Annotated in this window: 47 protein-coding genes (1 of these 47 only partly in view); 20 read left to right on the top strand and 27 right to left on the bottom strand. The window is 71.3% G+C overall.

Features of this window, described 5'->3' with window-relative positions; genetic code table 11:
* Nucleotides 1-5,578 carry the 3' portion of a Calx-beta domain-containing protein gene (locus N542_RS0112565; protein ID WP_028644208.1) on the top strand. The gene continues 3,062 nt to the left of window position 1, outside the view, so only the last 5,578 of its 8,640 coding nucleotides appear in the window; its start codon lies off the left edge, out of view; its stop codon occupies nucleotides 5,576-5,578.
* A 728-nt stretch (nucleotides 5,579-6,306) separates the two neighbouring features.
* Here the strand turns inward: N542_RS0112565 and N542_RS0112560 are convergent.
* From N542_RS0112560 to N542_RS24725, 8 genes are all read right to left on the bottom strand, one after another.
* Entirely contained in the window at nucleotides 6,307-6,681 is a 375-nt protein-coding gene (locus N542_RS0112560) for a metal-sulfur cluster assembly factor (protein WP_028644207.1), read from the bottom strand.
* A complete protein-coding gene (gene sufU, locus N542_RS0112555; protein ID WP_028644206.1) occupies nucleotides 6,674-7,126 on the bottom strand; it encodes a Fe-S cluster assembly sulfur transfer protein SufU in 453 nt (150 codons plus the stop codon). Before sufU ends, N542_RS0112560 begins: the two co-directional genes overlap by 8 nt.
* 3 nt (nucleotides 7,127-7,129) lie before the next feature.
* The gene (locus N542_RS0112550; protein WP_028644205.1) at nucleotides 7,130-8,401 is read right to left on the bottom strand and encodes a cysteine desulfurase; all 1,272 of its coding nucleotides are present in this window, start codon (nucleotides 8,399-8,401) and stop codon (nucleotides 7,130-7,132) included.
* 1 nt (nucleotide 8,402) lies between these two features.
* Nucleotides 8,403-9,161 (bottom strand): Fe-S cluster assembly ATPase SufC, encoded by a 759-nt coding sequence (gene sufC / locus N542_RS0112545; RefSeq protein ID WP_028644204.1) that lies wholly within the window; start codon nucleotides 9,159-9,161, stop codon nucleotides 8,403-8,405.
* A complete protein-coding gene (locus N542_RS0112540; protein ID WP_028644203.1) occupies nucleotides 9,158-9,508 on the bottom strand; it encodes a non-heme iron oxygenase ferredoxin subunit in 351 nt (116 codons plus the stop codon). Before N542_RS0112540 ends, sufC begins: the two co-directional genes overlap by 4 nt.
* A complete protein-coding gene (sufD, locus tag N542_RS0112535) occupies nucleotides 9,508-10,689 on the bottom strand; it encodes a Fe-S cluster assembly protein SufD (protein WP_028644202.1) in 1,182 nt (393 codons plus the stop codon). The genes N542_RS0112540 and sufD overlap by 1 nt, the downstream gene beginning before the upstream one ends.
* Before the next feature lie 90 nt (nucleotides 10,690-10,779).
* Nucleotides 10,780-12,198 carry a Fe-S cluster assembly protein SufB gene (gene sufB, locus N542_RS0112530; RefSeq protein ID WP_028644201.1) on the bottom strand — a complete coding sequence of 473 codons (1,419 nt, stop codon included), beginning with the start codon at nucleotides 12,196-12,198 and terminating at the stop codon, nucleotides 10,780-10,782.
* Nucleotides 12,198-12,869 carry a helix-turn-helix transcriptional regulator gene (locus N542_RS24725; RefSeq protein ID WP_036507705.1) on the bottom strand — a complete coding sequence of 224 codons (672 nt, stop codon included), beginning with the start codon at nucleotides 12,867-12,869 and terminating at the stop codon, nucleotides 12,198-12,200. The genes sufB and N542_RS24725 overlap by 1 nt, the downstream gene beginning before the upstream one ends.
* Nucleotides 12,870-12,985: 116 nt before the next feature.
* Here N542_RS24725 and N542_RS0112520 point away from each other — a divergent pair, with 116 nt between their 5' ends.
* The 3 genes from N542_RS0112520 to N542_RS24720 are packed head-to-tail and all read left to right on the top strand — an operon-like array spanning nucleotide 12,986 to nucleotide 15,572.
* Nucleotides 12,986-13,936: an ABC transporter ATP-binding protein gene (locus N542_RS0112520; protein ID WP_028644200.1), complete on the top strand. Its 951-nt coding sequence runs from the start codon at nucleotides 12,986-12,988 to the stop codon at nucleotides 13,934-13,936.
* Nucleotides 13,933-14,700 carry an ABC transporter permease gene (locus N542_RS0112515; RefSeq protein ID WP_028644199.1) on the top strand — a complete coding sequence of 256 codons (768 nt, stop codon included), beginning with the start codon at nucleotides 13,933-13,935 and terminating at the stop codon, nucleotides 14,698-14,700. Before N542_RS0112520 ends, N542_RS0112515 begins: the two co-directional genes overlap by 4 nt.
* Nucleotides 14,691-15,572 carry a COX15/CtaA family protein gene (locus tag N542_RS24720; protein ID WP_051551710.1) on the top strand — a complete coding sequence of 294 codons (882 nt, stop codon included), beginning with the start codon at nucleotides 14,691-14,693 and terminating at the stop codon, nucleotides 15,570-15,572. Before N542_RS0112515 ends, N542_RS24720 begins: the two co-directional genes overlap by 10 nt.
* Nucleotides 15,573-15,755: 183 nt before the next feature.
* Here N542_RS24720 and N542_RS0112500 read toward each other — a convergent pair whose 3' ends face one another.
* Entirely contained in the window at nucleotides 15,756-16,700 is a 945-nt protein-coding gene (locus N542_RS0112500) for a heme o synthase (protein WP_028644198.1), read from the bottom strand.
* Nucleotides 16,701-16,812: 112 nt separating this feature from the next.
* On the opposite strand from N542_RS0112500, the gene tkt reads away from it, so the two are divergent.
* From tkt to pgl, 6 genes are read left to right on the top strand one after another with little or no spacing between them, the layout of a single operon-like run.
* Complete coding sequence (gene tkt / locus N542_RS0112495) at nucleotides 16,813-18,915, top strand: transketolase (RefSeq protein WP_028644197.1); 2,103 nt, start codon at nucleotides 16,813-16,815, stop codon at nucleotides 18,913-18,915.
* 48 nt (nucleotides 18,916-18,963) lie between these two features.
* On the top strand, nucleotides 18,964-20,070 hold the full coding sequence (tal, locus tag N542_RS0112490; RefSeq protein ID WP_028644196.1) for a transaldolase: 1,107 nt from the start codon (nucleotides 18,964-18,966) through the stop codon (nucleotides 20,068-20,070).
* The gene (pgi, locus tag N542_RS0112485; RefSeq protein WP_028644195.1) at nucleotides 20,067-21,734 is read left to right on the top strand and encodes a glucose-6-phosphate isomerase; all 1,668 of its coding nucleotides are present in this window, start codon (nucleotides 20,067-20,069) and stop codon (nucleotides 21,732-21,734) included. Before tal ends, pgi begins: the two co-directional genes overlap by 4 nt.
* Nucleotides 21,731-23,284, top strand: coding sequence for a glucose-6-phosphate dehydrogenase (gene zwf / locus N542_RS0112480; RefSeq protein WP_028644194.1), 1,554 nt, complete (start codon nucleotides 21,731-21,733; stop codon nucleotides 23,282-23,284). Before pgi ends, zwf begins: the two co-directional genes overlap by 4 nt.
* A complete protein-coding gene (locus N542_RS0112475) occupies nucleotides 23,281-24,192 on the top strand; it encodes a glucose-6-phosphate dehydrogenase assembly protein OpcA (RefSeq protein ID WP_028644193.1) in 912 nt (303 codons plus the stop codon). The genes zwf and N542_RS0112475 overlap by 4 nt, the downstream gene beginning before the upstream one ends.
* Complete coding sequence (gene pgl, locus N542_RS0112470; RefSeq protein ID WP_028644192.1) at nucleotides 24,189-24,914, top strand: 6-phosphogluconolactonase; 726 nt, start codon at nucleotides 24,189-24,191, stop codon at nucleotides 24,912-24,914. Before N542_RS0112475 ends, pgl begins: the two co-directional genes overlap by 4 nt.
* Before the next feature lie 415 nt (nucleotides 24,915-25,329).
* Here pgl and N542_RS0112465 read toward each other — a convergent pair whose 3' ends face one another.
* From N542_RS0112465 to uvrC, 9 genes are all read right to left on the bottom strand, one after another.
* Nucleotides 25,330-25,689 (bottom strand): RNA polymerase-binding protein RbpA, encoded by a 360-nt coding sequence (locus tag N542_RS0112465; RefSeq protein ID WP_028644191.1) that lies wholly within the window; start codon nucleotides 25,687-25,689, stop codon nucleotides 25,330-25,332.
* 45 nt (nucleotides 25,690-25,734) lie between these two features.
* On the bottom strand, nucleotides 25,735-25,965 hold the full coding sequence (gene secG, locus N542_RS0112460; RefSeq protein ID WP_028644190.1) for a preprotein translocase subunit SecG: 231 nt from the start codon (nucleotides 25,963-25,965) through the stop codon (nucleotides 25,735-25,737).
* Between the two features lie 31 nt (nucleotides 25,966-25,996).
* Complete coding sequence (gene tpiA, locus N542_RS0112455; protein ID WP_036507701.1) at nucleotides 25,997-26,794, bottom strand: triose-phosphate isomerase; 798 nt, start codon at nucleotides 26,792-26,794, stop codon at nucleotides 25,997-25,999.
* On the bottom strand, nucleotides 26,794-27,993 hold the full coding sequence (locus tag N542_RS0112450; RefSeq protein ID WP_028644189.1) for a phosphoglycerate kinase: 1,200 nt from the start codon (nucleotides 27,991-27,993) through the stop codon (nucleotides 26,794-26,796). The genes tpiA and N542_RS0112450 overlap by 1 nt, the downstream gene beginning before the upstream one ends.
* A gap of 2 nt (nucleotides 27,994-27,995) precedes the next feature.
* Nucleotides 27,996-28,991 (bottom strand): type I glyceraldehyde-3-phosphate dehydrogenase, encoded by a 996-nt coding sequence (gap, locus tag N542_RS0112445; RefSeq protein WP_028644188.1) that lies wholly within the window; start codon nucleotides 28,989-28,991, stop codon nucleotides 27,996-27,998.
* Between the two features lie 140 nt (nucleotides 28,992-29,131).
* Nucleotides 29,132-30,118, bottom strand: coding sequence for a DNA-binding protein WhiA (gene whiA, locus N542_RS0112440; protein ID WP_028644187.1), 987 nt, complete (start codon nucleotides 30,116-30,118; stop codon nucleotides 29,132-29,134).
* Nucleotides 30,119-30,155: 37 nt separating this feature from the next.
* Complete coding sequence (locus N542_RS0112435) at nucleotides 30,156-31,133, bottom strand: gluconeogenesis factor YvcK family protein (RefSeq protein ID WP_197025969.1); 978 nt, start codon at nucleotides 31,131-31,133, stop codon at nucleotides 30,156-30,158.
* 8 nt (nucleotides 31,134-31,141) lie between these two features.
* Nucleotides 31,142-32,014 carry an RNase adapter RapZ gene (gene rapZ, locus N542_RS0112430; RefSeq protein WP_028644185.1) on the bottom strand — a complete coding sequence of 291 codons (873 nt, stop codon included), beginning with the start codon at nucleotides 32,012-32,014 and terminating at the stop codon, nucleotides 31,142-31,144.
* Nucleotides 32,015-32,016: 2 nt separating this feature from the next.
* Entirely contained in the window at nucleotides 32,017-34,029 is a 2,013-nt protein-coding gene (uvrC, locus tag N542_RS0112425; protein WP_028644184.1) for an excinuclease ABC subunit UvrC, read from the bottom strand.
* An 84-nt stretch (nucleotides 34,030-34,113) separates the two neighbouring features.
* Between uvrC and N542_RS24715 the strand changes: the two genes are divergently transcribed.
* Complete coding sequence (locus N542_RS24715) at nucleotides 34,114-35,412, top strand: pyridine nucleotide-disulfide oxidoreductase (RefSeq protein ID WP_036507698.1); 1,299 nt, start codon at nucleotides 34,114-34,116, stop codon at nucleotides 35,410-35,412.
* 107 nt (nucleotides 35,413-35,519) lie between these two features.
* Here N542_RS24715 and N542_RS0112415 read toward each other — a convergent pair whose 3' ends face one another.
* Nucleotides 35,520-35,942 carry a Rieske (2Fe-2S) protein gene (locus tag N542_RS0112415; protein WP_028644183.1) on the bottom strand — a complete coding sequence of 141 codons (423 nt, stop codon included), beginning with the start codon at nucleotides 35,940-35,942 and terminating at the stop codon, nucleotides 35,520-35,522.
* A 96-nt stretch (nucleotides 35,943-36,038) separates the two neighbouring features.
* Nucleotides 36,039-39,113, bottom strand: a complete 3,075-nt coding sequence (gene uvrA / locus N542_RS0112410) for an excinuclease ABC subunit UvrA (protein ID WP_028644182.1) — start codon at nucleotides 39,111-39,113, stop codon at nucleotides 36,039-36,041.
* Between the two features lie 143 nt (nucleotides 39,114-39,256).
* Here uvrA and N542_RS26690 point away from each other — a divergent pair, with 143 nt between their 5' ends.
* Both N542_RS26690 and N542_RS0112400 read left to right on the top strand, forming a co-directional pair.
* On the top strand, nucleotides 39,257-39,967 hold the full coding sequence (locus N542_RS26690) for a maleylpyruvate isomerase family mycothiol-dependent enzyme (protein WP_051551707.1): 711 nt from the start codon (nucleotides 39,257-39,259) through the stop codon (nucleotides 39,965-39,967).
* Between the two features lie 4 nt (nucleotides 39,968-39,971).
* Nucleotides 39,972-40,643, top strand: a complete 672-nt coding sequence (locus N542_RS0112400; RefSeq protein ID WP_028644181.1) for an MBL fold metallo-hydrolase — start codon at nucleotides 39,972-39,974, stop codon at nucleotides 40,641-40,643.
* Nucleotides 40,644-41,481: 838 nt separating this feature from the next.
* Here the strand turns inward: N542_RS0112400 and N542_RS0112395 are convergent.
* The 4 genes from N542_RS0112395 to N542_RS0112380 all read right to left on the bottom strand — a co-directional run bounded on the left by N542_RS0112395 (nucleotide 41,482) and on the right by N542_RS0112380 (nucleotide 44,830).
* Nucleotides 41,482-42,102: a hypothetical protein gene (locus N542_RS0112395; RefSeq protein ID WP_028644180.1), complete on the bottom strand. Its 621-nt coding sequence runs from the start codon at nucleotides 42,100-42,102 to the stop codon at nucleotides 41,482-41,484.
* 141 nt (nucleotides 42,103-42,243) lie between these two features.
* The gene (locus N542_RS0112390) at nucleotides 42,244-43,344 is read right to left on the bottom strand and encodes a ferredoxin--NADP reductase (RefSeq protein ID WP_028644179.1); all 1,101 of its coding nucleotides are present in this window, start codon (nucleotides 43,342-43,344) and stop codon (nucleotides 42,244-42,246) included.
* 5 nt (nucleotides 43,345-43,349) lie between these two features.
* Nucleotides 43,350-43,643: a hypothetical protein gene (locus tag N542_RS0112385; protein ID WP_028644178.1), complete on the bottom strand. Its 294-nt coding sequence runs from the start codon at nucleotides 43,641-43,643 to the stop codon at nucleotides 43,350-43,352.
* A gap of 5 nt (nucleotides 43,644-43,648) precedes the next feature.
* Complete coding sequence (locus N542_RS0112380) at nucleotides 43,649-44,830, bottom strand: Rieske 2Fe-2S domain-containing protein (RefSeq protein ID WP_028644177.1); 1,182 nt, start codon at nucleotides 44,828-44,830, stop codon at nucleotides 43,649-43,651.
* A 99-nt stretch (nucleotides 44,831-44,929) separates the two neighbouring features.
* Here N542_RS0112380 and N542_RS0112375 point away from each other — a divergent pair, with 99 nt between their 5' ends.
* From N542_RS0112375 to N542_RS0112365, 3 genes are all read left to right on the top strand, one after another.
* Entirely contained in the window at nucleotides 44,930-46,117 is a 1,188-nt protein-coding gene (locus N542_RS0112375; RefSeq protein WP_028644176.1) for an acyl-CoA dehydrogenase family protein, read from the top strand.
* A gap of 15 nt (nucleotides 46,118-46,132) precedes the next feature.
* Entirely contained in the window at nucleotides 46,133-47,245 is a 1,113-nt protein-coding gene (locus tag N542_RS0112370) for an acyl-CoA dehydrogenase family protein (protein ID WP_028644175.1), read from the top strand.
* A 313-nt stretch (nucleotides 47,246-47,558) separates the two neighbouring features.
* Nucleotides 47,559-49,118 (top strand): long-chain-fatty-acid--CoA ligase, encoded by a 1,560-nt coding sequence (locus tag N542_RS0112365; protein WP_028644174.1) that lies wholly within the window; start codon nucleotides 47,559-47,561, stop codon nucleotides 49,116-49,118.
* A gap of 24 nt (nucleotides 49,119-49,142) precedes the next feature.
* Here the strand turns inward: N542_RS0112365 and N542_RS0112360 are convergent, their stop codons facing one another.
* Nucleotides 49,143-49,931 (bottom strand): spermidine synthase, encoded by a 789-nt coding sequence (locus N542_RS0112360; RefSeq protein ID WP_028644173.1) that lies wholly within the window; start codon nucleotides 49,929-49,931, stop codon nucleotides 49,143-49,145.
* A gap of 110 nt (nucleotides 49,932-50,041) precedes the next feature.
* Between N542_RS0112360 and N542_RS24705 the strand changes: the two genes are divergently transcribed.
* Genes N542_RS24705 through N542_RS0112345 form a run of 3 tightly spaced genes read left to right on the top strand, consistent with a single transcriptional unit; the run spans nucleotide 50,042 to nucleotide 54,827 of the window.
* Entirely contained in the window at nucleotides 50,042-52,141 is a 2,100-nt protein-coding gene (locus N542_RS24705) for a phage holin family protein (protein WP_051551706.1), read from the top strand.
* Complete coding sequence (locus N542_RS24700) at nucleotides 52,138-54,552, top strand: lysylphosphatidylglycerol synthase domain-containing protein (RefSeq protein ID WP_036507694.1); 2,415 nt, start codon at nucleotides 52,138-52,140, stop codon at nucleotides 54,550-54,552. The genes N542_RS24705 and N542_RS24700 overlap by 4 nt, the downstream gene beginning before the upstream one ends.
* Nucleotides 54,553-54,569: 17 nt before the next feature.
* Entirely contained in the window at nucleotides 54,570-54,827 is a 258-nt protein-coding gene (locus tag N542_RS0112345) for a hypothetical protein (protein ID WP_028644172.1), read from the top strand.
* Here the strand turns inward: N542_RS0112345 and N542_RS0112340 are convergent.
* Together N542_RS0112340 and N542_RS26685 are read right to left on the bottom strand one after the other, a co-directional pair.
* A complete protein-coding gene (locus tag N542_RS0112340) occupies nucleotides 54,824-56,077 on the bottom strand; it encodes an alkyl sulfatase dimerization domain-containing protein (RefSeq protein ID WP_036507693.1) in 1,254 nt (417 codons plus the stop codon). The genes N542_RS0112345 and N542_RS0112340 overlap by 4 nt on opposite strands.
* 13 nt (nucleotides 56,078-56,090) lie before the next feature.
* Nucleotides 56,091-56,693, bottom strand: coding sequence for a TetR/AcrR family transcriptional regulator (locus tag N542_RS26685; RefSeq protein WP_028644170.1), 603 nt, complete (start codon nucleotides 56,691-56,693; stop codon nucleotides 56,091-56,093).
* Nucleotides 56,694-56,868: 175 nt separating this feature from the next.
* Here N542_RS26685 and N542_RS0112330 point away from each other — a divergent pair, with 175 nt between their 5' ends.
* A complete protein-coding gene (locus tag N542_RS0112330) occupies nucleotides 56,869-57,495 on the top strand; it encodes a DedA family protein (protein ID WP_028644169.1) in 627 nt (208 codons plus the stop codon).
* Nucleotides 57,496-57,671 lie beyond the last annotated feature (176 nt).

Below are 57,671 nucleotides of genomic sequence, written 5' to 3'. Positions count from 1 at the left end.
GTTCGCGCTCCTCGTCGACGGCGTCCGCACCCTGACCACCCAGATCCAGGAGGGTCTGCGCAGCCTGCCCACCGGCACCAAGATCCCGCTCATCGGAGCGGACGTCACGGCCGGTGCGGACGTGCTGCAGCAGTTCGACGAGGCGGTCCTGGCGAAGGTCGACGCGCTGTCCGACGCCGTGGCGAGCTCCGGCAACGCCGGTGCCGTCCAGGCCAGGACCGAGGAGATCCTCGCGGACGTCCCCGGCCTCCCCGAGGGCCAGAGCCCGAAGGTCACCCTGACCTGCCGCCCCGCAGCCGGCGGCGCCCCCGTCGCCTGCGCCAGCACCGACACCATCGACCGGATCCAGAGCTTCCAGGTCGACCTGCACCTCGAGTACGCCGCCGAGGACGGCACCGGGACGTTCGACATCGGCTTCCCCGGACTGCGCCTGGCCAGCCAGGGCGAGTTCACCGCCAAGGCCGGCATCAAGCTCAACGTCGGGTTCGGCGTCGACCGTGACCTCGGCTTCTACATCCCGACCGAGGGCAAGGAGGTGGAGGTCAGCGCCGAGGCCAACCTGCCGCACTCCGAGAGCGGTGCCGACCTGACCGGCGACCTGGCGTTCTTCCCCATCGAGATCGAGGACAACCAGGACGCCAAGCCCGACGTGAAGGTCGGCGCGGCACTCGACCTCACGACGACTCGGCCGGACAAGCGGCTGCCCCTGGCCGACCTCGGGCGGGCGCAGCTGACACCGTCGGTCTCGGCCGAGACCCTGCTCAAGCTCGGCGTGAAGACCGTGCGGTCCGAGGGCCCGGCCGGGATGCTGCCGACCTTCAGCACCAACTTCGTGCTGGACGCCGGCATCACCTGGAACGGCACGGGCTCGCCGCAGACCCGGGCCAGCATCGACTTCAACAACGTGCGGGTCGATGCCGGCAGCCTGGTCTCCGACATCATCAAGCCCACCGTCAAGACGCTGCGGAAGTACACCGGACCGCTGGAGAAGCCGATCGAGGCCATCCAGAAGCCGATCCCCGGTGTCGCCGAGGCCGCCAAGCTGACCGGCAGGCCGGCGCCCACCTGGTACGACGCCTTCAAGGCCGCCGACCGGGCAGCGAACGGCCCGGACTCCAAGTCCCTGCAGCTGATCGACCGCGTCATCATGCTCGTCAACCTCGTCAAGGCCGTCGACCAGGGCTCGACCTCCGCCGGCCAGATCGAGATCGGGTCGTTCTCCGTGCTGGCCGACGCCGCACGGCAGCCGGTCCCGCTCAACGAGGCCGACCAGCTCGTCACCGGTGAGTCGGTCACGACACCGGACCTGATCACCAAGCTCGGCTTCGACACCCCGAAGGGCGAGTTCAGCGCCGCCCGCACCAAGGGTGGGCTGTCGTTCCCGGCGTTCGAGGACCCCAAGTCCCTCTTCGGGATGCTGCTCGGCAAGGACGTGCCGCTCGTCTACTACGACGCAGGTCAGCTGGGCATCCAGCGCGGCTTCCAGTTCTCCTACCCGATCGGCCCGGCACGCCTCTACATCGGCGGCAGCGCCGGCGTCTACGGACACCTGGCGGCCGGCTTCGACACCTACGGCATGCGCAAGGCGCTCGAGGTGCTCACCGACGACGACCCCGACAACAACGGCGCCTGGGACGTCACCAAGGGCCTGCTCCAGGGTCTCTACCTCGACGACTTCGACCAGTCCGGCAACGACGTCCCCGAGATCCGCTTCGAGGCCAAGCTGGTCGCCGGCGCCTCGGTCGGCATCCCCGGTCTCCAGGCCGGGGCCGAGGGCGGCGTACGCGGTGTCGCGGAGTTCAACCTCAAGGCCGACCAGACCGGTCGCCTGCGCTACCCGCAGATCGCGGCGCAGCTCAAGGTGAACGCCAACCCGTTGTGCTTCTTCGACGCGACGGCGCGGGTGGACGCCTTCATCCGGGCGTACGTCGACACACCGTTCGGCAAGGCCGACTACCCGATCGCCTCGACGGTGATCTACGACCAGCCCAACCTGTTCTCGTTCTGCGACACCCCGCAGGAGGATCGCAAGAACCGGCTGGCCGAGCTCGACGACGGCAAGCTCACGCTCAAGGCCGACACGAGCCCGCAGTCCTACGTCATGACCCAGGTCGACGCCGAGACCGTCGAGCTCACCGGCGAGATGGACGGCGAGCACGTGGTTGAGCAGTACTCCCCCGTCACCAAGGTCGGCGGTGACCTCCTGGGCGGCGACGACGTGTTCGACGTACAACCCGTCCCGCAGGGCGTTCCGGCCCTGCCCGTCACGGTCTGTGGTGGACCCGGCAACGACCGCATCATGGTCGCCGCCGGCACCGCGACGCTGTACGGCGACGCCGGTCCGGGCTGCAACCCGGTGCCGACGAACGTGGCCGGCGACGACACCCTGATCAGCGGCGCCGACGCGGACACCCTCACCGGCGGCCCCGGCAACGACAGCCTCGACGGCGGCCCTGGTGCCGACCGTCTCGACGGTGAGGCCGACAACGACGTCCTCCGTGGTGGCTCCGGCGACGACGAGGTCATCGGCGGCGCCGGTGACGACACCAGCGACTACGGCGACCACGGATCAGCCGTGACCATCAACCTGCCCGGCCCGAGCGGCTCGGCCGGTGAGGCGGACACCGCGTCGAGCGTCGAGAACGTGCGCGGCGGCAGTGGCGCCGACACCATCAACCTGCCGGCCACCGGCTCCCTGGTGGTCGACGGCGGCACCGGTGACGACACGGTCAACGGCAGCAACAGCACCGGCATCCTGATGGGCAACGACGGTGATGACACCTTCGTCGGCGGCACGGGCAACGTGCAGGTCGTCGGCAGCGGCGGCGACGACACCCTCGTCGACGGTCCGGGCGCCCAGACGTTCCTGGGGATGGAGGGTCGCGACACCGTGGACTACAGCGCCGCAGCCGGTCCGCTGCGCGTCGTGCTCGACGGCGAGCCCGGCGACGGGCCGGAGGGTCAGCGTCGCGACAACATCATCGACGCCGACCTCGTGATCGGCGGGGAGCACCCCGACCAGCTCACCGGCAGCAGTGCCGACGAGGAGCTGCGCGGCGGGGCCGGTGCGGACGTCCTCGAGGGCGGAGCAGGGGCCGACACCCTGATCGGCGGCGACGGCGACGACACCCTGGCCGGCAACGCGGGCAGCGACCGGCTCGAGGGCGGCGCCGGCAAGGAGATCCTGCGCGGTGGCGGTGCCAACGACACCCTGCTCGGCGCGAGCGGCGACGACGACCTGGACGGCGAGCAGGGCGACGACTCGCTCGACGGCGGACCGGACGACGACCGGCTGCGCGGCGGCGAGGGCGGCGACGACCTGCGGGGCGGCGGCGACGTCGACCGCGTCGACTACTCCGACCGCACCGACGACCTCCGGGTCAGCTTCGACGACGCCGCGTTCGACGGGGCCGGGTTCGGCTCCGAGCACGACAACGTCCACGACGACATCGAGAAGTACCTCGGGAGCAGTGGCCAGGACGACGTCCGCGGCTCCGGCCGTGACCAGGTCTTCGTCACCAACGACGGTCGCGACGACGTCGCGGGACTCGGCGGTGCGGACCAGTTCGACGGCGGCAACGGCAACGACCGGTTCTTCGACCTCGAGTTCAACTCGTGGACGTCCCCCAACGCCGACGGCTCGCTGGTCGACCACTTCGTCGGCGGCGAGGGCAACGACGAGGCCTACGGCAACGGCGGCGCGGACCTCTTCGAGATGGGTGCCGGCAACGACACTGCGCGGGGCGGCCAGGACAACGACACCTTCCGACTCGGCGACGGCAACGACGACGTCTACGCCGGTGCCGGCGACGACGACGTGGAGGGTGAGGCCGGGGACGACTCCCTGCGGGGCGAGGACGGCAAGGACAAGCTGCGCGGCGGGCCGTCCGTCAAGGGCGACTCGATCCGTGGCGGCAACGGCGCCGACGAGATCTGGAACGGCGAGGGCGGCGGGACGGTGACCACCGGCATCGGCGGGAACAGCTCCGAGGAGACGGACTTCGCACCGAACGTCGTCCACGGCACCGGCGGGTCCGACAACCGCTACAACGGGTCCAACGGACCGGACACCTTCTTGCTCGGCGCCGGCAACGACAGGGTCGGCGCCGGTCTGGGCGACGACGTGATCGAGCTCGGCGAGGGCACCAACCAGGGCGACGGCGGCGCCGGCGACGACACCATCGTGGCCGGGTCCGGTGACGACAACGTCTTCGGCCTCGAGGGTGACGACGTCCTCGAGGGCGGGGGCGGCAAGGACCAGGTCGACGGTGGCGCCGGCGACGACGTACTGCGCGGCGGCGACGGCAACGACGTGATCAGCGGTGGAGCCGGCAAGGACCTCCTCGACGGTGGCGGCAACGCCGACACGTTCGACGGCGGCGCCGACCTCGACACGCTCACCTACGCGTCACGGACGACGGACCTGGTGGTCAGCGACGACGGCAACGCCAACGACGGCGGAGTCGAGGACAAGTCGACCGTCTCGCCGTTCGTCCAGCGAGACTGGGTCAACGACAGCATCGAGGTGTTCGTCGGCGGCTCGGGCGACGACCACCTGTGGCTGGCCGACAAGGACCGCACCGTGGCGGGGCTGCGTGGCGGCGACGGCAACGACCGGCTCGAGATCAGGTCGACGACCTCACCGGCGACCACCTTCGTCGGTGGTGCGGGCGACGACGTCATGACGGGCAGCGGCGGGGCGGACACGTTCGACCAGGGCGCCGCACCCGACGGTGCCGACGACATGTCGGGTGGTGGCGGCGCCGACCGGGCCGACTACTCGGGTCGTCCGGAGGGCTCGGCGAAGGTGACCTTCGACGGGACCGCCGACGACGGCGCGCCCGGCGAGGGCGACAACGTCCGCGGCGACATCGAGTCGGCTCCCGGGGCGGACTCCGAGGCGCTTCCGACGACGGTCGCGGTCAGCCCCGTGTCGGTCACCGAGGGTGCCGCGGGCGCGACCAGGACGGCCCGGTTCACGGTCCGCCTCGACGCGGTCTCGACCTCGCCGACCCCCGTCAGCTGGAAGGTCGCGGGAGGGACGGCCACCGCTGGGACCGACTACACGGGCACTGCCGGGGTGCTGACGGTGCCCGCGGGCACGCTCACCGGCACGTTCGACGTGACGGTGCGTGGGGATGCGACCGACGAGCCGAACGAGACCGCGCAGGTGAGCGTCACGGGTCCGGCGAACTCGGTGCAGACGACGCTCACGATCGTGGACGACGACTCCCCCGTCGTACGCCCGACCATCTCGGTGTCGTCGGTGTCGGAGAAGGAGGGCAACGCGGGTCTGCGGACCCTGACCTTCAAGGTGGCGCTGTCGAAGGCGACCACGGTGCCCGTGCGGGTGCGGGTGGCCACCGCCAACGGCACCGCCGCGGCCGGCAAGGACTACGTGGCAGCCGCGCGATGGCTGACCTTCGCGCCCGGCAAGACCTCGCTCACCTTCCAGGTGAAGGTGAAGGGAGACCGGGTCCGGGAGAGGTCCGAGCGCTTCCGGGTGCTGCTCAGCGGCGCCACCGGCGGGGTCAGCGGCAGGACGGGCGTCGGCACCATCGTGAACGACGACCGCTGACCGCCGGTCACCAGCTCCCGCGCAGCGCGTACTCCCCCCGGGCGCGCTGCGCGGGCCTCCCCCCGGCGTACTTCTCAGGCGATCCCGTCACTTCTGGGGCGTTGCAACGGCCGAGAAGTGACGCGATCCCCGGTGAACCGGGGATCCCTGGGGCCGGTGGGGCGATCGCCGGCCACCGGCCACCAACTCCCGTGCGGCGCGTCCTTCCCCCCGGGGCGCGCTGCGCGGGCCTCCCCCGGCGTACTTCTCAGGCAATCCCGTCACTGCTGGGGCGTTGCAACGGCCGAGAAGTGACGCGATCCCCGGTGAACCGGGGATCCCTGGGGCCGGTGGGGCGATCGCCGGCCACCGGCCACCAACTCCCGTGCGGCGCGTCCTTCCCCCCGGGGCGCGCTGCGCGGGCCTCCCCCGGCGTACTTCTCAGGCAATCCCGTCACTTCTGGGGCGTTGCAACGGCCGAGAAGTGACGCGATCCCCGGTGAACCGGGGATCCCTGGGACGGGTGGGGCGATCGCCGGGCACCAGCTCCCGCGGAGCGCGGACGTCTCCCGCCGCGCTGCGCGGGCCGCCGCCCCGGCGTACTTCTCAGGCAATCCCGTCACTTCTAGGGCGTTGCAACCGCCGAGAAGTGCAGGGATCCCCGGTGCACCGGGGATCCCTGGGGCCGGTGAGGCGAACGGCGACCCGACCATGACGCCGCTGGGCCGGCAGGCGCGCGAGTCAGCAGCTCAGACGTTGAAGCCCAGGGCGCGCAGCTGCTCGCGGCCGTCGGGAGTGATCTTGTCCGGGCCCCACGGCGGCATCCAGACCCAGTTGATCAGGACGTCGTTGACGAGGCCCTCGAGGGCACCGTTGGTCTGGTCCTGGATCACGTCGGTCAGCGGGCAGGCCGCGGACGTCAGCGTCATGTCGAGCACCAGGTTGGTGTCCTCGTCGATGTGCACGCCGTAGACCAGACCGAGGTCGACGACGTTGATGCCGAGCTCGGGGTCGACGACGTCCTTCATCGCCTCGGTGACGTCCTCGACGGACACGGTCGACGTGCCGACCCCGCCGGAGTGGGCGGCCTCGGGTACGTCGGGCAGGTCGGAGTGGTCAGGCATGGGAGTCCTCCTGGGCTCGGGTGAGGGCGTCTTGGTAGGCCATCCACGACAGCAGTGCGCACTTGATGCGGGCGGTCAGCTTGGCGGCGCCGGCGAAGGCGATCGCGTCCTCGAGGACGTCCTCGTCGGGCACGACCTGGCCCTTGCCCCGCATCATCTCGAGGAAGGCGTCGTAGATCGGCTGGGTCTCCGCGACGGTCTTGCCGATCAGCAGCTCGGTCATCACCGACGCCGACGCCGATGAGATCGAGCAGCCCTGGTTGTCGTAGGAGATGTCGCCCACGACGTCGCCGTCGAGGTGCAGCCGGAGCGTCACCTCGTCGCCGCACGTCGGGTTCACGTGGTGGACCTCGGCCTCGAACGGCTCACGCAGGCCGGCGTTCAGCCGACGCTTCGCGTGGTCGAGGATGATGTCCTGGTACAGGGAATCGAGCTCGGAAGTCATCACTCAACCCAACTTGAAGTACGAGCGGGTGTATTCCAGGCCCTCGACCAGCGCGTCGATCTCGGTCGGGGTCGTGTAGAGGTACGACGACATCCGGGTCGAGCTCTGGACGCCGAAGCGGGCGTGCGCCGGCTTCGCGCAGTGGTGGCCCGCGCGCACGGCGATGCCGCGCGCGTCGAGCACCTGCGCGATGTCGTGCGGGTGCACGCCGTCGAGCTCGAAGGAGATCGCTCCCCCGCGCTCCGTCGCGTCGAGGGGGCCGAGGACCCGCAGTCCGGGCACGGTCGCCAGGCCCTCGAGCGCGTACGCCGTGATGGTCTGCTCGTGCCGGTGGATGGCGTCCATCCCGATGTGGGAGAGGTAGTCCACCGCAGCCCCGAGCCCGACCGCCTCGACGATCGGCGGCGTGCCGGCCTCGAACTTGTGCGGGATCCCGGCGTACGTCGAGCGCTCCATGCGGACCGTCTCGATCATCTCGCCGCCCCCGAGGAAGGGCGGCAGCTGCTCGAGCAGCTCGCGCCTGCCCCAGAGCACGCCGATGCCGGTCGGACCGACGACCTTGTGGCCGGTGAAGACGACGACGTCGGCGCCGGAGGCGACGACGTCCACCGGCAGCTGCGGGGCCGCCTGCGAGGCGTCCAGCACGACGATGGCGCCGACCTCGTGGGCACGGCGGGCGATCTCCGCGACCGGGTTGATGGTGCCGAGCATGTTCGACACCCAGGTCAGCGTGACGACCTTGGTGCGCTCGGTGATGAGCTCGTCGATGTTCGACAGGTCGAGCCGGCCGTCGTCGGTGAGCCCGAACCACCGCAGCGTCGCGCCGGTCCGCTCGGTGAGCAGCTGCCACGGCACGATGTTGGAGTGGTGCTCCATCTCGGTGGTCACGACCACGTCGCCCGCACCGATCTGAAGCGGACCGCGCGCCCAGGCAAGCGTGTTGGCGACCAGGTTGAGCGCCTCGGAGGCGTTCTTGGTGAAGATCACCTCGTCGCGGCTCGGCGCGTTGATGAACGCGGCGACCCGGTCGCGCCCCTGCTCGAAGGCCTCGGTCGACTCGGAGCCCAGGGTGTGCATGGCGCGGGCCACGTTGGCGTTGTGGCGCTCCAGGTGGTCGACCATCGTGTCGATGACGACCTGGGGCTTCTGCGAGGTGTTGGCGCTGTCGAGGTAGACCAGCGGCAGGCCCCCGGCGACGGTCCGCTCGAGGATCGGGAAGTCGGCTCGGATCACCTCCAGCTCAGGGAGGAGGCCGGCCAGCTGCGTGGTGGTCATGTCAGACCGTCGCCGTGAGGTACTTCTCGTAGCCGGAGGCCTCGAGCTCCTCGGCGAGCTCGGGCCCGCCCTGCTCGGCGATCTTGCCGTCGACGAAGACGTGCACGTAGTCGGGCTCGATGTAGCGCAGGATCCGGGTGTAGTGAGTGATCAGCAGGACGCCCTTGCCCTCCTGCGCGCGGAACCGGTTGACACCCTCGGACACGATCTTGAGCGCGTCGATGTCGAGACCGGAGTCGGTCTCGTCGAGGATCGCGACCTTCGGGTTCAGCAGCTCGAGCTGGGCGATCTCGTGGCGCTTCTTCTCACCACCCGAGAAGCCCTCGTTGACCGAGCGCGTGCCGAACGTCGGGTCGAGGTTCAGCTTCTCGAGCGCCGAGTTGACGTCCTTGACCCAGGTGCGGAGCTTGGGTGCCTCGCCATCGAGCGCGGTCTTCGCCGTGCGCAGGAAGTTCGAGACGGAGACGCCGGGGACCTCGACGGGGTACTGCATGGCCAGGAACAGCCCGGCCCGGGCGCGCTCGTCGACCGACATGGCGAGCACGTCGTCGCCGTCGAGGGTGACGGTGCCGCCGGTGATCGTGTACTTCGGGTGGCCGGCGATCGAGTAGGCCAGCGTCGACTTGCCCGACCCGTTGGGGCCCATGATGGCGTGCGTCTCACCGTCCTTGATGGTCAGCGTGACGCCCTTGAGGATGTCCTTGGGACCGTCCTCGGTGTCGACGGACACCTGCAGGTCCAAGATGGCGAGCTCGCTCATGAGGGGGTGACTCCGTTCAGGGTGGTGGTGGTGTCGATGAAGATGGAGGCGGTGCCGTCGGGGTCGTCCCGGACCTCGACCGGGAAGGTCGCGACGGGCTCGGTGGCGGGGAAGCTGGTCGGCTTGCCGGTCCGCAGGTCGAACCGCGAGCCGTGCAGCCAGCACTCGACCGTGCAGTTCTCGACCTCGCCCTCGCTGAGCGCGACGGCGGCGTGCGAGCACAGGTCCTGGAGGGCGAAGAACTCGTCGCCGTCACGCGCGAGCGCGACGTCGTACGCGCCGATCGTGACGCCCAGCGCCTCGTCGGTGGGGACGTCGGCGACCGCGCAGGCCAGCTCGAACGCCATCAGACGAGGTCCTTGAGCACGTTCTTGGCCAGCTCGGCCTCGACCGTCTCGAGCAGCTGACCCTCGATCGACGGGATGCCGACCTTGCGGATCAGGTCGTTGAAGAAGCCGTGGACGACGAGGCGGCGCGACTCCTTCTCCGACACCCCGCGCGAGCGCAGGTAGAAGAGCTGCTCGTCGTCGAAGCGAGCGGTCGCGGACGCGTGGCCCGCGCCCTCGATCTCGCCGGTCTCGATCTCCAGGTTGGGGACCGAGTCGGCCTGGCAGCCGTCGGAGAGGACCAGGTTGCGGTTCTCCTCGTAGGTCTCGATGCCCTCGGCGACCTTGCGGATCAGCACGTTGCCGATCCAGACCGTGTGGGCGCCCTGGCCCTGCAGCGCGCCCTTGTAGAGCACGTGGCTCTTGGTCCGCGGCGCGTTGTGGTCGGCGAAGAGGCGGTGCTCGAGGTGCTGGCCCTCGTCGGCGAAGTAGAGGCCGAGCAGCTCGGCCGAGCCGCCGGGACCGGCGTACTCGACGTTGGCGTGCATCCGCACCACGTCGCCGCCGAACGAGATCGACGTGTGCTTGACGGTGGCGTCGCGGCCGACCTGGATGGCGTCGCGGCCGAGGTGCACCGCGTCGTCGTCCCAGTCCTGCAGCGAGAGCACGTTGACGTTGGACGCGTCGCCGGCGAGCACCGTGGTGATCGCCGAGTAGCGCGCCGAGCCGCTGTGCGCGATCACGACGGTCGCCTGGGCGTGGCGACCGACCCGGACCACCAGCCGGCCCCAGACCAGGTCGTCGACGGACTCGCCGTGGAGCCGCAGGACGATCGGCTCGGTGATCTCGGCCTCGGCCGGGACGTCGAGCAGCACGGCACCGGCAGCGTTGGCCGCGGCCAGCGCCGAGGGCCGGTCGTTGGGCGCGAGCTCGCCGATCTCACGCGCCTGCTCGGCGCTGATCCGGGTCAGCGTGACGCCCTCGGGCAGCGTGGTGTCCCACGTCAGGCTGGCGTCGGAGGCGTCGCCGTCGAGGATGCCGCGGAGCCGCTTGAGCGGCGTGAAGCGCCAGATCTCCTCGCGCCCGTTGGGGACCGGGTGCTCGACCAGGTCGTACGACGGGGGCGGGTTGAGGTGGCTGAAGAGCGGCCCCTGCTCCAGGGCGGACTCCACGCTCTCGCGGGCGGTGTCGGTCACAGTCACTACGGGTGTCTTCCTAGGTACTCGGATCTGTGTGGTGGTCCCGAGGAGGGACTGGTTCCCTCCTCGACCACCGTGGACGGGCGACGGCGACTAGCCGACCGCACCTTCCATCTGCAGCTCGATGAGCCGGTTGAGCTCGAGGGCGTACTCCATCGGGAGCTCCTTGGCGATCGGCTCGATGAAGCCGCGCACGATCATCGCCATCGCCTCATCCTGCTCCATGCCGCGCGACATGAGGTAGAAGAGCTGGTCGTCGGAGACCTTCGAGACCGAGGCCTCGTGACCCATCGAGACGTCGTCCTCGCGGATGTCGACGTACGGGTAGGTGTCCGAGCGGCTGATCTGGTCGACCAGCAGTGCGTCGCAGAGCACGTTGGACTTCGAGCCGTGGGCGCCCTCGTTGACCTGGATCAGGCCGCGGTACGACGTCCTGCCACCTCCGCGGGCGACGCTCTTGGACAAGATGCTGGAGCTCGTGTGCGGGGCAGCGTGCACCATCTTGGCGCCGGCGTCCTGGTGCTGGCCCTCGCCCGCGAACGCGATCGAGAGGGTCTCGCCCTTGGCGTGCTCGCCCATCAGGTACACGGCGGGGTACTTCATCGTCACCTTGGAGCCGATGTTGCCGTCGACCCACTCCATCGTCGCGCCGGCCTCGCAGACGGCGCGCTTGGTGACGAGGTTGTAGACGTTGTTGGACCAGTTCTGGATGGTCGTGTAGCGGCAGCGGCCGCCCTTCTTCACGATGATCTCGACGACCGCGGAGTGCAGCGAGTCCGAGGAGTAGATCGGCGCGGTGCAGCCCTCGACGTAGTGCACGTAGGCGCCCTCGTCGACGATGATCAGGGTGCGCTCGAACTGGCCCATGTTCTCGGTGTTGATCCGGAAGTAGGCCTGCAGCGGGATGTCGACGTGCACGCCCGGCGGGACGTAGATGAACGAGCCACCCGACCACACGGAGGTGTTGAGCGCGGCGAACTTGTTGTCGCCGACCGGGATGACCGTGCCGAAGTACTCCTGGAAGAGCTCCGGCTGCTCCTTGAGCGCCGTGTCGGTGTCGAGAAAGAGGACGCCCTGCTCCTCCAGGTCCTCGCGGATCGAGTGGTAGACGACCTCGGACTCGTACTGCGCCGCGACGCCCGAGACGAGGCGCTGCTTCTCCGCCTCCGGGATGCCGAGCTTGTCGTAGGTGTTCTTGATGTCCTCGGGCAGGTCGTCCCACGTGGCCGCCTGCTTCTCGCTGGAGCGCACGAAGTACTTGATGTTGTCGAAGTCGATCCCCGACAGGTCCGAGCCCCAGTTCGGCATGGGCTTGCGGCCGAAGAGCTTGAGGCCCTTGAGGCGCAGGTCGAGCATCCACTGCGGCTCGCTCTTCTTCGCGGAGATGTCGCGCACGACCTCCTCGCTCAGGCCGCGCTTGGCGGCGGCGCCGGCGGCGTCGGAGTCGGCCCAGCCGAAGTCGTAGCGACCGATGCCCTCGAGCTCGGGATTGCGCTCGTCGATGGTGGTCATCAGCTGACCGTCTCCTTCGTCTTGGTGGGTGTGCTCGGGATGCAGGTGGTGCAGACCCCGTCGCCGTGGGCGATCGTGGCCAGCCGCTGGACGTGGCTGCCGAGGACGAGGCTGATGGCCTCGGTCTCGGCCTCGCACAGCTGCGGGAACTCGTGGGCTACGTGGGCGACCGGGCAGTGCTGCTGGCACAGCTGCTCGCCGACCGGGCTGTCGCGGACCGTCGCGGCGTACCCCTCGTCGGTGAAGACCTGGGCCAGGATCTCCGCGGAGCCCAGCTCGGGGTGCTCTGCTCGGATCCCCTCGAACCTCTCCTGGATGAACGCCACCCGACGGGCGGCGAATTCCCGGACGGCGTCATCGCCGCCGGTCTCGGCCAGGAAGCGGAGCGCCTGCGCGGCGAGGTCGTCGTACTGCTGGTCGAAGCCGTCGCGGCCCGACTCGGTCAGCGCGAACGCCTTGGCCGGACGTCCGCGTCCGCGGGCGGCCTGGCTGCGCGGCTCGCGCGCCTCGACCTCGCCCTCCTCGAGCATCTGGTCGAGGTGACGGCGGACGGCGGCCGGGGTGAGGTCGAGCCGCTCGGCGAGGGCCGCCGCGGTCGAGGGGCCGTTGACGAGGATCGACCGAGCGACGCGCTGGCGCGTCGACTGGTCGTGCACCTCGGTGAATTCCACAACGCCAGTGTGCCTTTATTGCTCGGGCCGCTTCAAGGAAGGTCACCCTTACCTGCGAGAGGCCCGGGCGGAGGGCGTGAGCCGGGCCACACGCCACCCCTCCCTACACTTTGCCCGTGCCTGCACCCGTCGATCCCAGCGACCTCGCGGTCAGCGTCGACGGCCTGGTCATGCGGTACGCCGACAAGGTCGCCGTCGACCGGCTCTCCCTCACCGTCGTGCGCGGCACGATCACCGCCGTCCTCGGCCCCAACGGTGCCGGCAAGACCACGACGCTCGAGACGTGCGAGGGCTACCGACGCCCGCAGCAGGGCGCCGTCCGCGTGCTCGGGCTCGACCCGGTCCGTGAGCGGCGCGACCTGCTCCCCCGCATCGGCGTGATGCTCCAGGGCGGCGGCGCGTGGAGCGGCGTGCGCGCCATGGAGATGCTCGACCACATCGCCCGGCTGCACGCCCACCCGCTCGACACCGCGATGCTGTCCGACCGGCTGGGTCTGGGCGACTGCGGGCGTACGCCGTACCGGCGGCTCTCGGGCGGCCAGCAGCAGCGTCTCGCGCTGGCGATGGCGATCGTCGGCCGGCCGGAGATCGTCTTCGTCGACGAGCCGACCGCGGGCATGGACCCGCAGGCGCGGCGCACGACCTGGGAGCTGCTCGACGAGCTCCGCGCCGACGGCGTCACCGTCGTGCTGACGACGCACTACATGGACGAGGCCGAGCGGCTCGCCGACCAGATCCACATCATCGACCGCGGCAGCCTGATCGCCTCGGGGAGTCCACTGGAGCTCACCCGAGGCGGGACGCACGCGACGATCCGGCTCGTGGTGACCCGGCCCTTCCCGCCCGGGTCGCCCGAGCTCCTGAGCACGACGCTCGGACCCGAGACCCAGGTCACCCAGCTCGACGACGTGAGCCTGGTCATCACCGGGCCGGCGGACGCCTCGACGCTCGCGAAGGTCTCGGCCTGGTGCGAGGCCAACGGCGTCCTGCCCGAGTCGCTGACCCTCGGCCAGCGCAACCTCGAGGACGTCTTCCTCCAGCTCACCGGACGGGGGCTGGCCCCGTGAGCACCTTCATCCCCCGCCCCGGCGCCGCCGCCCTGCCGCGGCAGGTCCTCGCGCAGGCGCGCATGGAGGCGAGGCTGATGCTGCGCAACGGCGAGCAGCTGCTGCTCGCCGTGGTCATCCCGGTGATCGTCCTCGTCGGCGGCGTCACCGCCGGCGAGCACCTCTCGCTGAGCCTCGACACCTCCCGCCCGCTCGTCGACACCTTCACCCCCGGCGTGATCGCGCTGGCGGTGATGTCGACGTCGTTCACCTCGCTCGCGATCGCCACCGGCTTCGAGCGGCGCTACGGCGTGATCAAGCGGCTCGGCAGCTCCCCGCTCCCCCGCTCCGGGCTGCTGGCGGGCAAGGTCCTGGCGCTGCTGATCGTCCAGCTGCTGCAGATCGTCGTCATCGGCGGCGTGGCGCAGCTGCTCGGCTGGACCCCGGAGCCCGGCGTGCTCGGCGTGGGGCTCGCGATCGTCTTCGGCACGGCCGCCTTCGCCAGCCTCGGCCTCTTCGTCGCCGGGGTCCTGCGGGCCGAGGCGACCCTCGCGGCCGCGAACCTGATCTACCTCCTGCTCCTGGCCGGCGGCGGGATCGTGCTGCCGCTGAGCGCGTACGGCGCGGCGGGCGACGTCGTCCGCTGGCTGCCGTCGGGCGCGCTCGGCGAGGCGATGCGCGTCGGCTTCATCGACGGCGGGGTCGCCTGGCGCGACCTCGGCGTACTCCTCATCTGGGCCGTGATCGGCTCCGTGCTCACGGCAAGGACGTTCAAGTGGGAGTGACCAACCGGCTGCGGCACCTCGACGACTGGCTGCGCGGCTGGGCATGGGCGTCGATCGTGGTCAACATCGGCATCGTCGTCACCGGCGGCGTCGTCCGGCTGACCGGCTCCGGCCTCGGCTGCCCGACCTGGCCGGAGTGCCGCACCGGGTCGTTCACCCCGCACGGCGCCTACGACCTCCACTCGGCGATCGAGTTCGGCAACCGGATGCTGACCTACGTGCTCGTCGCGGTCGCGGTGGGCACGTTCGCGGCGGCCTGGCAGTCGGGGCGCCGCGACCTGCGGCGGCTCGCGCTGATCATCGCGCTCGGCATCCCGGCCCAGGCCGTGATCGGCGGCATCACCGTGCTGACCGACCTCAACCCGTGGATCGTGTCCTTCCACCTGCTCTGCTCGATGGCCATCATCGGCGTCGCGGTGCTCTTCCTCTGGCGGCTCGACCGGCCCGGGCCCGCCGTACGCCCCCGGGGGCCGGTGGTCGCGCTCGCGTGGGCGACGTTCGCCACCGCCTGGGCGGTCCTCTACGTCGGCACCGTCGTGACCGGCTCGGGCCCGCACGCCGGTGACAAGGACGCGAAGCGCAACGGGCTCGACCCGCTGCAGATGAGCCAGGTGCACGCCGACCTGGTCTTCCTGCTGGTCGGGCTCACCGTCGGTCTGCTCCTCGCGGTCATCGCGACCCACCGCTGCGCCGCCGTACGGCGCGCCGTGGAGGTGCTGCTCGTCGTCGAGCTCGCCCAGGGCCTGGTCGGCTTCGTGCAGTACTTCACCGACCTGCCGGTCATCCTGGTCGGCTTCCACATGCTCGGTGCCGCGATCATCTCGGCCACCGTCACCTGGGCGCTGATCCAGGTGCGCGAGAACGACGGCTGACGGCGGCCGGCCGCCTACCCCCGCGGGGCGGACGGCCGCGGTCGTCCTGACTGACGCGGACGACCGGCCCCTGGTGACGGGTTCCACACCGCCCGCGCGACGAGCGGCGCGGTCCGTGCGCCGAACGGTCGTCCGGCCGCTGTCGCGCGGCTCCGGGGCGGCCCGCGCAGGCGGCGGGCGGCGTCAGCGCGAGACGAGCGGGTCGAGCGCGACGGCGACGAAGAGCAGCGAGAGGTAGAGGTTCGAGGAGTGGAAGAGCCGCATCGGCTGGATCACCGACAGGCTCTCGGTGCCGCGCGCACGGGCCCACATCCGGTGCGCCTCGAGGAGGAACACGGCGCCCAGGACGGCGGCCACGACCGGGTAGAAGAGGCTGGTGCCGGCGACCGGCCAGAGCAGCAGCGACGTCGCGACCATCACCCAGCTGTAGATCACGATCTGGCGACCGACCTCCGCAGCCGGCTTGACCACGGGCAGCATCGGGACGTCGACGTTGGCGTAGTCCTCGCGGTAGCGCAGCGCGAGCGCCCAGGTGTGGGGCGGGGTCCAGAAGAAGACGACCATGAAGAGCACGATCGGGGTCCACGACAGCGCGCCGGTGACCGCGGTCCAGCCGATCAGCGCCGGGAAGCAGCCGGCCAGGCCACCCCAGACGATGTTCTGCGTCGTACGCCGCTTGAGCAGCATCGTGTAGCCGAAGACGTAGAACGCGTTGGCCACGACCGAGAGCAGCGCCGAGAGCGGGTTGACCCAGACGTAGAGGATCACCGTCGACAGGATCCCGAGCACGAAGCCGAAGACCAGCGCCGATCGCGGCGACACGATGTGTCGCGGCAGGGCACGTCGTCGGGTGCGGCGCATCTGCTCGTCGATGTCACGGTCGTAGACGCAGTTGAAGACCGACGCCGAGCCGGCCGAGAACGTGCCGCCGATCACGGTGGCGACCACGAGGCCGAGGTCGGGCACGCCGCGAGCGGCGTAGAACATCACCGGCACGGTGGTGAGCAGCAGCAGCTCGATCACGCGCGGCTTGGTCAGCCCGACGTACGCCGCGACGACGTCCTTGAGAGTCGCCCGCTCGGCCTCCGGCTGCTGGGCAGCAGAGGCCGACTGGTCGACGTACGTCACGGGGATCCTTGGACGGGATTGCGGGGACCGGGAAACGGTCACTGGACGGGTGCGAGTCTATCGCCAGAGGTGAGTAGGCTCGGCATCGGCTGAACCACCCGAAAGGAACCCTGTGAGCAACCCCCCTGCCCTGGACTGGACCGACCTCGACGCGAAGGCGGTGGACACCGCCCGAGTCCTGGCGATGGACGCCGTGCAGAAGGTGGGCAACGGCCACCCGGGCACCGCGATGAGCCTTGCCCCTGCGGCGTACCTGCTCTTCCAGAAGGTCATGCGCCACGACCCCGCCGACCCTCGCTGGATCGCCCGCGACCGCTTCGTGCTCTCGTGCGGACACTCGAGCATCACGCTCTACACCCAGCTCTACCTCGGCGGCTTCGGCCTCGAGCTCGAGGACCTCAAGGCGCTGCGCACCTGGGGTTCCAAGACCCCGGGCCACCCCGAGCTGCACCACACCGCCGGCGTCGAGGTCACCACCGGCCCGCTCGGTCAAGGTGTCGCCAACGCCGTGGGGATGGCGATGGAGGCCCGCCGCGTGCACGGTCTCCTCGACCCCGACGCCGCGCCCGGCGAGAGCCTCTTCGACCACCACGTCTACGCGCTCTGCTCCGACGGCGACCTCCAGGAGGGCGTCAGCGGCGAGGCCAGCTCGATCGCCGGCACCCAGGAGCTCGGCAACCTGACGGTCGTCTACGACCGCAACCGGATCTCGATCGAGGGCAACACCGACATCGCCTTCACCGAGGACGTCGCGAAGCGCTATGAGGCCTACGGCTGGGACGTCCAGGTGGTCGACTGGACCAACGGCGGCAAGGAGTACGTCGAGGACGTGCCCGCGCTGTACGACGCGATCACCGCCGCCGGCCGGGTCCTGGACAAGCCCTCGCTCATCGTGCTCGACACCGTCATCGCATGGCCGGCACCCAACGCCCAGGGCACCGAGAAGGCCCACGGCAGCGCGCTCGGCGACGCCGAGGTGGCGGCCACCAAGGAGGTCCTCGGCTGGGACCCCGAGCTCACCTTCCAGGTGCCCGAGGACGTCATCGCGCACACGCGCAGGCTCAGCGAGCGCGGCGCCGCATGGGGTGCCGCCTGGGACGAGAAGTACGCAGCCTGGTCCGAGGCCAACGCCGACAAGGCCACGCTGCTGCACCGGCTCAAGGCCCGCACGCTGCCCGAGGGGCTCGAGGAGGCGCTGCCGGTCTTCGAGGCGAGCGCCAAGGGCGTCGCGACCCGGACGGCGTCGAGCGACGTCATCAACGCCGTCGCACCGTTGATGCCCGAGCTGTGGGGCGGCTCCGCCGACCTCGCCGGCTCCAACAACACCACGATCAAGTCGGCCCCGTCGTTCCTGCCCACCAGCCGGGGCGTCGAGGAGTGGACCGCCGACCCGTACCAGGGTCGCGTCCTGCACTTCGGCATCCGCGAGCACGGCATGGGCGCGATCATGAACGGCATCGCGGCCGACGCCCTGACCCGCGTCTTCGGTGGCACCTTCCTCACCTTCTCCGACTACATGCGCGGAGCGGTGAGGGTCGCGGCCCTGAGCCAGCTGCCCGTCACCTACGTCTGGACGCACGACTCGATCGGCCTCGGCGAGGACGGTCCGACCCACCAGCCGATCGAGCACCTCGCCGCCCTGCGCGCCATGCCGGGCCTCGACGTCGTACGCCCGGCCGACGCCAACGAGACGGCGGCCGCCTGGTTCACGATCCTCGGTCACACCGACCGCCCGGCGGCCCTCGCGCTGACCCGGCAGAACGTGCCGGTCTTCCCGCGTGGCGAGGACGGCTTCGCCGAGACCAGCGACGTCCACCGTGGCGGCTACGTGCTCATCGACGCCGAGGGCGGCACGCCCGACGTGATCCTGATCGCCACCGGCTCGGAGGTCCAGCTCGCCGTCGAGGCGCGCACCCAGCTGGCCGAGAAGGGCGTCCAGGCACGGGTCGTCTCGATGCCGTGCCAGGAGTGGTTCGAGGCCCAGGACCAGTCCTACCGCGACACCGTCATCCCGCCGATCGTGAAGGCGCGGGTCTCGGTGGAGGCCGGCGTCAAGCAGGGCTGGCGCGAGTACGTCGGCGACCACGGCCGGATCATCTCGATCGACACGTACGGCGCCTCGGCCGACTACGCCCGGATCTACCAGGAGTACGGCGTGACCGCCGAGGCCGTCGTCTCAGCGGCCCACGACTCGATCCTGGCGGCGTCGGTCTGAGCGCACCGCGACCTGCAACCCCACAGTCATCCACGAAGGAGACGCACCATGAGTGATCGTTTGAAGAAGCTTGCTGACGCGGGGGTGTCGATCTGGCTCGACGACCTGTCGCGCGAGCGCATCGAGACCGGCAACCTGGCCGAGCTGATCGAGACGAAGTCCGTGGTCGGCGTGACCACCAACCCCACGATCTTCGCGGCGGCCATCGCCAACGGCGAGCGGTACGACGAGCAGGTCCGCCAGCTCGTCGACAAGGGCGAGTCGGTCGACCGGGTGATCTTCGAGCTCACCACCGAGGACGTCCGCAACGCCTGCGACATCTTCGCCCCGCTGGCCGGCGAGGAGTCGGCCGACGGCCGGGTCTCGATCGAGGTCGAGCCGACCCTGGCCAACGACACCGAGGGCACCATCGGCTCCGCCCGGGCCCTGTGGTCCGCGGTCGACCGGTCCAACGTGCTGATCAAGATCCCCGCCACCAAGGAGGGTCTGCCGGCGATCACCGCCGCGATCGCCGAGGGCATCAGCGTCAACGTCACCCTGATCTTCGGCAAGGTCCGCTACCAGGAGGTCATGGACGCGTACCTGTCCGGCCTCGAGGCCGCGCGCGACGCTGGGCTCGACCTGTCGCGCATCCAGTCCGTCGCGTCGTTCTTCGTCTCCCGCGTGGACTCCGAGGTCGACGCCCGCCTGGACAAGATCGGCACGGACGAGGCCGCCGCCCTCAAGGGCAAGGCCGCCGTCGCGAACGCTCGGATCGCCTACGCCGCCTACGAGGAGGTCCACGCCAGCGACCGCTGGGCCGTGCTGGCCAAGGACGGCGCCAACCCGCAGCGGCCGCTCTGGGCCTCGACCGGCGTCAAGGACCCGGCGTACCCCGACACGTTGTACGTCGCCGACCTCGTCGTCGCCGACACGGTCAACACCATGCCGGAGAAGACCATGGACGCCTTCGCCGACCACGGTGAGGTGACCGGTGACCAGGTGACCGGCAAGGCCACCGAGGCGCAGGCCGTCTTCGACCAGCTCGCTGCCGTGGGCATCGACTTCGAGGACGTGCTCGTGGTGCTCGAGACCGAGGGCGTCGACAAGTTCAAGAAGTCGTGGACCGAGCTGGTCGAGACCGTGAAGGGCCAGATGGCGGCGGCCGCGAAGTGACCGACACGCCCGTCGACCCGACCTCGACCGCGGCGTGGGCACGGCTGACCGCCCTCGCCGCGGACTTCACGCCCGACCTGCGCCGGTGGTTCGACGAGGACCCCGACCGGGTGTCCCGGTTGTCCTTCGGTGCGGGCGAGCTGCACGTCGACCTGTCGAAGGCGCTGCTCGACGACGAGGTCCTGGCCGCCCTGCTCACGCTGGCGGACGAGGTCGGGGTCGTCGGGCGCCGCGACGCCATGCTCGCCGGTGAGCACATCAACGTCACCGAGGACCGAGCGGTGCTGCACACGGCGCTGCGGCTGCCCGCCGACGCAGCCCTCGAGGTCGACGGGCAGGACGTCGTCGGCGACGTCCACGAGGTGCTCGGCCGGGTCTACGAGTTCGCGGACCAGGTCCGCAGCGGCGCGTGGACCGGGGTCACCGGCGAGCGGATCCGCACGGTCGTCAACATCGGCATCGGGGGCTCCGACCTCGGACCGGTGATGGCGTACGAGGCGCTGGCGGCGTACCGCCAGGACGGCCTGGAGTGCCGCTTCATCAGCAACATCGACCCGACCGACGCGGCGACGACGCTGGCCGGCCTGGACCCGGCCACGACGCTCTTCATCGTCGCCAGCAAGACCTTCGGGACGCTCGAGACCCTGACCAACGCGCGCCTGTGCCGGGCGTGGCTGCTGGAGGGGCTGGGGTCGAGCGACGCCACCGAGGCGGTCGCCAAGCACTTCGTCGCGGTCTCGACCGCGCTCGACAAGGTGGCCGACTTCGGGATCGACCCCGCCAACGCGTTCGGCTTCTGGGACTGGGTCGGGGGTCGCTACTCGGTCGACTCGGCGATCGGGACCGCGCTCGTGGTCGCGATCGGACCGGAGCGCTTCGCCGAGCTGCTCGAGGGCTTCCACACGATGGACGAGCACTTCCGCACGACGGAGCCGGCGCGCAACGTGCCGCTGCTGATGGGGCTGCTCAACGTCTGGTACACGAACTTCCTCGGCGCCGAGAGCCACGCCGTCCTGCCCTACGCCCAGCTGCTGCACCGGTTCCCGGCGTACCTGCAGCAGCTGACGATGGAGTCCAACGGCAAGGGTGTGCGCTGGGACGGCAGCCCGGTCACGACGGAGACCGGCGAGATCTACTGGGGCGAGCCCGGCACCAACGGGCAGCACGCGTTCTACCAGCTGATCCACCAGGGCACCCGCCTCATCCCGGCCGACTTCATCGCGTTCGCAGAGCCGTCGTACCCGCTGGTGGACACCCACGACGGGCAGAGCCAGGACGTGCACGAGCTCTTCCTCGCGAACTTCCTGGCACAGACGGCCGCGCTGGCCTTCGGCAAGACCGCCGACGAGGTGCGGGCCGAGGGCACGGCGGAGGCCGTCGTACCGGCCCGGGTCTTCACCGGCAACCGGCCGACCACGTCGATCATCGCGCCGCGGCTGACGCCGGCGGTGCTCGGCCAGCTGGTGGCGCTCTACGAGCACCTGACCTTCACGCAGGGCGTGGTCTGGGGCATCGACAGCTTCGACCAGTGGGGTGTCGAGCTGGGCAAGCAGCTCGCCCAGCAGGTCGGCCCCGCCATCTCCGGTGACGCCGAGGCGCTCGCCGGCCAGGACGCGTCGACCCAGGCACTGATCGCCTACTACAGGGAGCACCGCACCCGATGAGCCAGAGCAACAGCGAGTACGTGAACCCGCTGCGCGACCCGCAGGACCGTCGACTCCCCCGCATCGCGGGGCCGTGCGGACTGGTCCTCTTCGGCGTGACCGGCGACCTGTCGCGCAAGAAGATCATGCCCGCGATCTACGACCTCGCGAACCGCGGGCTGCTGCCGCCGGGCTTCAGCCTGGTCGGCTTCGCCCGTCGTGACTGGGCCGACCAGGACTTCGCCCAGGTCGTGCACGACTCGGTCAAGGCCTACGCCCGCACGGAGTTCCGCGAGGAGGTCTGGAAGCAGCTGGCCGAGGGCTTCCGGTTCGTCCCGGGCAACTTCGACGACGACGTCGCCTTCGACCAGCTCCGCCGCACCATCCAGGAGCTCGACGAGGTGCGGGGCACCGACGGCAACCACGCCTTCTACCTGGCGATCCCGCCCGGCTTCTTCGGCACCGTGGTCGACCAGCTCAAGGAGCACGGGCTCGCCGACGGCGGCGCCGACTCGTGGCGCCGGGTGGTCGTCGAGAAGCCCTTCGGGCACGACCTGGAGTCGGCGCGCGAGCTCAACGGCATCCTGGCCGGGGTCTTCGAGTCCGGCTCGATCTTCCGCATCGACCACTACCTCGGCAAGGAGACGGTCCAGAACATCCTGGCGATGCGCTTCGCCAACACGATGTTCGAGCCGATCTGGAACAGCAACTACGTCGACCACGTGCAGATCACCATGGCCGAGGACGGCGGCATCGGCGGTCGGGCCGGCTACTACGACGGCATCGGCGCCGCCCGCGACGTCATCCAGAACCACCTCCTCCAGCTGATGTCGCTGGTCGCGATGGAGGAGCCGACGTCGTTCGACGCGGAGAGCCTGCGGATCGAGAAGCAGAAGGTGCTCTCGAGCGTCGTGCTCCCCCGCCGACTCGACCTGACCACGGCGCGGGCGCAGTACGCCGAGGGCTGGGCCGGTGGCGAGAAGGTGGCCGGGTTCCTGGAGGAGGAGGGCATCGCGAAGTCCTCCACGACCGAGACGTACGCCGCCGTCACGCTCAACATCGCCACGCGGCGGTGGGCCGGCGTGCCCTTCTACCTGCGCACCGGCAAGCGCCTCGGCCGGCGGGTGACCGAGGTGGCCGTCGTCTTCAAGAAGGCGCCGCACCAGCCGTTCAGCGCCTCGTCCACCGAGGACCTGACCCAGAACGCCCTGGTCATCCGGATCCAGCCCGACGAGGGCGTGACGCTGCGCTTCGGCTCCAAGGTGCCCGGCACCGCGATGGAGATCCGCGACGTCAACATGGACTTCGCCTACGGCGGGTCCTTCACCGAGTCCTCCCCCGAGGCCTACGAGCGGCTGATCCTCGACGTGCTGCTCGGCGACCCGCCGCTCTTCCCGCGCCACGAGGAGGTCGAGCTGTCCTGGAAGATCCTCGACCCGATCCTCGAGCACTGGGCCAAGCAGGACGCCGCGGGCAAGGGGAAGCCGGACGAGTACGAGTCCGGCACCTGGGGCCCACCGTCCGCCGACGCGATGCTGGCCCGAGACGGCCGAGTCTGGAGACGACCATGATCGAGCTCACCAACACCAACGCTGCGGCCATCGCCTCGGAGTTCGTGCGCGCGCGCAAGCGCGCCGGCAGCCCGGCGATGGGCATGGTCATGACCATGGTCGTCGTCGTGGACGAGGACATGGCCACCGACGTGATGGCGGTGGCCCGGGAGGCCTCGCACGAGCACCCCGCCCGGGTGCTCGGCGTGATCCTCGGCGATGCCCGCGGCGCGGCCGAGGTCAACGCCCAGGTCGGCGCCGGTGCCGGCTGGTCCGGCGAGACCGCCCTGATCCGGCTCAAGGGCGAGGTGGTGAGGCACCCGGAGTCCGTGGTGCTGCCGCTGCTGCTGCCCGACTCCCCGGTCGCGATCTACTGGCCCACCGACCCGCCGGCCGACACCGCGACCGACCCGCTGGGTGCGCTGGCGCAGCGACGGATCACCGACGCCGCCAGTGCCAAGCGGGGCAAGGGCAAGGCGATCCACACCCAGTGCGCGTCGTACACGAAGGGCAACACCGACCTGGCGTGGACCCGGATCACGCCGTGGCGCGCGCTGCTCGCCGCGGCCCTGGACCAGCACCACCTCAAAGTCACCGGCGTGACGATCACGGCCGAGCGGATCAGCCCCAGCGCGGAGCTGCTCGGCGCCTGGCTGCGCGACCGACTCAAGGTCGGCGTGACCCGCAAGAGCTCGTCCGGCCCCGGCATCACGCAGGTGGTCCTGGAGACCAAGGAGGGGCCGATCAGCATCTCGCGCTCCGACGGCAAGCTGGCGACGTACAGCTCCCCCGGCCACCCGGACCGCCCGATCGCGCTGAAGCGGCGCGAGCTGCCCGAGCTGCTGGCCGAGGAGCTGCGCCGCCTCGACGAGGACGACGTGTACGCCGAGACCGCGAAGCGACTGCTGAAGATGGGACCCAGCACGTGACGACCGAACCTCGCATCGAGGTGCACGAGGACTCCGGCACGCTCGCCACCGCCGTGGCCGGCGAGCTGCTCAGCCGGCTCGCCGACGCCCAGGCGGCCGGCGGGACGCCGCAGATCGCGCTGACCGGCGGCACCATCGCCGAGGAGATCCACCGCGAGCTCGCCCGGCTGTCGCCCGGCGCCGAGGTGGACTGGTCGCGGGTCGTCATCTGGTTCGGCGACGAGCGCTTCGTCGCACCGGACTCCCCCGACCGCAACAGCGGCCAGGCCCGGGCGGCCTTCCTCGACGAGATCGGCGCGGACCCCGCCCACGTGCACGCGATGCCGTCGACCGCCGATGCGGCCGACGTCGACGCGGGCGCTGCGGCGTACGAGGCGACCCTGCGCGAGCACGGCAGCGGCGAGTTCGACGTGGTCATGCTGGGCATCGGCCCGGACGGCCACATCGCCTCGCTCTTCCCCGGCTTCCCGCAGCTCGACTCCGACGCGATCGCCGTCGGTGTCACCGGCTCGCCGAAGCCCCCGCCGGAGCGGATCAGCCTGACCTTCGCGGCGCTGAACCGGGCGCGATCAGTGTGGTTCCTGGTCAGCGGGTCCGGCAAGGCCGAGGCGGTGGCCTCGGCCCTCGGCGGTGCCGACCTGCACGAGATCCCCGCCGCCGGCGTCACCGGCCGCGAGGAGACCATCTGGTTCCTGGACCGTGGGGCTGCGTCGGCGCTCTAGCGTGCTGGACCTGCGGTTTGGTCACCAACCGCAGATCTCGACGGCCCGCAGCTGCGGTTCCTGACCAATCGTGCGACCTCCGGCGAGGGTACGCCGCACCCGCACCGGACCCGCGGTTTGGTCACCAACCGCAGATCTCGGCGGACCAAACCTGCGGTTCCTGACCAATCGTGGGACGGCCGGCGAGGGTACGCCGCACCCGCACCAGACCCGCGGTTTGGTCACCAACCGCAGATCTCGGCGGCCCGAAGCTGCGGTTCCTGACCAATCGTGGCACGGCCGGCGAGGGTACGCCGCACCCCCACCAGACCCGCGGTTTGGTCACCAACCGCAGATCCCGGCAGCCCGCAGCTGCGGTTGGTGACCAAACGGCGCGCCACCGCAGCACCCGGAGGCCGAGCCCCGGGAGGCCGGGCTAGAAGATGATGTCGCCGGACTTGCGGCGGGTCCGCAGCAGGGTGAGCGCCTCGTCGAGGATGTCCTCGGCCTCCTTGTCGGAGCGCCGCTCCTTCACGTAGGCCAGGTGCGTCTTGTAGGGCTCGATCTTGGGCGCGGGCGGCGGGTTGTCCGAGTCCAGGCTGGCCGGCAGGCCGCACTTGGGGCAGTCCCACGACTCCGGGATGGTCGCCTCGGTCGAGAACGGGACCACCGACCGGTGCTCACGCGCGCAGAAGTAGGTCACGGTCTGCCGCGGCGCGGCGTCGCCTCGCTCGGCCTCCCCCATCGGGCCAGCCCCGACCCGACTTCCGCGAATCGCGTTTCCTCCACCAGCCACCGGCGTATCCCTTCGAGTCTCTCAGACGTCTGTGAACGTTGCGGGTCAGTAAGCGAGCAGGAGCCCGAGGGCGATGACGCAGGAGAACCAGATGACGCCGATCCCGATCGTGAGCCGGTCGAGGTTCCGCTCCGCGACGGACGAGCCGCCGAGCGAGCTGGAGACGCCGCCGCCGAACATGTCCGACATACCGCCGCCACGCCCCTTGTGAAGGAGCACGAGGATGATCATCAGACCACTGGAGATCATGAGCACGATGGTGAAGAGAAGTTCCACAGTCGCAGAGCCTACGTCAGGTCCCGGGCCATCACAGGACCGGCATGTCGTAGAAGCGACAGATCCCGCCGAACTCGTCGGCCTGCAGGCTCGCGCCGCCCACCAGACAGCCGTCGACGTCGGGCTGGACCATGATGCCGCCGACGTTGCCGGCCTTCACGGACCCGCCGTACAGCACGCGTACGGCGTCGGCCGCACCATCGCCGTGGAGCTCGCGGATCCGCGCGCGGATGCCCCCGCAGACCTCCTGGGCGTCGTCCGGGGTGGCGACCTCGCCGGTGCCGATCGCCCAGACCGGCTCGTACGCGATCACCAGGCCGGCGATCTGCTCGGCGGAGAAGCCCTCCAGGGAGCCGTCGACCTGCCCCAGGCAGTGCGGGACGTGCTCGCCGGCCTGCCGGACCGCGAGACCCTCGCCGACGCACACGATCGGCACCATGCCGGCGGCGAGCGCCTTGTGGGCCTTGGCGTTGACGACGGCGTCCGACTCGCCGTGGTACTCACGACGCTCGCTGTGCCCGACCACGACGTACGAGCAGCCCAGCTTGGACAGCATCGCCGCCGAGATCTCGCCGGTGTAGGCACCGGAGTCGTGCGTCGAGACGTCCTGCGCGCCGTACCGGATCTGCAGCCGGTCGCCGTCGACGAGCGTCTGCACCGACCGCAGGTCGGTGAACGGCGGTACGACGACCACCTCGGCCTTGCCGTAGTCGTGCTTCTTGTCCGCCAGCGTCACCGCGAGCTTCTGCACCAGGACGAGAGCCTCCTGGTGGTTGAGGTTCATCTTCCAGTTGCCCGCCATCAGCGGCGTGCGTGCAGCCTGTGCCATCAGTCCTCCAGGACCTGGATGCCGGGGAGCTCCTTGCCCTCGAGGTACTCGAGGCTGGCGCCACCGCCGGTGGAGATGTGTCCGAACGCGGCCTCGTCGAAGCCGAGCGTGCGTACGGCGGCCGCCGAGTCGCCACCGCCGACGACCGACAGGCCGTCGACCTGGGTCAGCGCCTCCGCGACAGCACGGGTGCCGGCCGCGAACTCGTCGACCTCGAAGACGCCCATCGGGCCGTTCCAGAAGACGGTGCGCGCGTCGGCCAGGGCCGCCGCGAACGCCGCGCCGGACTCCGGACCGATGTCGAGCCCGAGGGCGTCCGGAGGGATCTCCCCCGCCGGCACGACCCGGGGCTCCGGGGTCCGGTCGCCGCCGGGGAACGCGGTGTCGACCACGATGTCGGTCGGCAGCAGGATCTCGACCCCGGTCTGCTCGGCCCGCTCCAGGTAGGACCGGCACACGTCGAGCTGGTCGGCCTCGAGCAGGCTCTTGCCGACCTCGAAGCCCTGGGCCTTGAGGAAGGTGAAGACCATCCCTCCGCCGATCAGCAGCTTGTCGGCCTTGCCGAGCAGGTTGTCGATGACGCCGAGCTTGTCGGACACCTTCGAGCCACCGAGCACGACGACGTACGGGCGCTCGGGCTCCTCGGTCAGCCGGCGGAGCACGCCGATCTCGGTGGAGACGAGCTGACCCATCGCGTGCGGCAGCCGCTGCGCCACGTCGTACACCGACGCCTGCTTGCGGTGCACGACGCCGAAGCCGTCGGACACGAAGGCGTCGGCCAGCGTGGCGAGCTGGTCGGCGAAGGCACCACGCTCGGCCTCGTCCTTGCTGGTCTCGCCGGCGTTGAACCGGACGTTCTCCAGCACGGCGACCTGGCCGTCGGTGAGCGCGGCGACCGTGGCCTGCGCGCTCTCCCCGACCGTGTCGGTCGCGAACGCGACGTCCTGGCCGAGCAGCTCGCCGAGGCGGGCCGCCACCGGGCGCAGCGAGTAGCGGTCCTCGGGCGCGCCCTTGGGGCGGCCGAGGTGCGCGGTCACGACGACCCGGGCGCCGGCCGCGGCCAGCTCCCGGATCGTCGGGACGCTGGCGCGGATGCGGCCGTCGTCGGTGATCGTGCTGCCGTCGAGCGGGACGTTCAGGTCCGAGCGGACCAGGACCCGCTTGCCTGCGACGTCGCCCAGGGTGGAGTAGTCGCCCACGATCAGAGCGAGGCGCCGACGTGGACCACGAGGTCCACCAGCCGGTTGGAGTAGCCCCACTCGTTGTCGTACCAGCCGACGACCTTGACCTGGTTGCCGATGACCTTGGTCAGCGGCGCGTCGAAGATGCAGGACGCGGGGTCGGTGGTGATGTCGCTGGAGACGATCGGGTCCTCGTTGTACTTGAGGATGCGGCCGTCCGCCGCCGCCTTGACCGCCGCGTTGACCTCCTCGACGGTCGTCTCGCGACCCGCCTCGAACGTCAGGTCGGTGACCGAGCCGGTCGGGACGGGCACGCGCAGCGCGTAGCCGTCGAGCTTGCCCTTGAGCTCGGGCAGCACCAGCGAGATCGCCTTGGCGGCACCGGTCGAGGTCGGCACGATGTTGATCGCCGCGGCGCGGGCGCGACGCAGGTCGCCGTGCGGGCCGTCGAGCAGGTTCTGGTCGCCGGTGTAGGCGTGGATCGTCGTCATCAGGCCCTTGACGATGCCGAACTCGTCGTTGAGGACCTTCGCCATCGGCGCGAGGCAGTTCGTCGTGCACGACGCGTTGGAGATGATGGTGTGCGTGGCGGGGTCGTAGTCGCCCTCGTTGACGCCCATCACGATCGTGACGTCCTCGTTCTTGGCGGGCGCCGAGATGATGACCTTCTTGGCCCCACCGTCGATGTGCGCCTTCGCCTTGGTGGCGTCGGTGAAGAAGCCTGTCGACTCGATCACGATGTCCGCGCCGACGCCGGCCCAGTCGAGGGCGGCCGGGTCGCGGTCCGCGAACACCTTGAAGGTCTGGCCGGCCGCGGTGATCTCGGTGTCGGTGTGCGACACGTCCCCGTCCAGGCGACCCAGGGTGGAGTCGTACTTCAGCAGGGTGGCCAGGGTCTTGTTGTCCGTCAGGTCGTTGACGGCGACGATCTCGATGTCAGCGCCAGAGGCGAGGACAGCGCGGAAGAAGTTGCGGCCGATCCGGCCGAACCCGTTGATACCTACTCGAACAGTCACTGCGGTGCTCCTGCTTGTCAGTCGGCTGGTGCAAGGGGACGTGGCCGACCCTATCGCCTGGGTCGCACCACCCAACCTGCCGTCCCGACGTACGTGCGAGTAACGGCGAAGGTCCCGCGATGACCGGACCTTCGGGCCGGCTACCCCTCGTCGGCGAGCATCTCCGGGGTCAGCGACGACTCCGTGTCGGGAATGCCCAGCTCCTCGGCGCGCTTGTCGGCCATCGCCAGCAGCCGCCGGATCCGCCCGGCGATCGCGTCCTTGGTGAGCACCGGGTCGTGCAGCTGGCCGAGCTCCTCGAGCGACGCCTGCTTGTGCTCCAGCCGGAGGTGCCCGGCGAGCTTGAGGTGGTCGGGCACGTCCTCGCCGAGGATCTCCATGGCGCGGTCGACCCGCGCGCCGGCAGCGACCGCGGCGCGTGCCGAACGACGGAGGTTGGCGTCGTCGAAGTTCGCGAGGCGGTTGGCGGTCGCCCGCACCTCGCGACGCATCCGGCGCTCCTCCCAGGCCATCAGCGACTCGTGGGCGCCGAGACGGGTGAGCAGCTGCCCGATCGCGTCGCCGTCGCGGATGACGACGCGGTCGACACCACGGACCTCCCGGGCCTTGGCATGGATGCCGAGGCGGCGCGCGACGCCGACCAGCGCCAGCGCGGCCTCCGGGCCGGGGCAGGTGACCTCGAGGGCCGAGGATCGGCCGGGCTCGGTCAGCGAGCCGTGCGCGAGGAAGGCACCGCGCCACGCGGCGACCGCGTCACAGCCGCCGCCGGAGACGACGGCGGGCGGCAGCCCCCGGACCGGGCGACCGCGCTGGTCGAGCAGACCGGTCTGGCGGGCCAGCGCCTCGCCGTCCTTGACCACCCGGACGATGTAGCGGCTGCCCTTGCGGATGCCGTTGCCCTGCACCATCACGACGTCCGACTGGTGGCCGTAGACCTCGGCGATGTTCGTGCGCAGCCGACGGGCCGCGGCACCGGTGTCGAACTCGGCCTCGACGACGATCCGTCCGCTCACGATGTGCAGGCCGCCGGCGAACCTCAGCATCGAGGCCACCTCCGCCTTGCGACAGCAGGTCTTCGTCACCGGGGTGCTCGACAGCTCCGCCTTCACCTGTGCCGTCATCGCCATGCGCCGATCCTGCCACGCGAGTCAACGACCCTCGGAATCAGGCTCCGGTCATGATCCGGGTGTACGCCGCGGCCAGTCGCGCGGGGTCGTGACGGGGGCTGCCGTCGTCTGCGGCGACGTCGTCGAGGTGCAGCTCCGCCCCGGCGGAGGCCACTGCCGAGCGCAGCTCGTCGGCGGCGTCGCCGACGCTGCCGGCATCGGCCAGGACGGTGTGGATGCGCAGGTCGGGAGCGTGCTCGAGCAGGGCGGCGAGGTGGTCGATGGGGTCGAAGCCGGAGGTCTCGCCGGCCTCGTCGACCAGGTTGAGCACCACCACGATCCTGGCGTCCGTGTGCTCCAGCGCACTGCGCACCTCGGGCACCATCAGGTGCGGCATCACGGACGTGAACCACGAGCCCGGGCCGAGCACGACCCAGTCGGCGGCGGCGACGGCCGCGAGGGCCTCCGGGCACGGCTCCGGGTCCGGGGGGTCGAGGGCGATCGAGACGATCTCGCCGTCGGAGGTGGCGACCTCCACCTGGCCGCGCACCGTCCGGGCGACCTCGGGGCGCTCCGGGTCGAGGCCGCGGATCTGCGCGGTGATGTCCAGCGGGGTCAGGGCCATCGGCAGCACCCGTCCCGTGGTGCCGAGCAGCTTGCCGACCCAGTCGAGCGCCGCCACGGAGTCGCCGAGCTGCTCCCACAGCCCCACGATCAGCAGGTTGCCGATCACGTGGCCGTTCATCTCGCCCTCGCCGGCGAAGCGGTGCTGCAGCACACGCGCCCAGGTGTCACCCCACGGGTGGTCCCCGCACAGCGCCGCGAGCGCCATCCGCAGGTCACCCGGAGGGAGGACGCCGAACTCGCCGCGCAGCCGTCCGGAGGACCCGCCGTTGTCGGCGATCGTCACCACAGCCGTCAGGTCGTCGACCACCAGGTCGGCGACGAGCAGTCGCAGGGCGTGCAGGGAGGCCGACAGGCCGTGCCCACCACCGAAGGCGACGACGGACTGGGCGCGCTCGTGGGACGCCACCACCCGGTCCGTCACTCCCGACCGAGGTCGCGGTGACTGGCCCGGACGTCGAAGCCGGAGGCGCCCAGGCGGCGCACGACCTCCTCGGTCATCGCGACGCTGCGGTGCTTGCCGCCGGTGCAGCCGATCGCGACCGTCATGAAGCGCTTGCCCTCGCGCAGGTAGCCCTCGGCGACGCCCTCGAGCACCGGCACGTAGCCGTCGAGGAACTCGGCGGCGCCCGCCTGCGCCAGGACGTAGTCGGCGACCTCGACGTCGCGGCCGGTGCCGGGGCGCAGCTCCGGGATCCAGTGCGGGTTGGGCAGGAAGCGCATGTCGGCGACGAAGTCGGCGTCGACCGGGATGCCGTACTTGAAGCCGAAGCTGGTCACGGTGACCTTGAGCCGCACCGTGTCGGGGGTCCCGAACGCGTCGGCGATCCGCTCGGTGAGCTGGTGCACGTTGAGGCTCGAGGTGTCGATCACGAGGTCGGCGTCGCTGCGCAGCTCGGCGAGCACCTTGCGCTCGCGCTGGAGCCCGTCGAGCAGCTGACCCGAGCCTTGGAGCGGGTGCGGCCGGCGGGCCGCCTCCTGGCGGCGTACGAGCACGTCGTCGGCGGCCTCCAGGAAGACCAGGGTCGCGTGCCGCCCGGTGGCGCCGAGGGCGAGGTTGGCCTGCAGCGACTCGAAGAACGAGCCGGAGCGTACGTCGACGACCACCGCCACCGGCTGCTCGAACCCACGGCTCTCGTCGACCAGGCGTACGACGTCGCGCAGCAGGCTCGGCGGCATGTTGTCGACCACGTAGTAGCCGAGGTCCTCGAGCTCCTTGGCGGCGGTGCTGCGGCCGGCACCGGTCATGCCGGTGACGACGACGAGCTCACCGTGCTCCTGCGGATCGGTCATCCCTAGGCCTCCTCGATCTCGCCGGTCGCGGTGTTGATGCTGATGATGCTGGGTCCAGTCTGACCGGTCCCGTCGGCACCCTGCTGGGCGACCGCGTCCTTGATGGACGTCGCGGTGCGCTCGCCGATGCCGGGGACCATCGCGATCTCCTCGATCGTGGCGGCGCGCAGCTTCTTCAGCGACCCGAAGTGCTTGAGCAGCGTGCGGCGCCGGACCTCGCCCAGACCGGGGACGCCGTCGAGCAGGCTCTCCACCATCGACTTGGACCGACGGGAGCGGTGGTGGGTGATCGCGAAGCGGTGCGCCTCGTCGCGGATCCGCTGGAGCAGGTAGAGGCCCTCGCTGGAGCGGGCGAGGATGACGGGGTCCTCCTGCTCCGGCAGCCAGACCTCCTCGAGGCGCTTGGCGAGCCCGCACACCGGGATGTCCACGATCCCGAGCTCGGCCAGCGCCCGCTGCGCCGCGGCGACCTGCGGCGGTCCGCCGTCGACGACGACGAGGCCGGGGGCGTAGGCGAACTTGCGGGGACGACCCGTCTCCGGGTCGACCAGCATCGGGCCGTTGTCGCCCGACACCTCGGTGCTGGTGGACTGCTCGTCGAGCAGCCGCCGGAAGCGCCGGGTGATCACCTCGTCCATGGACGCGACGTCGTTCTGGCCCTCGACCCCACGGATCACGAACCGCCGGTACTCCCCCTTGCGCGCCAGGCCGTCCTCGAAGACCACCATCGAGGCGACCACCTCGGTGCCCTGGAGGTTGGAGACGTCGTAGCACTCGATGCGCAGCGGCACCTCGTCGAGCCCGAGGGCGTCCTGGATCTCCTCGAGCGCGCGGTTGCGGGTGGTGAGGTCGCTGGCCCGCTTGGTCTTGTGCAGCATCAGCGACTGCGCCGCGTTCTGCGCGACCGTCTCCTGCAGCGTCCGCTTGTCGCCACGCTGGGGCACCCGGATCGACACCTTCGCGCCGCGCACGTCACCGAGCAAGGTCTCGTACGTCGCCGCGTCGGGCGGCAGCGCGGGCACCAGGATCTCTCGCGGGATCTCCTCGGGCGTCGCGCCGCCGTACAGCTGGAGCAGGAAGTCCTCGACCAGCTTGTCGGTGCCGCCCTCGTCGACCCGGTCGGCCACCCAGCCGCGCTGGCCGCGGATCCGGCCGCCCCGCACGTAGAAGATCTGGACCGCGACCTCGAGCGGGTCCTCGGCCAGGGCGATCACGTCGGCGTCGGTGCCGTCACCGAGCACCACAGCCTGCTTCTCCAGCGCCTTGTTGAGCGCCCCGATGTCGTCGCGCAGGCGGGCCGCCTTCTCGAAGTCGAGCGCCTCGGAGGCGGCGTACATCTCCTTCTCGACGCGCTTGACGAACGCCGTGGTCTGCCCGGCCATGAAGTCGCAGAAGTCGTCGACGATGTCGCGGTGCTCCTCGGCGCTGACGTTGCCGACGCACGGGGCCGCGCACTTGTCGATGTAGCCGAGCAGGCAGGGCCGACCGATCTGGCTGGACCGCTTGAAGACGCCGTTGCTGCACGAGCGCATCGGGAAGACCCGCAGCAGCAGGTCGACCGTCTCGCGGATCGCCCACGCGTGGCTGTAGGGCCCGAAGTAGCGGGTGCCCTTGCGCTTCGCGCCGCGGCCGACCATCACCCGCGGGAACTCCTCGCCGACGGTGACGGCCAGCCACGGGTAGGACTTGTCGTCGCGGTACTTGACGTTGAAGCGCGGGTCGAACTCCTTGATCCAGGAGTACTCCAGCTGCAGCGCCTCGACCTCGGTCTTGACCGTCGTCCACTCGACGCTGGCCGCGGTCGTGACCATGGTGGCGGTGCGCGGGTGCAGGTTGCCGATGTCCTGGAAGTACGACGAGAGCCGCGCGCGGAGGTTCTTCGCCTTGCCGACGTAGACGACCCGGCCGCGCGGGTCACGGAAGCGGTAGACGCCCGGCTGGGTGGGGATGGAGCCCGGCTCAGGGCGGTAGGACAGCGGGCCTCGGGCGGAACGCGAACGCGGAGCTGGAGGCACGTCCCAACCCTACGGGGGCGCGCCGACATCTCGTCTCGGGCCTAGTGCTGCACATTCCTATGTGCAGTGACTTACTATGCTTTCATGCGATGTTGCGACCCCTACGGATACGAGCTCACCAGCTCCCCCGAAGCCGCTCGCGCGTACAACCGCGGGGTCGACGGGCTGCTCCGGCTCCGCGGCGGGGCCGCCTCGGCCGTGGCCACGGCCCTCGCCCTCGACCCGACCTTCGCCCTCGGCCACGCGACGCTCGCCCTGCTGGGTCACGAGATGTGCGTCGCGGTCGACGTCCGGGCCCGCATCCGCGACGCGATCGCCCTCGCCCCGCGCGCCACCGAGCGCGAGCGCAGCCACGTGCACGCGGTCGCCGCGCACCTGCGCGGCGACTCCCGCCCCCTCATCCAGCACCTCGAGACCTACCCGCGCGACGCCGTGCTGCTCTCCACCGCGGTGCCGACGATCGCCTTCGCCGGCGTGACCGAGGTCCCCGCCGAGGCCTGGCGGATCGTGGAGCGCGCGATCCCGGCGTACGGCGACGACTGGTGGTTCACCGGCCTGCTCGCTTTCACCCGCCAGGAGCAGGGTCGCTACGACGAGGCGATGGAGCTGTCCTGCCGCTCGCTCGCGGCGGAGCCGTCGGCCGGGCACTCCGCGCACGCCCGGGCCCACGCGCACTACGAGACCGGTGATCACGACGCCGGCCTCGCCTGGATGGACGACTGGGTGCGCGGCGACGGAGCAGCGACCGACAGCTTGAGCCACTTCGCGTGGCACGCGGCGCTGCACGAGCTGTCGCTGGGCGACCTGGACGCCGTACGACGTCGCTACGAGTCGCAGCTGCGCCCCGACGGCGCGCTGGGTTGCCGGGCCCTGGTCGACACCGGCTCCCTGCTCTTCCGCTGGGCGCTCACGCCCGACGCGGACGACGTGCCCGACCTGCAGGGCGTGGCCGCCGCGACCCCGAACGCGACGCTGCGGCACCCGGCCACGCCGTTCCTGGCGCTGCACACCGCGGTGCTCCACCTGGCCCAGGGCGACGCGGTGGCCCTCGGCGACCTCGAGGCCTGGGCCGCCCGCCACGACCACCCGACCCACCGCGAGGTCGTCGCCCCGCTGGCCCGGGCGCTGCGCAGCATGGCGACCGGCAGCTGCTCCGCCGCCGCCGACCAGCTCGCGGACGTCAGCACCCAGACCTGGCGCCTGGGTGGCTCGGACGCTCAGCGCGAGATCATCGAGGAGGCTCGGATCTCCGCGCTGCTGCGATCCGGTCGGTACGACGAGGCCCGGGTCGTCCTCGACGCCCGCCTCGACCGCCGCGAGTCGCCGCGCGACCGGCGGTGGCGTACGGCGTCCCAGCCGGCCACCGCCGTGACGACAGGCTGATCGACCCGCCCCCGACGGAGATCGGGACCTCGCTCAGGTTGGTCGAGGCTGTGGTCGACGGGTGATGATGCCGGGCGTGGTCATGCCTGCCTCCCGGGAGCCGACGCTCAGCCCGTGGTGATCGTGTCTCCGTCGACGGTGATGGCGACCTCGGCGAGGGCGGAGGTCGCGGGTCCGGTGACGACCGAGCCGTCGTCGGCCGAGAACTTGCTGCCGTGGCAGGCGCAGTCGATGGTGTCGTTGGCCACCTGGGTGACCAGGCAGGACTGATGCGTGCAGACCGCCGAGAACGCCTTGAAGTCACCCGCGGTCGGCTGGGTGACGACGATCTTCTGGTCGCCGTAGATCTTGCCGCCGCCCACCGGCACGTCGGACGTGGGGCCGAGCTCCGCGCCGGACTTGGTCGCGGCTCCGCCGTCGACGGCGCTCGAGTCGTCACCACCGCCGCAGGCGGCGAGGAACGGGACGCCGACACCGAGGACGGCTGCCCCGGTGAGCGTGTGGCGGCGGGTGATGCCTTCGGTGGTCACGGTCGTCGTCCTAACTGGCAGGCGGTCGTTGAATCTTCACCCTAGCCAGGGAACCCGGCCGTGGCTGTGTCCCGGCGATGAGAGTTCGGTGAGAACTCAGCTGGCCCGGCGCTTGGCAGCGGTCTTCGTCGCCGCGCCGGACGCCTTCTTCGCTGTCGCCCGCTTCGTCGCGGCGGCCTTCGTGGCCGCCGTCTTCTTCGCCGCCGCCTTCTCGGCCGCCTTCTCAGCAGCCTTCTTGGCAGCCTTGGTGGTGGGCGGCGGCGCTGGGGCCTTCTTCGCCGCCACCTTGCGGGTGGGCTGCTTCGCGGCCCGGCCCTCGAGCAGCGGCGCCAGGAACTGGCCGGTGTAGCTCTCGGGCGTCGCCGCCACCGCCTCGGGCGTGCCCTCGGCGACGACCATGCCGCCCCGCGACCCGCCCTCGGGTCCCATGTCGACGAGCCAGTCGGCCGTCTTGATGACGTCGAGGTTGTGCTCGATCACCAGCACCGAGTTGCCCTGGTCGACCAGGCGGCCGAGCACCAGCAGCAGCTTGCGGATGTCCTCGAAGTGCAGGCCGGTCGTGGGCTCGTCCAGCACGTAGACCGTGCGACCGGTCGAGCGCTTCTGGAGCTCGGAGGACAGCTTGACCCGCTGCGCCTCGCCGCCGGACAGCGTCGTGGCGGGCTGGCCGAGCCGGACGTAGCCCAGGCCGACCTCGACCAGGGTCTTCATGTGCCGCGCGATCGCGGGCACCGCCGCGAAGAAGTCGGCCGCCTCCTCGATCGGCATGTCGAGGACCTCGGCGATGGTCTTGCCCTTGTAGTGCACCTCGAGCGTCTCGCGGTTGTAGCGAGCCCCGTGGCAGACCTCGCACGGCACGTAGACGTCGGGCAGGAAGTTCATCTCGATCTTGATCGTGCCGTCGCCGGCGCACGCCTCGCAGCGCCCACCCTTGACGTTGAAGGAGAACCGGCCCTGCAGGTAGCCGCGCATCTTCGCCTCGGGCGTCGAGGCGAAGAGCTTGCGGACGTGGTCGAAGACGCCGGTGTACGTCGCCGGGTTGGACCGCGGGGTCCGGCCGATCGGCGACTGGTCGACGTGGATCACCTTGTCGACGTGCTCCAGACCGGTGATCTTCTGGTGCCGGCCCGGGACCGCGCGAGCGTTGTAGATCTGCTTGGCCAGCGACGTGTAGAGGATGTCGTTGACCAGCGTCGACTTGCCGGAGCCCGAGACCCCGGTGACGGCGACGAACAGGCCGAGCGGGAAGGACACGTCCACGTTGCGCAGGTTGTGCTCACGGGCGCCGTGGACGGTGAGCTCGCGCCCGGTCGTGCGCGGGCGGCGTACGGCGGGGACCGGGATCTCGCGCCGACCGGAGAGGTACTGGCCCGTCATCGAGTCCGGGTGGGTCAGCAGGTCGGCGACGCTGCCGCTGTGGACGACCTGGCCGCCGTGCTCGCCGGCGCCCGGCCCGATGTCGACGACCCAGTCGGCGACCCGGATGGTGTCCTCGTCGTGCTCGACGACGATCAGGGTGTTGCCGAGGTCCTTGAGCCGGACCAGGGTCTCGATCAGGCGGTGGTTGTCGCGCTGGTGCAGGCCGATGGACGGCTCGTCGAGCACGTAGAGGACGCCGACGAGGCCGGCGCCGATCTGGGTGGCCAGCCGGATCCGCTGGGCCTCACCGCCGGAGAGCGAGCCGGAGGGCCGGTCGAGCGAGAGGTAGTCGAGACCGACGTCGAGCAGGAAGTTGAGCCGCTCCTGAATCTCCTTGAGCACCCGCTCGCCGATCTGGCGCTCGCGGGAGCTGAGCTCGAGGGCGCGCAGGTAGTCGGCCGTCTCGTTGATCGGCATCGCACAGACCTCGGCGATGTTCTTGCCGCCGTCCTGGATGGAGGCGCCGAGGGTGACCGACATCGACACCGGCTTGAGCCGGCTGCCGTGGCACGTCGGGCACGGGACCTCGCGCATGAACCCCTCGAACCGGTCGCGACTGGTGTCGGACTCGGCCTCGCGGTGCCGCCGCTCGATGTAGGGCCGCACGCCCTCGAACTCCGCGTAGTAGGCGCGCTGGCGGCCGTAGCGGTTGCGGGTGACGACGTGGACCTTGGTCGAGTGGCCGTCGAGGATCGAGTTCTGCGACTTCGTGGAGAGGTCCTGCCACGGGGTGTTGAGGTCGAAGCCGAGCTCGTCGCCGAGCGCGCCCATCAGCCGCAGGAAGTAGTCGGCGACGTGCGCCTGGCTCCACGGCTGGATCGCCCCCTCGCCCAGCGTGGCCTGCGGGTTGGGCACGACGAGCTCCGGGTCGACCTCCATCCGGGTGCCGAGGCCGCTGCAGGCCGGGCACGCACCGAAGGGCGAGTTGAAGGAGAAGGAGCGCGGCTCGAGCTCGTCGGTGTCGATCGGGTGGTCGTTGGGGCACGCCATCTTCTCGCTGAACCGCAGCTCGCGCTCGGGGTCCTTGGCGTCCAGGTCGACGAAGTCGAAGAGCACCAGGCCACCGGCGAGCTGCAGCGCGGTCTCGACCGAGTCGGTGAGGCGTCGCTTGGAGGTCTCCTTGACCGCGAGCCGGTCGATCACGACCTCGATCGTGTGCTTCCGCTGCTTGTCGAGCTTGGGCGGCTCGTCGAGGCCGTAGGTCTCCCCGTTGACCCGGGCGCGGGAGAAGCCCTGGGTCTGGAGCTGCTTGAAGAGCTCGACGTACTCGCCCTTGCGGCCGCGGATCACCGGCGCCAGCACCTGGAACCGGCGGCCCTCCTCCAGCGAGAGGATCTTGTCGACGATCTGCTGCGGCGTCTGGCGCTCGATCGGGGCGCCACAGGTCGGGCAGTGCGGACGGCCGGCGCGCGCGTAGAGCAGGCGGAGGTAGTCGTAGACCTCGGTGATCGTGCCGACGGTCGAGCGCGGGTTCTTCGAGGTCGACTTCTGGTCGATCGAGACCGCGGGCGACAGCCCCTCGATGAAGTCGACGTCGGGCTTGTCCATCTGGCCCAGGAACTGGCGCGCGTACGCCGACAGCGACTCGACGTACCGTCGCTGGCCCTCCGCGAAGATCGTGTCGAACGCCAAGGACGACTTGCCCGAGCCGGAGAGGCCGGTGAAGACGATCAGCGAGTCGCGGGGCAGGTCGATCGACACGTCCTTGAGGTTGTGCTCCCGAGCCCCTCGGATGATGAGCTGATCGATCACTGCTACCCCTCGTCTTCGAACACGTGTTCGTCATCCTAGCCGCGGCACGGTGGGAACAACCACTCGGGGCGCGCGGGTGTTCCCCACGATCTCACGCGCCACCGACAGTCCTCCGTGCGCTGCCTGTCGGGCAGGATGTACCCATGCCCGAGCAGATGAGCCAGGACACCGTGGAGGAACTTCTCCACGACGCGACGCGGCGCCTGATCCGGACCACCGACGGGCTCCCCGACGCGGCGTACGGCGAGCCGAGCGGCCTCCCCGACTGGACCCGGGGCCACGTCCTCGCCCACCTCGTGCTCAACGCAGAGGGCATGGCGGGCGCGATAGGCGGGATCCTCGAGGGCGAGCCGGTGCCGATGTACGCCTCCCAGGAGGCGCGCGACCAGGACATCCAGGACCTGGCCGCCGCCGGACCCGCCGCGATCCGCGCCCGGCTGCTCGGGGCCACCACCGACCTGTCCGACGCGTTCGCCGCGCTCCCCGCGGACGAGCTCGACACCCTCGTGGAGCGGGTGCCCGCAGGCCGTCAGGTGCCCGCCGGCGCCCTGCCCGGCATGCGGCTGAGCGAGGTGTCGATCCACCACGCCGACCTCGACGCCGGCTACTCGCGGGCCGACTGGGCGCCGGCGTACGCCGCGCTGCTCCTGGACGCGATGACCGGCGGGTGGGAGGCACCCGACCCGTCCTTCCGGGCCGTCGCGTCCGACCTCGCGCGGACCTGGGCCTTCGGTGACGGCGGCCCGGCCGTGACCGGCACCGCGGCCGACCTCGGCTGGTGGCTCACCGGTCGAGGCGCCGGCGAGGGACTGAGCAGCGACAGCGGCGACGTGCCGCAGATCGGATCGTGGTGAACCCATGACCTACACCGGCGACGTGACTCCCGGCGGCCCCGCCGACGTCCGAGAGCTCACCCACCTGACCATCACCAAGGTCGCGGTGGACCCGACGATGTCCAACAACTGCTACCTGCTGCGGTGCCGCGACACCGGCGAGCAGGTCTTGATCGACGCTGCCGATGCGTCGGCGACGCTGCTGCCGCTGGTCGGCGATGCCGGCCTCACCTCGGTGGTCACGACCCACCAGCACTGGGACCACCACCGGGCGCTGGCCGACGTCGTGGCCGCAACCGGCGCCTCAGTCGTCGTCGGCGCACCGGACGCAGCAGCCGTGACCGAGCAGACCGGCGTACCCGTCACGCGCTCGGTCGCCCACGGCGACACCGTCGCCGTCGGCTCGTGCGAGCTCGAGGTGATCGCGATCGCCGGGCACACGCCCGGCTCGATCGCCCTGCTGTACGCCGACCCGGCCGGTCACCCGCACCTCTTCACCGGCGACTCGCTCTTCCCGGGCGGCGTCGGCAACACCCAGGGCGACCCCGACCGCTTCGCCCGGCTCATCGAGGACGTGTCGACGAGGATCTTCGACCGGCTGCCCGACGAGACCTGGTTCTACCCCGGCCACGGGAGCGACTCGACCCTCGGTGCCGAGCGGGCGTCGTTGCCGGAGTGGCGCGAGCGTGGTTGGTAGGCCTGCATTGCAGGGTGTCGCGGCGACCGCTATTGGGGAGCCGGCGCGGTCAACTGGCGGTGGGTGCTCCACCGTCTGAGCGAGCCGGATCGGTGGATAGCTCACCGCCACCCGGCCTGGCGGTGGGTGCTCCACTCTTCTGCGACCAGGATCGGTGGATAGCTCACCGCCGCCCGACCTGGCGGTGGGCGCTCCACTCTTCTGCCACCAGGAACGGTGGATAGCTCACCGCCGCCCGACCTGGCGGCGGGCGCTCCACCGTTCTGCGACCGGGATCGGTAGATAGCTCACCGCCGCCCGGCCTGGCGGTGGGCGCTCCACCGTTCTGCGACCAGGATCGGTGGATAGCTCACCGCCGGCCCGGCCCGGCCTGGCGGTGGGCGCTCCAGTCTTCTGCGACCAGGAACGGTGGACAGCTCACCGCCGCCCGACCTGGCGATGGGTGCTCCACTCTTCTGCGACCAGGAACGGTGGATAGCTCACCGCCGCCCGGCCCGGCGGTGGGCGCTCCACTCTTCTGCGACCAGGAACGGTGGATAGCTCACCGCCGCCCGGCCCGGCGGTGGGCGCTCCACTCTTCTGCGACCAGGAACGGTGGATAGCTCACCGCCGCCCGGCCCGGCGGTGGGCGCTCCACTCTTCTGCGACCAGGAACGGTGGATAGCTCACCGCCGCCCGGCCCGGCGGTGGGCGCTCCACTCTTCTGCGACCAGGAACGGTGGATAGCTCACCGCCACCCACGGCCGCCCGCCAGCGCCCGGCGGTGGGAGAACCACGATCCCGCGGCTCCACATCGGTGGATTGCCCACCGCTCCCACGTGGGCCCAGCCGGCAGCTCTCAGGCGACCTTCGGCCAGCCCTGGTCGGTCGGAGGGAAGGCGGAGAGCGTGAGCGGCAGGCCGGGGTCGTAGATCGGCGGCAGGTGGCCGAACTGGCTCAGGTCGACGTCCGTCGCGGGCGCGGTGGCGAGGTCGGGACTCTCCCACTCCTCCAGCTCGAAGCCCGGCAGGTCGTCCTCGACGGCGGCATCCGCGTCGACGACCTCCGCGTACGGGAGAGTGTCACGGTTGAGGCCCGCGAAGAGCGACATCGCGGCCCAGTCGGGCGTCGTACCGCCCTCGAGGTGGCGCCGGAGGCGGCGCTCGGCGACGTCGGCGTCGAGGGCGAGGACGAGCTTGTCCGCTCCGAACCGGTCGGCCCAGGACCACAGCGTGGCCCAGCCGATCCGGCGCTCGGCTGCGGTCCCGAGGACCCGGATGGTCATCGACTCCGACAGCGCCTGTGACCGGAGCAGGCACTCCACGTCGACCTGGGTCACCCGCGCGGGGCAGGCCCGCAGGTGGGCCCTGCGGCGTTCGAGGTCACGCGATCCGGTGGGCGGTGACGCGGGGCGAGCGGCGCACGCGGTGATCGTCCACACGGCGGCGGCCACGCCGATCAAGCACAGTCCGAGATACATGGCGCTTTCCCATCGTCAAAGAGTCCGTCGTGCACTGGAACTTCCCTGAAGGGATCAGCCTCACGCCTGTACGCGGGGAATGACCGCGGTGACTAGACCACCAATTCTTGCGGCGAACTTGCAGATGCGACGCCTGCGACCTCAGTGGTAGGTCACCTTCACGGTGTCGGTCACCGGCACGGACTGGCACCCGAGCCGGATGCCCTCGGCCAGGTCGTCGTCGTCGAGCACGTCGTTGTGGAGCATCTTCACCTCACCCTCGAGCAGACGGATGGCGCACGCCGAGCACTCGCCCTCGCGACACGAGTACGGCGCCTTGACGCCCTTGGCCTCGAGGTGGTCGAGCAGCTTGGTGCCGGGGGCCCAGTCGTCGAAGGCGTAGTGCTGGCCGTCGAGCTCGACCTCGAGGTGCACCGGCCCCTCGGGGCTCAGCTCACCGACGGACGCGGCAGCCGCGTCCTCCGGGTCGCTCTCGGCCTCCTCGATCTCGTGCTCGGCGACCTCCTGGTCGTGCAAATCGCCGAAGGGGTTGCCGCCGAGCGAGATGAACTTCTCCTGGTGCCGGCGCTCCCGGGGGAACTCCAGCTCTTTGAGCGCCGCGATCGTCATCTTCATGAACGGCGCCGGTCCGCACACGAAGGCGTCGTAGGAGAGGTACGCCGAGGCGAACGCGCGCATCTGGTCGTGGCTCGGGAGGCCCTGCACCGACTCGAGCCAGTGCACGACCTGCAGCCGATCGGGATGGGCGGCGGCCAGCGCGGTCAGCTCGCGGGCGAAGATCACCGAGCGCTCGTCGCGGTTGGCGTAGAACAGCACGATCCGCCCGGTGCCCTGCGCGAGGGCGGTGCGGGTGATCGAGATGACGGGGGTGATGCCGCTGCCGCCGGCGAGGAGCAGCAGGTCGGCGCTCAGCGACGCCGGCGTGAAGATGCCGCTCGGCGGCAGCACCCGCATGGAGTCGCCCTCGCGCAGGTGGTCGCAGACCCAGTTGGACGCGTAGCCCTCGACGGTCCGCTTCACGGTGATCGTGAGCGGTCCCCCGCCGACCGGGCTGCTGGAGAGCGAGTAGCAGCGGGCGGCGACGCCGGTCCGGTCGCTCGGCACGGCGAGGGTCAGGAACTGGCCCGGCCGGTAGGCGAACCGCTCCTCAGCACCGGCAGGGACCTCGAAGGAGATGGAGTGCGCGTCCGCGGTCTCCTCGACCACGTCCACGACCTTCAGCTCGAAGGACTCGTCGGACATAAGAGTTAGTAACCGTCCTCGGCTCCGATGGGGATGCGTCCGTTGCGGGCAGCGTCGTCGATGCTCGCATGCAGGCGCGGACAGCCGTCCTTGACGTCCCGCGCACCGGTACGCCGGGACAGCTCGGGGCAGTGCGCGCGCGCCTCGGCCGACCACTGGATCGACGTGTGGTGGTCGCTGTTCTTCTTCACGCCCACCCGGGCCAGGCAGTCGAGGCACGCGACCTCCACCAGGCGCGCCGAGGTGTAGAGACGCTGGTCCTCGATCGTGTCGGCACTGGTCGGGACGAAGGAAGCCATCGCGCTCAGGTGCCCGTCATGATCGACGGCTCGGCGCCGGCCGACGCCTCGGCGGCGGCGTCGTCCTCGGCCTTCTTGCGGAGGTTGTCGGCGACCTCCTCCTGCCAGTACTCGTTGGCCTTGGTGGTGTCGACCTCGAACTCGAAGCGGTCCACCATCTCGGGCGCGATGTCGGCCCGGTCGACGTAGAACTGCTCGTACCACCGACGCAGCTGGTAGACCGGCCCGTCCTCCTCGCAGAGCAGCGGGTTCTGCACCGGCACCTTGTTCTTCCAGATGTGCACGTCCTGGAGGAAGCCGCTGCCGAACATCTCGGCGTACTTCTGGGCGATGAAGTCGGTGGTCTTGTCGTCGAGGCCCTCGGGCTTCTTGACGGTGATGCCGTACTGCAGCCGGAACGAGTTGGGCCCGGTCGGCACGTGGCAGTTGACCAGCACGACCTCGGTGTTGAAGCCCTTGTAGTCGGTGTCGAGCCAGTTGATCATGTACGACGGCCCGTAGTAGGTCGCCTCGGACTTGAGGAAGAGCTCGGCGTCGCCGTACCCGCCGGTCTTGTCGGGGCGGCCCTTCGACTCCATGAACTGGGTCGCGAGGTGTCCCTCGAAGACGTTCTGGAAGCTCGTCGGGAAGGCGAAGTGCACGTAGTAGAAGTGCGCCATGTCGACGACGTTGTCGATGAGCTCGCGGCAGTGCGAGCCCTCGATCTCCTCGGCCACCCAGACCCAGTCGGTGTACTTGCCCTCGTCGAGCCCCACGAGCTGCGGCGGGAGGATGTCGTAGTCGGCCGGCGAGCCCTCCACGTCGTGCCAGATCAGCAGCTGGTCGTTGACGATCGCGGTCTCGTACCTCTGGGTCCGCGCCCGCAGCGGCACCCGCCGCGCGTACGGGATCGCCTTGCACTTACCGTCGCCGCCCCAGCGCCAGTCGTGGAAGGGGCAGGCGATCTCGTCGCCCTTGACCTCACCCTGCGCCAGGTCGCCGCCCATGTGGCGGCAGTAGCCGTCGAGGACGTTGATCTCGCCCTGCGTGTCGGCCCAGACGACGATCTTGCCGCCGAAGGCCTCGATGCCGTGGGGCCTGCCGTCGCGGAAGGTGTCGGCGAGACCGATGCAGTGCCAGCCACGGGCGAAGCGCTCGGGCGGGCTGCCGTGGTCGAGCGCACGGACACTCGTGGTGGTGTCGCTCATGGCGGGCCTCCAGACGGTGTGGACCAAAACAAGAACAGGTTATAGTTTTTGGGTCGCGGTTTCCACCGCCACCCCCACCGTTCCCACCGGGAGTTGCTGATGCACATCGCCCTCACGCCCGACCAGGAGGCGCTCCGCGAGGAGCTCCGCGAGTACTTCGCGGCGCTGGTCACCCCCGAGGTGAAGGCCGGCCTCGCCGCCGCGACCGGCGAGTTCGGGGACGACGCCGTCTACAAGAAGGTGATCCGTCAGCTCGGCGCCGACGGCTGGCTCGGCATCGGGTGGCCGACGGAGTACGGCGGCCAGGCGCGCTCGATGGTCGAGCAGCTGATCTTCACCGACGCGGCCGCGGTCGCCGGCGTACCGATCCCCTACCTGACGCTCAACACCGTCGGGCCGACGATCATGCGCTACGGCACCGAGGAGCAGAAGGAGTACTTCCTCCCGCGCATCCTCCAGGGCGACCTGCACTTCTCGATCGGCTACTCCGAGCCCGGGTCGGGGACCGACCTTGCCTCGCTCACCACCAAGGCCGTCCGCGAGGGCGACGAGTGGGTGATCAACGGGCAGAAGATGTGGACGTCGCTGATCCAGTACGCCGACTGGCTGTGGCTGGCCGTGCGCACCGACCCGGACCTCCCGCGCCACAAGGGCCTGTCGATGATCCTGGTGCCCGCCGACGCCCCCGGCTTCTCGTACACGCCCGTGCACACCGTCGCCGGCGTCAGCACGAGCGCGACGTACTACGAGGACGTCCGCGTGCCCGCCTCCAACCTGGTCGGCGAGCTCAACGGCGGCTGGTCGCTGATGACCAACCAGCTCAACCACGAGCGGGTCGCCCTAACCTCGGCCGCGCCGCTGACCTACTCGATCGACATGGTCCGGCGCTGGGGGCAGGAGACCAAGAACCCCGACGGCCAGCGGGTGATCGACTCCGAGTGGGTGCAGATCGCGCTCGGCCGCGCCCACGCCCGGACGACCGCGCTCGCCCTGATCAACTGGAAGCTCGCCGCCGACGCCGACGCCGGGGTCGACCTCTCGCCGGCCGAGGCGTCGGCCACCAAGATCTACGGCTCGGAGCTCGCGACCGAGGTCTACCGCTCCCTGATGGAGATCGTCGGGCCCAACGCGGGCGTCACCGGCGCCTCCGAGGGCGCGGTCCTCGCCGGACGGCTCGAGCGCTCCTACCGCTCGGCCCTGGTGATGACCTTCGGCGGCGGCACCAACGAGATTCAGCGCGACATCATCGGGTACGTCGGCCTCGGCCTCCCCGCAGCGAAGCGATAGAGCGAGAGGCACACGATGGACTTCAGGTTCACCCCCGAGCAGGACGAGGCCGCCGACCTGGCCGCCAGCATCCTCAAGGCCCGCACGAGCAACGACCGCCTCAAGAGCGTCGAGGCCGGTGGCGACCGCTTCGACCGCGAGCTCTGGGCGGAGCTCGGCTCGTCCGGCCTGCTCGGCCTCGCGCTGCCGGAGAGGTACGACGGCGCCGGGCTCGGCCTCATCGAGCTCGCCCGGGTGCTGGTCGAGGTGGGACGCACCGTCGCGCCGGTGCCGCTGGCCGCCCACGGCCCGGCCTCGCGGCTGATCGCGGAGCTCGGCACCGACGCGCAGCAGCAGCAGTGGCTGCCGGGCGCGGCGTCCGGCGCCAGCGTGCTGACCGCGGCCGTCGCCGAGGACCGCGCCTACTTCCCCGCCCGACCGACGACCGTGGCGACGACCGACGGTGCGTCGTACGTGCTGACCGGGAGCAAGTCGATCGTGCCGGCGGGTCCGTACGCCGACGCGTTCCTGGTGCCGGCCGACACGCCCTCGGGCGTCGGGGTCTTCCTCGTCGAGCCGGGAGACCAGGGCGTGACCGTCGTCGCGCAGACCTTCTCCGACGGCGACGGCGTCGCCCGTCTCGAGCTCGACGCCGCGGTGCTTCCGGCCGACCGGCTGGTCGGTGCTGCCGACGGCGCTGCGGACCAGCGCCTGCGCCAGCTGCTGCTGCTCGCCGGATCGGCCGAGCAGCTGGGCATCACCGAGGGGGCGCTGAGGCTGACGTCGTCGTACGCGAAGACCCGCGAGCAGTTCGGTCGCCCGATCGGCACCTTCCAGGCCGTGTCGCAGCGGCTGGCGGACGGCTACATCGACGTGCTCGGCCTGCGGCTCACCCTCTGGCAGGCCGCCTGGCGCCTCGAGGAGGGGCTGCCCGCCGACAGCGAGATCGCGATCGCGAAGCTGTGGGCCGCGGACGCCGGCCACCGGCTCGCGCACACGACGATCCACGTCCACGGCGGCGTCGGCATCGACCTCGACGGCGAGGCGCACCGCTACTTCACCTCGGCCAAGCGCTTCGAGTTCCTGCACGGTGGCGCCACCGAGCAGGCCCTGAACGTCGGGCGCATCCTGGCGTCCGAGCCCGCGTGAGGGTGGTTTCGAGGCTCAGGCGCCAGGGCGCCTTCACACCTCAACCACCGTGCCCCGGTGGTTGAGGTGCGAGGGCCGCAAGGCCCGAGCCTCGAAACCACACCGCCGGCGACCGTGCGCGTCCAGGTGCGAGCCCGCGTGAGGGTGGTTTCGAGGCTCAGGCGCCAGGGCGCCTTCACACCTCAACCACCGTGCCCCGGCGTCTTCGCACCTCGACCACCGCGTGCCGGCGGCTTCACACCTCGACCACCGCGTGCCGGTGGTTGAGGTGCGAGGGCCGCAAGGCCCGAGCCTCGAAACCACCCCGCCGCCGATGCCGACCGTGCGCGACCAGCTGCTCGCGCGGGCGGCCGACCCGGCGCCCGGGCTGCTGTTCGAGGACGAGTCGTGGACCTGGGCCGAGGTCGTGCACGAGTCGAGCGTCCGGGCCGCCGTGGTGTCGGGGGTGCTGCCGCCCGGCGAGCCGCGGCACGTCGGCGTGCTGCTGGAGAACGTGCCGGAGTTCGCGTTCCTGCTCGGCGGCGCGGCGCTCGGCGGGCTCGTCGTCGTCGGCCTGAACCCGACCCGTCGCGGCGCGGCGCTCGCGGCCGACGTACGGCGCGCCGACGTGCAGGTCGTCGTCACCGACGCGGCCCATGCCGAGCTGCTCGCGGACGTCACGGTGCCCGTGGTGCCGATCGACTCACCGGACTGGTCGGCCCTGCTCGAGGAGCACGCGTCCGCGCCGGTGCCGGTCGCCGACGTCGGGCCCGACGACCTGATGATGCTGATCTTCACCTCGGGCACGTCGGGTGACCCGAAGGCGGTCAACGTGACGCAGGCGAAGGTGGCCTACCCGGGGCAGTTCCTCTCCGAGCGCTTCGGTCTCGGACCGGCCGACACGGCGTACCTGTCGATGCCGATGTTCCACTCCAACGCCATCATGGCCGGCTGGGGTCCCGCGCTCGCCGCGGGCGCGACGATCGCACTGGCCCGGCGCTTCTCGGCCTCCGGGTTCCTGCCCGACGTACGACGCCACGGCGCGACGTACGCCAACTACGTCGGCAAGCCGCTCACCTACGTCATGGCGACGCCCGAGCGACCCGACGACGCGGACAACCCGCTGCGGCTGGTCTTCGGCAACGAGGCCAACGACCGCGACATCACCGGCTTCGCGCGGCGCTTCGGGTGCGTGGTCGTCGACTCCTACTCCTCGACCGAGAACGCCGTGATCGTGCAGCGGGTGCCGGACATGCCGGCGGGCAGCCTCGGGCGGCCGGTCGACCAGGTGAAGGTGCTCGACCCCGACACGATGCTCGAGGTCCCGGACGCCGTCTTCGACACGACCGGGCGCCTGGTCAACGCCGACGAGGCGACCGGTGAGCTGGTCAACACCGGCGGCGCCGGTGCGTTCGCGGGCTACTACAACGATCCCGCCGCCGAGGCCGAGCGGATGCGCGGCGGGATGTACTGGTCCGGCGACCTCGCCTACCGCGACGCCGACGGCTTCGTCTACTTCGCCGGACGCACCGCCGACTGGATGCGCGTCGACGGCGAGAACCTCGCCGCCGCCCCGATCGAGCGCATCCTGCTGCGGCACCCCGCGATCGAGGAGGCGGCGGTGTACGCCGTGCCGGACCCCGCGGTCGGCGACCAGGTGATGGCGGCGGTCGTCATCCGCTCCAACCTGGGCCCGGCCGACCTCGAGACCTTTCTGGCCGACCAGCCTGACCTCTCGCGCAAGGGCTGGCCGGCGTACGTGCGGGTCGTCGACACCCTCCCGCGCACGGCGACCAACAAGGTGCTCAAGCGCGAGCTCGCCGCCGAGGGACCCGTCGCGGGCGGTGGCGTGCTCTGGACCCGTGAGCCGCGCGGCACGTCGTACTCGACCTGACCGTCGGCCGGCCGGTGCCGCACCTCACGGGGCGGGCGAGGGCTCGGCATCGAGATCGGTGAAGGGCGTACCGCCACCGAAGCCGTCCGAGACCGCACGAGCGTCGAGCACGCGGTACGGCGCGGCCGCGGTGGTCGCCCGGGTCCGCAGGGCGTCGAGCGGCAGCGCGGCGGCGGACGCGGACGCGACCACCACCAGGTTGCCCAGACGCTTGGCGCGCAGCGTGGCCGGCTCCGCGGTGAGCAGGAGCGAGGGGAAGGAGAGCCGGATCGACGCGACCGCCCGACGCGTCCAGCCGAAGGGTGCACGGTCGGTGAGGTTGAAGGCGACGACGCCCGTGGGGCCCACGACCCGGAGCAGGTCCTCGGCGAAGGTCACCGTGACCAGGGAGCCGGGCACCCGCGCGTCGGCGAAGGCGTCGACGACCACCAGCTCGGCCTGTCCGTCGCGCAGCCCGGCGATCCCGGTCGAGCCGTCCAGGTCACGCACCTTGATGCCGCTGTTGCGCGGCAGCGGGAGCTCGCGGCGGACCAGCTCGGTGACCGCGGTCGCCGGCTCGAGGACGATCTGGGCCGAGCGCGGTCGCGTGGTGGCGACGTACCGAGGCAAGGTCATCCCCGCACCGCCGACATGGACGACCCGGACGGGCTCCCCCGCCGGCGCGACGGCGTCCACGACGTCGGCCAGCCGGCGCACGTAGTCGAAGACGATCCTGGTCGGGTCCTCCAGGTCGACGTACGACTGGTCCATCCCCGACATCCGCAGGACGAACGTCCCGGGCCGGTCCCCGGGCGCGATCTCGCAGGCCTCCACGAGACCAGCCTGCCACTGCCCGACCGCCGGTCTGGACGGGCACTGCGCTCGCCGCAAGGTCACCCGCAACGGGCCAGGCCGACGGGGTCCGGTTCCGCTACGGTCGCGACATGGTCGGAGCTGCCGCGGGCACGCGCTCTCGGTGGCGCCTGCGTCGCGGCGACCTCGGCCGTGCCCTGCTCGGGCTGATCGGCGGCACCCTGGGGCTGGTGCTCGCGTCCTGGGTGCTGCCCGGCTTCGACCTCGCCGGCTGGGAGGACGCCCTGCGCACCGCCGTGCTGGTGGCCGCCATCGGCGCGGTGCTGCGCGTGCTGCTGGTCGAGGGCGCGGTCCGGCTCGGCTGGGTCGGGACCATCCTGCTCGGCCTGCTCGGCCAGGCGCTCGCCGTCTGGCTCGTCGTCTACGCGCCGAAGGGGCTGGACGCCGCCGAGCTCGGCTGGGCGCTGCTCGCGTCCTGGATCGTCGCGTTCGTGTCCACGTTCTTCGTCTGGGTCGCCACCGCCGGCACCGACGACGCCGTCACGGCCTCGCTGCTGCGACGGGCCCGGCGGCACCGCGTGACCGTGGCCGACCCGGACGTGCCCGGCATCCTCTTCGTGCAGGCCGACGGCGTACCGTACCCGGTGCTCGACTGGTGCGTCCGTGCCGGCACCCTGCCGACCCTCTCCCGCTGGATCCGCGGCGGCTCCCACCGGGCCGTCGAGTGGCGTCCCAAGCTGCCGGCCACGACCCCGGCCAGCCAGATGGGCATCCTGCACGGCACCATCGACGGCATCCCGGCCTTCCGCTGGGTCGACCGCCCGACGGGGAAGGTGTACGTCGCCAACCGTCCCGCCGACGCCGCCGCCATCGAGGCGATGCACTCCAACGGGCTCGGCCTGCTCGCGGACGACGGCGTCTCGATCAGCAACCTCTTCACCGGGGACGCCGCCAGCGCCTACGCGACGATGAGCGCGGTCGGCCGTGGCCACGAGACCCGGGAGTCACGGCGCGCGCTGTCGGACTTCCTCAGCAGACCGGCCGGCTTCACCCGCAGCATGTCCCGCGCCTTCAGCGAGATCGCCCGCGAGCGCTTCCAGGCCTCCCGCGCCCGACGTCGCGACATCCGCCCCCGCGTCCACCGCGGCTGGTCCTTCGCCCTGGAGCGGGCCGGTCTGGTCGGTGTCGTGCGCGACCTCAACACCACGCTGGTCGCCGACGCGATGCTGAAGGGGCGGCGCAGCATCTACGTCGACTTCGTCGACTACGACGCGGTCGCGCACCACGCCGGGATCCTCCAGCCGGAGTCGCTGGACGCCCTGGCCGGCATCGACGCGGCCCTCGCCCAGCTCGAGGCGGTGGCCGCCGTGGCGCCACGCAAGTACCACATCGTCGTGCTCTCCGACCACGGACAGTCGCAGGGCGCGATCTTCGCCGACCGGTACGGCGAGGACCTGGCCGCGCTGGTGTCACGCCTGTCCGACACGGCCACCATCGGCGCCGGCGACAACGCCGAGGGCAGCGGCGCCCTCAACGCAATGGTCGCCGGCAACGCCGACCAGGACACCGTGGTGGGACGGGCGCTGGACCGGGCCTCGGATCGGATCACGGCCGACAGCTTCGACACCCAGGAGTCGGACCGGGCCCAGACGAACGCCGAGGGCGCGGCGCAGGAGCAGTTCCTGGTCTTCGGCTCCGGCAACCTCGGGCTGGTCTACGTCGCCGGCGAGCAGCACCGCCTCACCTCCGAGGAGCTCGCGACCCGGTTCCCGGCGCTCGTGCCCGGCCTGGTCGCCCATCCGGGCGTCGGGTTCGTCGTCGTCGACACCCTCGAGCACGGACCGGTCGCCCTGGGGCCGGGTGGTGAGCACCGGGTGCGCGACGCGGTCGTGGTGGGGGTGGACCCGCTCGCCCGGTTCGGGCCGCACGCGCCGGAGTTCGTGCTGCGTGCGGCCACGATGGCCGAGGCGCCCGACATCTACGTCAACAGCCTGATCGACGACCTCGACGAGGTCGCGGCGTTCGAGGGCCTGGTCGCCTGCCACGGCGGCCTCGGCGGATGGCAGGACCGGGGCATGGTGGTGCACCCGGCGGATCTCGAGATGCCCGAGGAGATGGTCGTGGGGGCAGACGCGCTGCACGGGGTGCTCGTCGGCTGGCTCGAGGGCCTCGGCCACCGCGCCGACCTGGTCGGTCACGACCGGGCCCACCGGTCAGGAGCACGGGCGTGACCGACATCCCCGCCGCGGTCCCGGCCGGTCCGCACGTCGATCTCGACGTCGACGCCGACCGGCCCACCAGGTTCACGTCGCGGTTCTTCATCGCGGGCACGGGTGCGCGGTCGCGGCGTCCGATCGACGTCGCCCTGGCCGTCATGGGCCTGGTCACCGTGCTCGCGTGCGCCCGGGCCGCCGCCCACCGTGGCGTCCTCGACAGCGCCGTCAGCGGGGTCTCCGACTACCTGCCGCGCTGGGCGACGACGCTCTTCGACGCGGCGTACGCCATCGGCGCGGTCTACGCCGTGGGCGTGGTCATCGCCGTCGTGCTCACCGCGCCGCGACGCGGCCGGCTCCCGTTCGCGGTCCTGCTCGCTGTCGGTGCCGCCGTCGGCGGCGCCGTGATCGCGTCCTACTTCGCCGGCGCGGGCCTGCCCGAGATCGACCCGGGGCGGGTCCAGAGCGGGTCCGCGCACGGCTTCCCCACCCTGCGGGTCGCGGTCGTGACCGCCGTGCTGCTCGTGCTGCGGCCCTTCGTCGTGAGCTCCGTGCGTCGCTTCCACGTCGGCGTCGTGACCGTCCAGTGCGTGGCGGCGTGGGCGATCGGGATCGCCGGTCCGACCGACGTGCTCGGCGCCCTCGCGATCGGGATCGCCGCCGCCGGGGTCACCCTCGTCGTCGTCGGCTCGCCGGCCGGCCACCCCGACGTCGCCCAGGTCGCCGACAGCCTCGCCCGGATGGGGGTGCGCGTCCACGGTCTCCGGCTCGCGGACCGTCAGCCGTGGGGTGCTCGGATCCTCTACGCCGACTCCGAGCAGGGCCGGCCGCTGCTGATCAAGGTGTACGGACGCGACGCCACCGACGCGAGGCTGGCCGCCCGCTGGTGGCGGACCCTGATCTACCGCGACCAGAGCTCCCCGGGGGCCACCCGCCTCCAGCTCGTCGAGCACGAGGCGCTCCTGACGATCATGGCCGAGCGGGCCGGGGTGCGCGTCGACGACCTGGTCGCCGCCGCGGAGAGCTCCGGCGACGCCGTCCTCGTGCTCGGCGCCCCGCGCACGCCCCTCGTCGACGCGCCCACCCTGGACGACGAGACGGTACGGCGCGTCTGGGCCTCCGTCGGCGAGCTGCACGCCGCCGGGCTCACCCACGGTGAGCTCACCCTCGAGCACGTCGCGGCTGACAGCGACGGTCCGGTGCTGTCCGAGTTCAGCGGCGGCGTGGTCGCCGCGACGGAAGCTCAGCGGGCCCAGGAGATCGCCGTCCTGCTCTCCAGCGTGGCACTCGCGATCGGACCGGCTCGGGCCGTGGACACCGCGCTCGCCGGCCTGGGCACCGACGTTGTCGTCGCGGCGCAGCCCTACCTGCAGCGGGCCGCGCTCCCCCGGTCGCTGCGCAGCAGCAAGGAGACCAAGGCGACGATCGAGTCGCTGAAGACGACGATCGCGGAGCGGACCGGCACTGAACCACCGCCGCCTGCCGAGATCGTCCGGGTCCGCCCGCGCGACCTTCTGCAGACCGGGTTCATCCTGCTCGCGGCGTACATCCTGCTCAGCACGCTGCTCGACCTCGACTGGGCGACCGTCTGGTCGACCTGGAGCAACGCGGCCTGGGCGTGGGTCGTGGTCGGCCTCGTCATCTGCCAGACCACCTCACTCGCCGACGCCGGCACCGCGTTGTCGACGGTCAGGTCGCGGCTGCCGCTGGTGCCGCTGGTGCACCTCCAGTACGCCGTGAAGACGGTCGGTCTCGCGATCTCGGCCACGCTCGGCCGGGTCGCGCTCTACACGACGTTCTTCCGGCGGTACGGCGAGGGCCCGGCGGTGGCCGTGACCGCGACCGGCCTGGACTCGTTCGCCGCCTCGGTCGCCAACGTGCTGGTGGTGCTGGTCGCGGTCCTGCTCGCCCAGAGCCTGCCCGAGGGCATGCAGCTGTCCGGACCCGGCAACCTCGACCGCATCCTGGTGCTCTTCGTCGTGGTCCTGGTGCTCTCCGCGCTCGCCGTCGTGCTGGTGCCCAAGCTGCGGCGCCAGGTCGTGATGATGGTGCGCAGCCTCGGCCGGTCCCTGCAGGTCGTCACCGAGAGCCCGACGCGCGCTCTGGGCCTCTTCGGCACGAACCTGCTGTCGCTGATGATCACGGCCCTGTGCCTGGAGTGCCTGGTCCAGGGGATGCAGCCGTCGATCTCGTACGGGTCGGCGCTCTTCGTCGCCGCGTCCGCCTCGCTCTTCGCCAGCCTGGTGCCCGTGCCGGGCAACGTCGGCGTGGGCGAGGCCGCGATCGCGGCCGGACTGGTGGCGGTCGGGGTCCCGGCCGGCCCGGCGTTCGCGATCGCGGTCTCGCAGCGCATGTGCACGACGTACCTGCCGTCGCTCTTCGGCATCTTCTCCCTGCGCTGGCTGCGCAAGGAGGACTTCATCGACTGAGCGGGCATGATCGACGTGTGAGCGATCAGTGGGTCGACCTCCCGGACCATCCGCCTCCCGGCCCGCTGCCGGGCGCGCTTCTCGGCATCGCCGCGGGCCTGCTGCTCGGATCGATCTGGCGCTACGGCGCGTGGGACGTCGCCCTCGCGGTGACCGCCGTCTTCGCCGGGCTCGTCGCGGTCCTGTTCGCGGCGTCACCGGCCTGGCGGCCCTTCGCCACGGCGCTGCTCGTGCTCGCCGCGCTCGCGGGCGGCGGGCTGCTGGCGATCACCTAGGGCGACTCGGCGGCAGACTCGCGGGCGGCCCAGCCGAAGACACCCTGCGCCATCGTGGACGCCTCGTGGGCGGCCCGGGTGGTGAAGACCTGCGCGCGTACGGCGGCGACCGCCGCGTCACCCGGCGCCGCCTGCCACGCGAGCTCGGCCAGGTGCCCGGCCAACCGGTCGTCGCCGGCCTCGAGCACCTCGAGCGCCCGGTCGGCCAACCGGCCTGCGCCTCCGGCCAGCGACGCCAGCTCGCCGGCCAGGGTGGCGGCGGGTGCAGGCTTCAGGTGGGCGGGGTCGCCGTCCCACCACCCGCCGTACAGCCGCCACACGTTGCGCACGACGAACTCGGGCTCGTCGTACACCGGCCGCAGGTAGGGCCGCTCGAGCAGGTGCTGGGGGCCACGGACGGTGTGCACGATCTCGTCGAGGCGGGCACCGGCGTTCATCATCGCGACCGTCTCGTCGTGGAGGTGGTCGAGCAGGTCGGCGCTGTCGGTGAGCGCCTGGCGGATCCGGTCGGCACCGACCACGGGTACGCCGTGCCCGGGCAGCATGATCTCCGCGCCGAGACCGGCCATCGTGCGCAGGCCGGCGGCCCACTCACGGGGGTAGCGCTGCACCTTCTGCGGGTTGCCGGCGTTGGGCGACGCCCAGATGAAGAGGTCGCCGCAGCACAGCAGCCTGCGCTCGGGGACCCAGGTGTAGGTGTGGTCGTCGGTCTCGCCGCGGCAGTGGGTCAGGTGCAGGTCCAGGCCACCGACCTGGAGCAGCGTGGCGTCGGCGTACGTCTCGTCGGGGTAGCGGTACTCCCGCGGCCAGCGCAGGTCGGGCAGCCCGAACTGGCGCTGGTTGATGACCTCGTTGTAGCCGGCGGTGAGGACGTAGCGGTCGAAGCGTGCCGGCAGCCTCTCGTGCGCGACCACGCGCGGTGCGGCCCACCCGCGCTCGCTGGCCTCCTCCTCGAACGGCGCCACACCGAACACGTGGTCGATGTGACCGTGGGAGAAGACGGCGGTGTGGAGGCGGGTGCTGTTCCACCGGCGCAGCGTGGTGTGGATGTGCTGGGCGAAGGGCGGGCTGCCCGTGTCGACCAGGGTCAGGCCGTCGTCGGTGGCGATCGCCGCGACGTTGGCGAAGGCAGGGACGAAGGCGACCCCGTCGGTGACCTCCTCGGCCTCGCCCGACAGCGAGAACGGGTGGGTGTCCTCGATCCTGCGGGCTCCGGTCCACAGGTCGTCGGCGATGTCGAGAATGCTCATGGCAGTCAGCGTGTCACTTGTTGGGCACGCTCGACAGCAGCGCGGTCACCCCGCCCACCATCACCCGGCGTGCTCGGCTCAGGGAGAGACCCCGTCGCACGCGCAGGTCCTCCATCGTGTCGAAGGAGCACAGCGCGTCGATCCAGGCGAGCAGCTCCTCGCGTCGCGACCCGCTCAGGGCAGCGGTCTCCTGCGCGAACTGCGCCGCGACCTGGCCCGCGAGCACATCGCGCCGCTGTCGCACCTGCTCGGCGATCTGCGGGGAGAACGGGGCCCGGAGCAGGGCGGCGCGGATCGTCGGGGCCAGCTTGGAGTGCAGCACGAGGCGCTGGTTGACCAGCGCCAGGACCCGCGCCTCCTGCGTGCCCTCGCCCAGGGCGTCGAGGGCGTACAGCTCCCCCACGACGGCGATCCGACGCTCGATCGCCAGGTGCAGCAGCGCCTCCGTGTCCTCGAAGTAGCGGTAGACCGAGCGGAGCGAGACTCCGGACCGAGCAGCGACGTCCTCCACCGAGGGCGAGAAGTTGCCCTCCACGAACATCTCGTGGACGGTGTCGAGCACGGCGGCGCTGTTGCGGCCCCGGCGCGCCGTACGTCCGTCCTCCTGCTTGACCATGTGCGTGAGAGTACGACGTACCTGAGGATCGGAGCGAGGGCGTGACGGCGAACTTTTGGCACGCCGATGCCACAAGATCGTCGACAGGCAGACTGGCGGGCAACAAGGCTCGCCACGATGCTCGGCCCGGGCCAGCAGACCTCGACGCACCAGCGCGGCCCCGGAGGACCGATCCATGACCGACCTGCCCGGCATCTTCGGCACCATCGCGCCGTACATCGACGACTACGGCTACGTGGCCGTCGCGGTGATCATCTTCCTCGGGAACCTCACCCTGCCTGCGCCGGCCGAGGCCACCCTCGTCGTCTCCGCGATCTACACCGTGTCGGGTGACCTCAGCCTCGTGCCGGTGCTGGTCGTCGCCTGGCTGGCGGCCGTGCTCGGTGAGTGTGCGGCCTACGCCATCGGGCGGTACGGCGGCCGCCCCCTCGCCATCCGCCTCGGACGCCGCTTCGGGGTGACCCACGACCTGCTCGACCGGGCCGAGGCGTTCTACGAGCGTCGCGGCACCGTGACCGTCATCGTCGGTCGGTTCATCCCGCTCCTGCGCCGCGCCAACGGACTGGTCGCCGGCATCACGGGCCTGGCCTGGCGACGGTTCCTGGTCGCCAACGCGATCGGTGCCGCGATCTGGGTCGCCGTCTGGACCACGGTGGGGCGCCAGGCGGGCAGCCACATCGACGCCGTCAACACCGTGCTCGAGCGGGTCGCGCCGCTCCTCGCCGTCGTCTTCGTGCTCCTCGTCATCGCCTACGTGGTGCGGCGACGACGCCGCCGGACCGCTCCCGCCGAGGACCGCTGACGGACGGCCCGGTGGTCGAGCAGGGAGGGCCACCAGGCCCGAGCGTCGTCGAGGCCCCGGGCACACCCCGGGCACCCCGGCGGTCGAGCAGGGAGGGCCGCCAGGCCCGAGCGTCGTCGAGACCCCGCACCCCGGCGCCGTCACTTCCGGTGGTCGAGCAGGGAGGGCCGCCAGGC

Source organism: Nocardioides sp. URHA0020, assembly GCF_000620705.1.
Lineage (GTDB): Bacteria > Actinomycetota > Actinomycetes > Propionibacteriales > Nocardioidaceae > Nocardioides.
Note: the sequence above shows the minus strand (reverse complement) of the source record. Positions and strands in the feature narration are given on the sequence as shown.

What these genes read in the sequence shown, in the direction of transcription:
- N542_RS0112560 (WP_028644207.1), bottom strand. Translation starts at nt 6,681, where the DNA reads ATGCCTGACCACTCCGACCTGCCCGACGTACCCGAGGCCGCCCACTCC.
- sufU (WP_028644206.1), bottom strand. Translation starts at nt 7,126, where the DNA reads ATGACTTCCGAGCTCGATTCCCTGTACCAGGACATCATCCTCGACCAC.
- N542_RS0112550 (WP_028644205.1), bottom strand. Translation starts at nt 8,401, where the DNA reads ATGACCACCACGCAGCTGGCCGGCCTCCTCCCTGAGCTGGAGGTGATC.
- sufC (WP_028644204.1), bottom strand. Translation starts at nt 9,161, where the DNA reads ATGAGCGAGCTCGCCATCTTGGACCTGCAGGTGTCCGTCGACACCGAG.
- N542_RS0112540 (WP_028644203.1), bottom strand. Translation starts at nt 9,508, where the DNA reads ATGGCGTTCGAGCTGGCCTGCGCGGTCGCCGACGTCCCCACCGACGAG.
- sufB (WP_028644201.1), bottom strand. Translation starts at nt 12,198, where the DNA reads ATGACCACCATCGACGAGCGCAATCCCGAGCTCGAGGGCATCGGTCGC.
- tal (WP_028644196.1), top strand. Translation starts at nt 18,964, where the DNA reads ATGAGTGATCGTTTGAAGAAGCTTGCTGACGCGGGGGTGTCGATCTGG.
- zwf (WP_028644194.1), top strand. Translation starts at nt 21,731, where the DNA reads ATGAGCCAGAGCAACAGCGAGTACGTGAACCCGCTGCGCGACCCGCAG.
- N542_RS0112475 (WP_028644193.1), top strand. Translation starts at nt 23,281, where the DNA reads ATGATCGAGCTCACCAACACCAACGCTGCGGCCATCGCCTCGGAGTTC.
- tpiA (WP_036507701.1), bottom strand. Translation starts at nt 26,794, where the DNA reads ATGGCACAGGCTGCACGCACGCCGCTGATGGCGGGCAACTGGAAGATG.
- whiA (WP_028644187.1), bottom strand. Translation starts at nt 30,118, where the DNA reads ATGGCGATGACGGCACAGGTGAAGGCGGAGCTGTCGAGCACCCCGGTG.
- rapZ (WP_028644185.1), bottom strand. Translation starts at nt 32,014, where the DNA reads ATGACCGATCCGCAGGAGCACGGTGAGCTCGTCGTCGTCACCGGCATG.
- N542_RS24715 (WP_036507698.1), top strand. Translation starts at nt 34,114, where the DNA reads ATGCGATGTTGCGACCCCTACGGATACGAGCTCACCAGCTCCCCCGAA.
- N542_RS26690 (WP_051551707.1), top strand. Translation starts at nt 39,257, where the DNA reads ATGCCCGAGCAGATGAGCCAGGACACCGTGGAGGAACTTCTCCACGAC.
- N542_RS0112400 (WP_028644181.1), top strand. Translation starts at nt 39,972, where the DNA reads ATGACCTACACCGGCGACGTGACTCCCGGCGGCCCCGCCGACGTCCGA.
- N542_RS0112395 (WP_028644180.1), bottom strand. Translation starts at nt 42,102, where the DNA reads ATGTATCTCGGACTGTGCTTGATCGGCGTGGCCGCCGCCGTGTGGACG.
- N542_RS0112390 (WP_028644179.1), bottom strand. Translation starts at nt 43,344, where the DNA reads ATGTCCGACGAGTCCTTCGAGCTGAAGGTCGTGGACGTGGTCGAGGAG.
- N542_RS0112385 (WP_028644178.1), bottom strand. Translation starts at nt 43,643, where the DNA reads ATGGCTTCCTTCGTCCCGACCAGTGCCGACACGATCGAGGACCAGCGT.
- N542_RS0112380 (WP_028644177.1), bottom strand. Translation starts at nt 44,830, where the DNA reads ATGAGCGACACCACCACGAGTGTCCGTGCGCTCGACCACGGCAGCCCG.
- N542_RS0112375 (WP_028644176.1), top strand. Translation starts at nt 44,930, where the DNA reads ATGCACATCGCCCTCACGCCCGACCAGGAGGCGCTCCGCGAGGAGCTC.
- N542_RS0112370 (WP_028644175.1), top strand. Translation starts at nt 46,133, where the DNA reads ATGGACTTCAGGTTCACCCCCGAGCAGGACGAGGCCGCCGACCTGGCC.
- N542_RS0112365 (WP_028644174.1), top strand. Translation starts at nt 47,559, where the DNA reads ATGCCGACCGTGCGCGACCAGCTGCTCGCGCGGGCGGCCGACCCGGCG.
- N542_RS24705 (WP_051551706.1), top strand. Translation starts at nt 50,042, where the DNA reads ATGGTCGGAGCTGCCGCGGGCACGCGCTCTCGGTGGCGCCTGCGTCGC.
- N542_RS0112340 (WP_036507693.1), bottom strand. Translation starts at nt 56,077, where the DNA reads ATGAGCATTCTCGACATCGCCGACGACCTGTGGACCGGAGCCCGCAGG.
- N542_RS26685 (WP_028644170.1), bottom strand. Translation starts at nt 56,693, where the DNA reads ATGGTCAAGCAGGAGGACGGACGTACGGCGCGCCGGGGCCGCAACAGC.
- N542_RS0112330 (WP_028644169.1), top strand. Translation starts at nt 56,869, where the DNA reads ATGACCGACCTGCCCGGCATCTTCGGCACCATCGCGCCGTACATCGAC.